At 64.3% G+C, this 57671-nt stretch carries 33 protein-coding genes and 1 tRNA gene (2 of these 34 running past the window's edge); 12 read left to right on the plus strand and 22 right to left on the minus strand.

Features of this window, described 5'->3' with window-relative positions; translation table 11 throughout:
- Positions 1–3073 carry the 5' portion of a methionine synthase gene (metH, locus tag H0P51_RS16590; RefSeq protein WP_180913887.1) on the minus strand. Its footprint begins 710 nt before the window's first position, so the window shows 3073 of its 3783 coding nt (coding positions 1–3073); its start codon is at positions 3071–3073; its stop codon lies off the left edge, out of view.
- Positions 3074–3592: 519 nt separating this feature from the next.
- Here metH and H0P51_RS16595 point away from each other — a divergent pair.
- Entirely contained in the window at positions 3593–4471 is an 879-nt protein-coding gene (locus H0P51_RS16595) for a PAC2 family protein (protein ID WP_180913888.1), read from the plus strand.
- 5 nt (positions 4472–4476) lie between these two features.
- On the opposite strand, the gene H0P51_RS16600 is transcribed toward H0P51_RS16595, so the two are convergent.
- The 9 genes from H0P51_RS16600 to H0P51_RS16640 all read right to left on the minus strand — a co-directional run bounded on the left by H0P51_RS16600 (position 4477) and on the right by H0P51_RS16640 (position 12135).
- Positions 4477–5655: an FAD-dependent monooxygenase gene (locus tag H0P51_RS16600; RefSeq protein ID WP_180913889.1), complete on the minus strand. Its 1179-nt coding sequence runs from the start codon at positions 5653–5655 to the stop codon at positions 4477–4479.
- Positions 5656–5659: 4 nt separating this feature from the next.
- The gene (locus H0P51_RS16605) at positions 5660–6562 is read right to left on the minus strand and encodes an SDR family oxidoreductase (RefSeq protein ID WP_180913890.1); all 903 of its coding nucleotides are present in this window, start codon (positions 6560–6562) and stop codon (positions 5660–5662) included.
- Positions 6563–6586: 24 nt separating this feature from the next.
- Positions 6587–7822 carry a cysteine--1-D-myo-inosityl 2-amino-2-deoxy-alpha-D-glucopyranoside ligase gene (mshC, locus tag H0P51_RS16610; protein WP_180913891.1) on the minus strand — a complete coding sequence of 412 codons (1236 nt, stop codon included), beginning with the start codon at positions 7820–7822 and terminating at the stop codon, positions 6587–6589.
- A gap of 33 nt (positions 7823–7855) precedes the next feature.
- A complete protein-coding gene (locus H0P51_RS16615) occupies positions 7856–8662 on the minus strand; it encodes a 3'(2'),5'-bisphosphate nucleotidase CysQ (protein ID WP_180913892.1) in 807 nt (268 codons plus the stop codon).
- A 99-nt stretch (positions 8663–8761) separates the two neighbouring features.
- Positions 8762–9577 (minus strand): SCO1664 family protein, encoded by an 816-nt coding sequence (locus H0P51_RS16620; protein WP_180913893.1) that lies wholly within the window; start codon positions 9575–9577, stop codon positions 8762–8764.
- Positions 9561–10148: a DUF3090 domain-containing protein gene (locus tag H0P51_RS16625; protein ID WP_180913894.1), complete on the minus strand. Its 588-nt coding sequence runs from the start codon at positions 10146–10148 to the stop codon at positions 9561–9563. Before H0P51_RS16625 ends, H0P51_RS16620 begins: the two co-directional genes overlap by 17 nt.
- A gap of 66 nt (positions 10149–10214) precedes the next feature.
- The gene (locus H0P51_RS16630; protein ID WP_180913895.1) at positions 10215–10934 is read right to left on the minus strand and encodes a histidine phosphatase family protein; all 720 of its coding nucleotides are present in this window, start codon (positions 10932–10934) and stop codon (positions 10215–10217) included.
- Positions 10931–11761: an undecaprenyl-diphosphate phosphatase gene (locus H0P51_RS16635; protein WP_180919020.1), complete on the minus strand. Its 831-nt coding sequence runs from the start codon at positions 11759–11761 to the stop codon at positions 10931–10933. The genes H0P51_RS16630 and H0P51_RS16635 overlap by 4 nt, the downstream gene beginning before the upstream one ends.
- Positions 11762–11832: 71 nt before the next feature.
- Complete coding sequence (locus H0P51_RS16640) at positions 11833–12135, minus strand: hypothetical protein (protein ID WP_180913896.1); 303 nt, start codon at positions 12133–12135, stop codon at positions 11833–11835.
- Between the two features lie 123 nt (positions 12136–12258).
- On the opposite strand from H0P51_RS16640, the gene H0P51_RS16645 reads away from it, so the two are divergent.
- From H0P51_RS16645 to H0P51_RS16660, 4 genes are all read left to right on the plus strand, one after another.
- Positions 12259–13269: a YncE family protein gene (locus H0P51_RS16645; RefSeq protein WP_425489061.1), complete on the plus strand. Its 1011-nt coding sequence runs from the start codon at positions 12259–12261 to the stop codon at positions 13267–13269.
- Positions 13270–13322: 53 nt separating this feature from the next.
- On the plus strand, positions 13323–13529 hold the full coding sequence (locus H0P51_RS16650; protein WP_180913897.1) for a DUF5703 family protein: 207 nt from the start codon (positions 13323–13325) through the stop codon (positions 13527–13529).
- A gap of 32 nt (positions 13530–13561) precedes the next feature.
- Positions 13562–14647 (plus strand): quinone-dependent dihydroorotate dehydrogenase, encoded by a 1086-nt coding sequence (locus tag H0P51_RS16655; RefSeq protein ID WP_180919022.1) that lies wholly within the window; start codon positions 13562–13564, stop codon positions 14645–14647.
- A gap of 477 nt (positions 14648–15124) precedes the next feature.
- Complete coding sequence (locus tag H0P51_RS16660; protein ID WP_180913898.1) at positions 15125–24088, plus strand: PPE family protein; 8964 nt, start codon at positions 15125–15127, stop codon at positions 24086–24088.
- Between the two features lie 52 nt (positions 24089–24140).
- On the opposite strand, the gene H0P51_RS16665 is transcribed toward H0P51_RS16660, so the two are convergent.
- From H0P51_RS16665 to H0P51_RS16680, 4 genes are all read right to left on the minus strand, one after another.
- The gene (locus tag H0P51_RS16665; protein WP_281373699.1) at positions 24141–24788 is read right to left on the minus strand and encodes a response regulator; all 648 of its coding nucleotides are present in this window, start codon (positions 24786–24788) and stop codon (positions 24141–24143) included.
- Between the two features lie 50 nt (positions 24789–24838).
- Complete coding sequence (locus H0P51_RS16670; RefSeq protein ID WP_180913900.1) at positions 24839–25072, minus strand: hypothetical protein; 234 nt, start codon at positions 25070–25072, stop codon at positions 24839–24841.
- Between the two features lie 435 nt (positions 25073–25507).
- Positions 25508–26035, minus strand: coding sequence for a YbhB/YbcL family Raf kinase inhibitor-like protein (locus H0P51_RS16675; protein ID WP_180913901.1), 528 nt, complete (start codon positions 26033–26035; stop codon positions 25508–25510).
- A 36-nt stretch (positions 26036–26071) separates the two neighbouring features.
- Positions 26072–27409 carry a M20/M25/M40 family metallo-hydrolase gene (locus tag H0P51_RS16680; RefSeq protein WP_180919023.1) on the minus strand — a complete coding sequence of 446 codons (1338 nt, stop codon included), beginning with the start codon at positions 27407–27409 and terminating at the stop codon, positions 26072–26074.
- A gap of 115 nt (positions 27410–27524) precedes the next feature.
- On the opposite strand from H0P51_RS16680, the gene H0P51_RS16685 reads away from it, so the two are divergent.
- Positions 27525–27610, plus strand: a tRNA-Leu gene (locus H0P51_RS16685).
- A gap of 277 nt (positions 27611–27887) precedes the next feature.
- Here H0P51_RS16685 and H0P51_RS16690 read toward each other — a convergent pair.
- The 4 genes from H0P51_RS16690 to H0P51_RS16705 form a co-directional block, all read right to left on the minus strand.
- A complete protein-coding gene (locus H0P51_RS16690) occupies positions 27888–29006 on the minus strand; it encodes a methyltransferase (RefSeq protein ID WP_180913902.1) in 1119 nt (372 codons plus the stop codon).
- Positions 29007–29396: 390 nt separating this feature from the next.
- A complete protein-coding gene (locus tag H0P51_RS16695) occupies positions 29397–30221 on the minus strand; it encodes an SMP-30/gluconolactonase/LRE family protein (protein ID WP_180913903.1) in 825 nt (274 codons plus the stop codon).
- A 5-nt stretch (positions 30222–30226) separates the two neighbouring features.
- Positions 30227–31096 (minus strand): LLM class F420-dependent oxidoreductase, encoded by an 870-nt coding sequence (locus tag H0P51_RS16700; protein ID WP_180913904.1) that lies wholly within the window; start codon positions 31094–31096, stop codon positions 30227–30229.
- Positions 31097–31115: 19 nt separating this feature from the next.
- Positions 31116–31916, minus strand: coding sequence for an SDR family oxidoreductase (locus H0P51_RS16705; RefSeq protein ID WP_180913905.1), 801 nt, complete (start codon positions 31914–31916; stop codon positions 31116–31118).
- A gap of 223 nt (positions 31917–32139) precedes the next feature.
- Here H0P51_RS16705 and H0P51_RS16710 point away from each other — a divergent pair, with 223 nt between their 5' ends.
- Positions 32140–32619 carry a TetR/AcrR family transcriptional regulator gene (locus H0P51_RS16710; protein WP_246398018.1) on the plus strand — a complete coding sequence of 160 codons (480 nt, stop codon included), beginning with the start codon at positions 32140–32142 and terminating at the stop codon, positions 32617–32619.
- A 61-nt stretch (positions 32620–32680) separates the two neighbouring features.
- Here the strand turns inward: H0P51_RS16710 and H0P51_RS16715 are convergent, their stop codons facing one another.
- Both H0P51_RS16715 and H0P51_RS16720 read right to left on the minus strand, forming a co-directional pair.
- Positions 32681–34003: an FAD-binding oxidoreductase gene (locus H0P51_RS16715; protein WP_180913907.1), complete on the minus strand. Its 1323-nt coding sequence runs from the start codon at positions 34001–34003 to the stop codon at positions 32681–32683.
- 338 nt (positions 34004–34341) lie between these two features.
- Positions 34342–34554 (minus strand): hypothetical protein, encoded by a 213-nt coding sequence (locus H0P51_RS16720; protein WP_180913908.1) that lies wholly within the window; start codon positions 34552–34554, stop codon positions 34342–34344.
- Here H0P51_RS16720 and H0P51_RS16725 point away from each other — a divergent pair.
- From H0P51_RS16725 to H0P51_RS16745, 5 genes are all read left to right on the plus strand, one after another.
- The gene (locus H0P51_RS16725; RefSeq protein WP_180913909.1) at positions 34541–35719 is read left to right on the plus strand and encodes an acyl-CoA dehydrogenase family protein; all 1179 of its coding nucleotides are present in this window, start codon (positions 34541–34543) and stop codon (positions 35717–35719) included. The two genes, H0P51_RS16720 and H0P51_RS16725, sit on opposite strands and share 14 nt — an antisense overlap.
- A 113-nt stretch (positions 35720–35832) precedes the next feature.
- Complete coding sequence (locus tag H0P51_RS16730; protein WP_180913910.1) at positions 35833–36720, plus strand: LLM class F420-dependent oxidoreductase; 888 nt, start codon at positions 35833–35835, stop codon at positions 36718–36720.
- A gap of 820 nt (positions 36721–37540) precedes the next feature.
- On the plus strand, positions 37541–39064 hold the full coding sequence (locus H0P51_RS16735; protein WP_213016701.1) for a PfaD family polyunsaturated fatty acid/polyketide biosynthesis protein: 1524 nt from the start codon (positions 37541–37543) through the stop codon (positions 39062–39064).
- Between the two features lie 197 nt (positions 39065–39261).
- The gene (locus tag H0P51_RS28980) at positions 39262–45495 is read left to right on the plus strand and encodes a type I polyketide synthase (RefSeq protein WP_213016702.1); all 6234 of its coding nucleotides are present in this window, start codon (positions 39262–39264) and stop codon (positions 45493–45495) included.
- A 23-nt stretch (positions 45496–45518) separates the two neighbouring features.
- Entirely contained in the window at positions 45519–52856 is a 7338-nt protein-coding gene (locus tag H0P51_RS16745) for a beta-ketoacyl synthase N-terminal-like domain-containing protein (protein WP_180913912.1), read from the plus strand.
- Positions 52857–53041: 185 nt separating this feature from the next.
- Here H0P51_RS16745 and H0P51_RS16750 read toward each other — a convergent pair whose 3' ends face one another.
- The gene (locus H0P51_RS16750; RefSeq protein WP_180913913.1) at positions 53042–54781 is read right to left on the minus strand and encodes an AMP-binding protein; all 1740 of its coding nucleotides are present in this window, start codon (positions 54779–54781) and stop codon (positions 53042–53044) included.
- A 231-nt stretch (positions 54782–55012) separates the two neighbouring features.
- Positions 55013–57671 carry the 3' portion of an NAD-dependent epimerase/dehydratase family protein gene (locus tag H0P51_RS16755; RefSeq protein WP_180913914.1) on the minus strand. The gene runs 35 nt beyond the window's last position, so only the last 2659 of its 2694 coding nucleotides appear in the window; its start codon lies beyond the right edge, outside the window; its stop codon occupies positions 55013–55015.

The raw sequence follows: 57671 nt of genomic DNA on the forward strand, positions 1-57671 counted from the left end.
TCAGCCACTTCTCTTTGATCACGGTGTCGAGCATCTCTTGGGCGTCGTCGTAGAGCTTGCGGGCGGTCTCGCCGGTGGTCGGGTTGTTGAGGATGTCGGGGAAGCGGCCCTTCATCTCCCAGGCGTTGAAGAACGGTTGCCAGTCGATGTACTCGCGCAGCTCGGCAAGGTCATAGTCATGAAAGTCCCGCACCCCGAGGCCCTGGGCGGGCACCGGCGGCGTGTAGCCGTCCCACTCGATGGGCGTCCGGTTCGCGCGGGCCTTCTCCAGCGTCAGCATCGGCCGCTCGTTCTTCTGGGCGTGCCGTTCGCGCAGCGCTGCATAGTCCTTTTCAGTTGCCTCCAGCAGTGCGGGCCGCTGCTTATCGTCCAGCAGCGCAGCGGCGACCGGCACCGAGCGCGACGCGTCCTTAACCCAGACCACCGGACCGCTGCGACGCGGCGACACTTTCACGGCCGTGTGGGCGCGCGACGTGGTCGCGCCGCCGATCAGCAGCGGGATCTCCAGCCCCTCGCGCTCCATCTCGACGGCGAAGTTCACCATCTCGTCCAAGGATGGCGTGATCAGACCGGACAGCCCGATGATGTCGGCGTCATGCTCCCTGGCCGCGGCGAGAATCTTCTCGGCGGGCACCATCACACCGAGGTCGATCACTTCGAAGTTGTTGCACTGCAGAACAACTCCGACGATGTTCTTGCCAATGTCATGGACGTCGCCCTTGACGGTCGCCATCACGATCGTGCCGTTGGTGTCCTTGCCGGCGGCCGCGCCGGAAGTGACCTTCTCCTCCTCAATGAACGGCAGCAGGTACGCGACGGCCTTTTTCATCACCCTGGCCGACTTCACCACCTGGGGCAGGAACATCTTGCCCGCGCCGAAGAGGTCACCGACCACGTTCATGCCGTCCATCAGCGGGCCCTCGATCACCTCGATCGGGCGGCCACCAGCGGCGGCGATCTCGGCCCGCAACTCCTCGGTGTCGTCGTCGACGTGGGCGTCAATCCCCTTGACCAGGGCGTGCGTGATCCGCTCCCGGACCGGGAGGCTGCGCCACTCGGCCGCCTTCGGGTCCTCGGCCTTGTCCGATGTGTTGAATCGCTCGGCGATCTCCAGCAGCCTTTCGGCGGCGTCCTCGCGACGGTTCAGGACGACATCCTCGATCCGGTCCCGCAGTTCGGGATCGATCGAGTCGTAGGGCACCAGAGCACCGGCGTTGACGATGCCCATGTCCAGGCCCGCCTTGATGGCGTGGTACAGAAAGACCGCGTGGATCGCTTCGCGGACGGGGTTGTTGCCCCGGAACGAGAACGACACGTTCGAGATACCGCCGGAGATGCGCACCCCGGGAAGATTCTCCTTGATCCAGGCACAGGCCTCGATGAAGTCGATCCCGTAAGTCGCGTGCTCTTCGATACCGGTCGCCAGGGCAAAACAGTTCGGGTCGAAGATGATGTCTTCGGGTGGGAAGCCGACTTCTTCGGTGAGGATCCGGTAAGCGCGTCCGCAGATCTGGATGCGACGCTCCAGGTTGTCGGCTTGCCCCTGCTCGTCGAATGCCATTACGACGACGGCGGCACCGTACTTGCGGACCATCCGCGCCTCGCGGATGAACTTCTCCTCGCCCTCCTTCATGGAGATCGAGTTGACGATCGGCTTGCCCTGCACGTTCTTCAGGCCCGCCTCGATGACCTCCCACTTCGAGGAGTCAATCATCACCGGGACTCGGCTGATGTCTGGCTCGGCCGCGATCAGCTTGGTGAAGCGATCCATGGCCGCGACGCCGTCGATCATGCCCTCGTCCATGTTGATATCAATCACCTGCGCACCGACCTCGACCTGCTGCAGCGCGACCGACAGCGCAGTGTCGTAGTCCTCGGCCTTGATCAGGTTGCGGAACCGGGCGGAGCCGGTGATGTTGGTGCGCTCACCGATATTCACGAACAGCGAATCGTCGGTGATGTTGAGCGGCTCCAGGCCGGAGAGCCGGGTGGCCATCGGGATCTCCGGCACCGCGCGCGGCGGCTTACCCGCGACAACCTTGGCGATCTCGGCGATGTGTGGCGGCGCCGTTCCGCAGCACCCACCGACCAGGTTGACCAGGCCGGCATCGGCGAATTCGGCGATGTAGCCGGCCTGGCGCTCCGGGGACTCGTCGTATTCACCGAAGGCGTTGGGCAGTCCCGCGTTCGGATAGCAGGAGACGAAGGTGTCCGCAATCCGCGCCATCTCGGCGATGTAGGGCTTCATCTCCGGGGCGCCCAGCGCGCAGTTGAGGCCGACCGCGATCGGCTTCGCGTGCCTGATCGCGTTCCAGAATGCTTCGGTGACCTGCCCCGACAGCGTCCGCCCGGAGGCATCGGTGATGGTGCCCGAAATGATCACCGGCCAGCGACGTCCGCGGTCCTCGAATAGCGTCTCGACGGCGAACACCGCCGCCTTGGCGTTCAGCGAGTCGAAGATCGTCTCGATGATGATGAGGTCGGCACCGCCGTCGACCAGGCCGTTGGCAGCTTCCAGGTAGGCGGCGACCAACTGGTCGTAGGAGACGTTGCGGGCGCCGGGGTCGTTGACGTCCGGCGAGATCGACGCGGTGCGCGTCGTCGGGCCGATGGCCCCCGCGACGTAGCGGGGCTTGTCCGGAGTGCTGAATTCGTCGGCAGCTTTGCGGGCCAGGGCGGCGCCAGCGTAGTTCAGCTCGTAGCTCAGGTCCGCCATGTCGTAGTCCGAGAGCGAGATCGCGTTGGCGTTGAAGGTGTTGGTTTCCAAGATGTCGGCGCCCGCCTCGAGGTACTCGCGGTGGATGCCCTCGATGATCTGTGGCTGCGTCAGGGTGAGCAGGTCGTTGTTGCCTTGCAGAGCGGTCGGCCACTCGGTGAAGCGGTCGCCGCGGTAGCCGGCCTCGTCCGGGCGGTCCCGCTGGATCGCGGTGCCCATTGCACCGTCGATCACCATGATCCGCTGGCGCAGCGCTGCCGAAAGTTCGTCGGTGCAGTCGGGACGGATGTTCGGCTCAGGGCTGAATTCCGGCTCTGAAAGAGTGGGCTCGGGGGCGTTCAAATGCAATCCTTCCATCGCGGAAGGCGTCCTTGGATCTGCCGAGCGTGGCGGAAACGGGCAGGGACCCGGAACCGTTGCAACGCCTCTCGACCAGACGAGTTTACGTCGTCTCCCGACGTATGGACGCCCAGCTCGACCCCGACCCGCTTGACCGTCCCGGTGCCCCACCAGCGCCAGCTTGCGGATCTTGTCGGCAATGTCGTTCTTAACGAGGTTAACCAGATTGGAGCCGAACGTATTTCGTTCGACCGCGGCTGCGGCGGTTTTTGGCTGTCAGCAAGGCTCAGATCGGCGGCCTGTGACTATGGCCCCGTCGCGACGCCGCGCCGCCGCCAGCGCCCTCAAAATGCCGGTCGCGGGGCCGTTCTGCCGCACTTACGGGGGCGCTCGGCCCAGGGAGGGTCCTGTCGAGTGACGACCGCCACGTGGGCGGCCGTAGGCGGGTCACGGTGGCCACTAATGCCACACAAACCACAGCTCGCGAGAACTGCACGTCTGCGTCGTCACCGGAGCGACACGCCGTAGGCTTGCGGGGTGACCTTGCCGGACGCTGGCGACTCGCTGCCGCAACTAAAGAACACCGTCGTGGTGGCGGCGTTCGAGGGTTGGAACGACGCCGGCGACGCGGCCAGCGACGCGGTGGCGCACCTTTTCGACATCTGGGATGCGGTGCCGATCGTGGAGATCGACGACGAGGCCTACTACGACTATCAGGTAAATCGCCCCGTGATCCGCCAGGTCGACGGCGTTACACGGGAGCTGGAATGGCCGGCCATGCGGATCTCGCACTGCCGCCCGCGCGACTGCGACCGCGACGTCGTGCTGATGTCCGGAGTCGAGCCCAATATGCGTTGGCGCACCTTCTGCGATGAGCTGCTGGGCATCATCGACAAGCTCAACGTCGATACCGTGGTGATCCTTGGGGCGCTACTGGCCGATACCCCGCACACCCGCCCGGTACCGGTCTCGGGCGCGGCTTACTCCTCGGACTCGGCACGGCTGTTCGGGCTGGAGGAAACCCGCTACGAAGGCCCGACCGGCATTGCGGGAGTCTTCCAGTACGCGTGTGTAGCCGCGGGCATCCCGGCCGTGACGTTCTGGGCGGCGGTACCGCACTACGTGTCGCACCCGCCCAACCCGAAAGCGACCGTAGCGCTGCTGCGCCGCGTCGAGGAGGTACTCGACGTCGAGGTGCCGTTGGCCGACCTGCCCACGCAGGCCGAGGCCTGGGAGCAGGAGATCACCGAGATGACCGTCGACGACCAGGAGCTGGCCGACTACGTGCAGTCACTCGAACAGCACGGCGATGCTGCCGTCGACGTCAACGAGGCCCTCGGCCAGATCGACGGTGACGCGCTGGCCGCCGAGTTCGAACGCTATCTCAAACGCCGCCGCCCGGGGTTCGGGCGCTAACGGCGCTAGCCGGGTTCCGAGGTTCCGCGGCGCAGCGTCGCGATCACCATGGTCGGTTCACCGGCCAACGCCGTGGTGATGAACCGGTTGACCAGCGGGCGCCAGCTGAACCGCAACGCAACCCGCCGCGATGGGGGCACCGTCCAGCAGCCGACCTCGCGGGTGACTTTCTGTTTGTCCTCGACCACCCAGCGCCAAAGCTTCTCGTAGAATTCCAGCCCCCGCTCGACCGATGACGTGAGGCGCAGTTGTTCGGCCAGCACGTACGCGCCCGCCACCGCCAGCGAAGCGCCATGAGGGGCGAGCGGTGAGATCGCGGCGGCGGCGTCACCGATCAACACCACCCGGCCCTTGCTCCAATCGGGCATCACGACCTGGGCTGCCGCCTCGCAGTACATCTCCTCGGCCGGCGGGCACCGGTCCACTATCGCCGGCACCAACCAACCCATGTCCGAGAACCGCTCCCGCACCGCGGCGCGCGGGTCCATGGACAACCGCGGATCGGGGACAGCGAATGCCGCCAGCACAGCGACACGGCCATCGGGAAGAAAAAGCAGGTCCAACTGACGCCCGACGGTGTCGGTCAGCACGATCTGCTCGGTGTCGGCTTGGCGACCAATGTCGGAAGCATCGCAAAGATAAGCGGCACAGTGGAATCCGAGATAGCGCAGATACTCCGACTCGTCCCCGAACACCAGGCTGCGCACGGTCGAGTGCAGGCCGTCGGCGCCGATCAGCAGGTCGGCGGCCAGCTCTTCCCCGGTGTCCAGCGTCACCGAGACGCTGTCGTCGCGATTAGTCACAGCGGACAGCGATGCGCCGAAGCGCACCTCGACGCCGTCGGGCAGGTTGCTGCGCAATGCCTTCGCCAGATCGGGTCGCAGCAAGCTGGCCACCCGGCCGCCGAGAGCCTTGGCGATCTGGTTGTAGGGCAAGTCGGCCTTCCGGCGGCCCTGCTCGTCGACCAGCGTGGCCTCGTCGATGCGGTAGGACGCGTCTTTGACCGCAGGTAGGACGCCGACCAATTCGGCGGCTTCGTAACCGGCGCCGTAAAAGTCGATAAGGTAGCCGCGTTCGTCGGGCCCCGTGGCGCGCTCGAGCAGCGTCACTTCAGCGCCGATGCTCGACAGGCGTTCCGCGGCGGCCAGGCCGGCGATTCCGCCGCCGCAAATGATCACCTTCACGCGATCACGAACCCGACGGCTTCTCCAGGGCGTGTGTGTAGGCGCTCGTGGACCGTCCGAGCGCGGCGACTTGAGCGTCCATCTTCGGCATCGTTTCGTTCGCCGACTTCAGTAACGGCGCCTCGCCAATCCGGGTGGACAGCACCGGCTTGAGCCAACGTAGCGCCCCAACCCAGCCCGGGCAGTACACCCGCTTCTTGCGCCCCTCAATGCCCTTGACGAAGGCCGCCGCGCACTTATTCACCGAAGTGGTCTTGCCCAGTGGCGGAGGCAGCTTGGACAGCAACTCACCAAACGCCGGCAGATCCCCCTTGGTGTCACGGACCAGCGCGGTGTCGATCCAAGACATGTGGGCCGAACCCACACTGACGCCCAGGTGCGCCACCTCGAGCCGCAACGCGTTGGCCAGATGCTCGTTGCCGGCCTTGGACATGTCGTAAGGCGCCATTCCCGGAGCCGCAGCGAATGCGGCCATCGAGGAAACGATGAGCACGTAGCCCCGGCGGTCGATGATGGACGGCAACGCGGCACGCACTGTGTAGAACACGCCGAGCAGGTTGACATCGAGGACCCGCTTGACCGCCTCGGGGTCAACATTGAGCACCGATCCATAGCTGGCGATACCCGCATTGGCAACGACGACGTCGATGCCGCCGAACTTCTCCACAGCCTGGTCAGCGGCGGCCTGCATGGCAGCCAGGTCGCGCACGTCGGCAACTACAGTCAGCACGCGCCCGTCGCCGCCAAGCTCAGCGCCAATCGACTTCAGCTCCGCCTCACCGAGATCGGTCAGCACGAGTTTGGCGCCCTTGTTGTGCAACCGGCGGGCTACCTCCGCGCCGATGCCGCGCCCCGCGCCCGTGATGAAAACAACCTTGTCCTGCACGTTGTGCTGCGCCCCTGTCATGGCCGAAAACGTACCACCGTGCCGCTATACGCTCACTCCCAACAGGGCGTCGACCGCAGTTGCCACCAACTTGGGCGCCGCCTCGTCGTGGCCACCGTACTCCAGCGCGTCGGTGCTCCAACCATCCAGTGCGGCAATCGCTTTCGGGGTATCGAGATCATCGGCCAGGTACTGCCGTACCCGGGCGAGTACGTCGGCGGCGTCTGGACCCGTCGGCAGCGCAGTCGCGGAGCGCCAGCGGTGCAGACGGATGTGCGCGTCGTCGAGCAACTGCTGGCTCCACGAACGGTCAGCTCGGTAATGCCCGGCCAGTAGGCCGAGTCGCACAGCTGCCGGGTCGACACCCTGCGCCCGCAGCGTCGAGACCAGGACGAGGTTGCCGCGGCTCTTGGACATCTTGTGCCCGTCCCAACCGATCATCCCGGCGTGGACGTAGAAGCGCGCGAATCTGCGTGCGCCGGTGACACATTCGGCGTGAGCGGCGGTAAATTCGTGGTGCGGGAAAATCAGGTCGCTGCCGCCGCCCTGGATGTCGAGTTCACTGCGGACACGGCTCAGCGCGATCGCCGCGCATTCAACGTGCCAGCCGGGGCGGCCCGGCCCGAAAGGCGACGGCCACGACGGCTCCCCGGCGCGGTTAGCCCGCCACAGCAGTGCGTCGAGTTCGTCGGTCTTGCCTGCGCGTTGCGGGTCGCCGCCGCGCTGTGCGAAAAGCTGCAGCATGGTGTCGCGGTCATAGCCGGACTCGTAGCCGAACTGCAGGGTGGCGTCGGCGCGGTAGTAGACATCGGGGTACTCCCCCTCGACGACGTATGCGGCACCGGAAGCCACCATCTTCTCGATGAACTCGACGATTTCGGCGATGGCTTCGGTGGCCCCCACGTATTCGCGCGGAGGCAGAACCCGCAGCGCCGTCATGTCCGCGCGGAACAGTTCCACCTCGCGGTCGCCGAGTTCGCGCCAGTCGACGCCGTCACGGTCGGCGCGCTCAAACAGCGGGTCGTCGACGTCGGTGACGTTCTGGACGTAGTGCACGTCGTGACCGAGATCGAGCCACAACCGGTGGATCAGGTCGAACGCCAGGTAGGTGGCGGCGTGTCCCAGATGCGTTGCGTCATACGGCGTGATGCCGCAGACGTACATGTTCGCGGTGCGGCCGGCGGTCACCGGGCGGATCTGGCGATCGGCGGTGTCGTAGAGCCGCAGCTCGGGGCCGCGTCCGGGCAGAACCGGGACCGGCGGAGAAGACCACGACCGCATGCCGATGACTTTAGAGCGTGCAGGTGTGACCGTTTACCACCACGCCTGACGGATGGCGTCCAGCAGGATCGGCGCAAGTTCGCTGCGACACATGAGCAGATCCGGCAGGTAGGGGTCGAGCTGGTTGTACATCAGCGGTGAGCCGTCCAGACGCGACGCGTGCATTCCGGCGGCCAGCACCACCCCCGCCGGAGCGGCCGAGTCCCATTCCCACTGGCCGCCCGCGTGCACGTAGGCGTCGGCGACGCCGTCGATCACCGCCATCGCCTTGGCACCCGCCGAGCCGATACGGACCAATTCGATGTCGACCAGGTGGCGCATCCGGTACAGGATTGCCGGCGGTCGGGTAGCGCTGGCCGCGATCCGGATGACGCCCGGAATGCGGGACCCAGCCGAGGCGGCCCGGGCGGCCACGGTGTCGCTGCGGTAGACGATGTTGCCCCGGGCCGGCAGCGACACCGCCGCATCGGTGATCTGGCGCCTACCGTTGCTGAGGTCTGTCAGGGGACGTTGCCACAGTGCAATGTGCACCGCCCAGTCATCGCGGCCGCGGGTGGAGAACTCCCTGGTGCCATCCAGCGGATCGACGATCCATACCCGGTCGGACTTGAGCCGGACCAAGTCGTCGTGAGCTTCCTCACTCAGCACCGCATCCCCGGGGCGGGCGGCCGCTAGCCGGCGCAGGATCAGCGTGTTTGCTCGGCGGTCACCCTCGTCGCCCAGCACCCACGGATAGTCGAAACCGACCTCCTCGCGCACGGCGAGCAGCAACTCCCCCGCCTCCGCGGCCAATTCGGCAGCCAGCGCGGCGTCCGTCAGGTTCTGCGCGGGCTGCGTCACCGCCCCAGTATCGCGGAGCCGACCTCGCGATTGAGCCGGGACCCGCGCGTATCGTGATGTCTCGTCGACCACGTCGCGACTACGGCTACGGCGTAGGCCTCAGAACGCCGGCCACGGAATCGGCCGGTGCCGGTTGGGGGCGGGCATCACCGGATCGTCCAGTAGCGCGTGCGCGCGGCGGGTCAGCGCCGCGATTTCGGTGCTGGTGATCCGGCCCTGGAGTTCCTCAGCCAGCGGACCCCGCAGCGCTTCCACCAACCCGGCGACCGCCTTCATGGTCGGGTCGTCGATCGGTTTACCGGCCCAGCCCCACAGCACGGTCCGCAGTTTGTCCTGCACGTGCAGGCTTACGCCGTGGTCCACCCCGTAGACGCGGCCGTCGACGTCGGAGAGGATGTGGCCGCCTTTGCGGTCGGCGTTGTTGATGAGGATGTCGAACACAGCCATCCGACGCAGCCGAATATCGTCGGCGTGCATCAGCACGACCTCGTCTCCGGCATAGTCGTAGGCCCGCAACACCGGCAGGTAGCCGGGCTGCGGCCTACGACTGGGAAACAGGTCGACCAGGTCTGGCCCGGGCCGGGGTTCGGAGCCGACCGCATCACCTGGCTGCTGCACCCAGCGCTGCAACATTCCTGGACCCGCCGGACCGTGACGAATGATGGTGTACGGCACGATGTTCCAGCCCAGCGACTTCGAAACCAGGTAGGCGGCCAGCTCGCGACCGGCCAGCGTGCCGTCGGGAAAGTCCCACAGCGGTTGCTCGCCGGACACCGGCTTGTAGACGCAGTGCACGGTCACCGATCCCAGCGCGGCCTCACACAGGAAGGTGGCGTTGCTCGCCGAGCGGATCCGTCCCAGGACCGTTAACTCGCCGTGCTGCAGCGCCTCGAGTTCGTCATTCCTCGGGTTCATCGGTGGACCCGAAAAGCGCGTCGCGCCGGTAGCCGTTGGTGCGGGCGCAGATGTGCCCCTCCGGATCCAGTGGCTCGTCGCACAACGGGCAAGGCGGACGTCCGGCCGAGATGACGCGGTTTGACCGGGTGGCGAACTGGCGTGCCGATTCCGGGGTGAGGAACACCCGCACCGCGTCGGGCCCCTCGTCGGTGTCGTCGAGCACCACCGAGGCGTCGAACTCGGCATCGGTCACGGCCAGCAATTCGACTACCACTGTCTGCGCCTCGGAGTCCCAGCCCAATCCCATCGTGCCGACCCGGAATTCGGCGTCGACCGGCATGATCAGCGGACTCAGGTCCTCGACTTCGGCGGGCTCGGGTGGTACCGGGGTGCCGAACCGCCGGTTGACCTCGAGCAGCAGCGCGCCGATGCGTTCGGCCAGCACCGCAACCTGCTGCTTCTCCAGCACCACCGAGACCACCCGGGAGTCGTGCGCCGCCTGGATATAGAACGTGCGGTTGCCGGGCTGCCCGACGGTGCCGGCGACGAAACGGTCGGGGGTGCGGAATACGTGAATTGCGCGGGCCATGGCTCTTCCAAAATACCGTGCAGAGTGCCGCATCGGCGCCTCGTGTGCGCGGGCACCGACATGCAGCTAGTCGGTTGAGCCGCCGACCACGGCGTCTGCGGCGGGCGGTGAGTCGGATTCAGCGGACTCTTTGGATTCCGGCGCAGGCGCGGGAGCCGCGCGCAGTCCCGCCGATAGCCTCGCCCCGGTGTGGTTGACGTGCAGCACGAACGGCCGCAGCTGGGTGTAGCGCACCACGCTCACCGACGCGGGATCCGCATTGACCCGCTGGAAGCTGTCTAAGTGCATGCCGTAGGCGTCGGCGATCACCGCCTTGATCACATCACCGTGCGTGCAGGCGACCCACAGCACGTCCGCTCCGTGCTCCTCGGTCAGCCGACGGTCGTGTTCACGGACGGCCGCCACCGCGCGGGACTGCACCTGCGCCAGCGCCTCACCGCCAGGGAACACCGCCGCGCTGGGATGGGCCTGCACCACCCGCCACAGCGGCTCACTGACCAGCTCGCCGAGCTTGCGCCCGGTCCATTCCCCGTAGTCGACCTCCGCGATGCGGTCCTCGATCAGCGGCTGCAGGCACAGGGCCTCGGCCAGCGGCTCCACCGTGCGGCGGCAGCGCAGCAGCGGCGAGGTCACCACCGCCCGGATTGGCAGGTCGCCGATGCGGTCGATTAGCCCGGTGGCCTGCTCGCGGCCCTTGTCGTCGAGGTCGATGCCCTCGGAGCGGCCGGCCAATATGCCCGCGGTGTTCGACGTGGACCGGCCGTGGCGCAACAGCAGCACGGTCATGTGGCGGCGACCGTCCCAGCGGCCAGCAGGATCAGCACGGCCGTCCCGGCTAGCACCCGGTAACCGACGAACCAATACATGTTGTGGCGCACCAGGAAATGCAGGAACCAGGAAACTGCGGCAAGACCGACCACGAACGCGATCAACATGGACGTCACCAGCTGCGGGCCGGTGGCGCTCATGCCTTCGGTGACTGGGTGGAAGGCATCCGGCAGCGAGAACAATCCGGAGGCGAAGACCGCCGGGATGGCCAGCAGAAACCCGAAGCGGGCGGCCAGTTCGCGTTCCAGCCCGAGGAACAGCCCGGCGCTGATGGTCGATCCGGACCTTGACACGCCGGGTACCAGCGCCAGGCACTGAGCGGTGCCGACTACGGCGGCGTCACGCCAGTTGAGGCGCTCGATGCCGCGGGTCTGCTGGCCGAGGCGCTCGGCCAGCGCGATCACCGCCGAGAACAGCACCATCGCCGTCGCGATAACCCACAGGTTGCGCACGCCCGAGCGAATCTCTTCCTTGAAGAACAAGCCCAGCACGCAGATCGGGATGGTCCCGATGATGACGTACCAGCCAAGCCGGTAGTCGGTGTTGCGCTGCGACTTCACCATCAGACCGGTGAACCAGGCCCGGACGATGCGCACGATGTCGCGGGCGAAGTAGAGGAGTACCGCCGCCTCGGTGCCGAGCTGGCTGACCGCGGTGAACGACGCGCCGGCGTCGGCGCCAAAGAACACCCGGGACACGATCGCCAGGTGCCCCGACGATGAGATCGGCAGGAACTCCGTCAGGCCCTGCACCACAGACAGGACGACGACTTGCGTCCAGGACATCGGGGTAACCGCAGACACGACGACGACCGTACCTGGTGTACGGGAGGGCTACCGGATGCGAGTGGCCGCGCTCAGCGCGAGAGGGGAACGGCGTGGGCGACTGCGTCGCGGACCGCTGCGGCTAGGCTGCGCTCGTCGGTGAGGTCGATGTCCCGGACGCCGCGAACGGATCGTGCGACGACGTCTTCGTCCTGTGGGACGGGCCCGGACAGCCGGGGCCGGTAGATTTCGACGATCAGCGAGTGATGCTCAATGTGAAAGGAAAAACTGCGTCCATCTCCTACTTCGCCGTATCCGCTGGCGAAGATCCCTGCGGACATGTCCTCGATGGCGAACTCGTTGTTCGCGATATACCGGTCAGCGATGACGGTCATGGCGCGAGAGTACCCGGGCCATACCGGGTTATGCGGTCAACATGACGAAATTGGGCGCGGTGACGTTTTTAGAATCTGATATGTGTCGTCGACGTTGGGATCTGACGGTTGCTGTCTGAGTTCCTGAGAAGTACTGTCCTGCGCTTCGCCGTACTCGCGGGTTTGCTGGCGGGGGCGGCTGGGTGCTCGGGCAATCCGTTGGTCGCCACTCCCCCCACGATCCAACCCGCGCAGCCCGCCGTTTCACCACCCGCGCACAACCCGGCCGGCACGGTGCAATCGCTGGGCGGCCACCCCCAGAACACGTTCTTCGACGACGACACCCATCAGTTGACGGTCCTGTGCCCTGGCACCGACCCGGCGGCACCCGCCGGCCTCGCTGTGTTGGGCGCCCAGAGCGCACCCCGCGTGATTGCGCTTCCCGGCCCCGTCACGGCCATCACCGGCGACGGGCACGGCACGGCTTTCCTGGCGACGCGCGGCGGCTACCTGGCGGTCGAGTTGACCGGCGCCAAGACCACCGCAGTCACCGTGGACGAGCGCACCGAATTCACCGCGATCGCGCGCCGCGCCGACGGGATGCTGGTGCTGGGCACCGCTGACGGCGCGGTGTACACGCTCAACGCCGACAACTCCGTGGCCAGCCGCAACAAGATCTTCGCCCGTGTCGATGCGCTGGCGACACAAGGGAATACAACCGTCGTGCTCGACCGGGGGCAGACATCGGTCACGACTATCGGGGCCGACGGCCGGGTCGAACAGGCGCTGCGGGCCGGCGAGGGCGCGACCACGCTGGCGGTCGACCCGCTGGGCCGGGTGCTGGTCGCCGACACCCGCGGCGGCCAGCTGCTGGTCTACGGGGTGGCCCCACTGATCCTGCGCCAGGCGTTCCCGGTGCGGCAGGCGCCTTACGGGCTGGCCGGCTCGGCCGCGCTGGCGTGGGTGTCCCTGACGGCGTCCAACGTCGTCGTTGGTTACGATCTGAGCACCGGAATCCCCGTGGAAAAGGTGCGTTACCCAACCGTGCAGCAACCTAACTCGCTGGCCTTCGACGCGACGTCGAACACCCTGTACGTGGTGTCGGGCTCCGGCGCGGGTGTCCAGGTCATCGCGAACGCAGTGGGCAAGCCTTGACCAGCGGGACCACGCCGCGGTGGAGTCGGTTGCCAGCGGGGTGGGAAGCCGACATGTCCGACGAGTACGAGTGGGCACCGCTGCGCCTTCCACCTGACGTCACCCGTCTGAGCGCATCCACCCGGCTCTCGATCGAGGCCGAATACCGCGGCTGGGAGCTGACACGGGTTCGGCTGTACACCGACGGGAGCAGACGAGTTTTGTTGCGCCGCAAGAAATCTCGGCTGGAAGGCCGCGTCACAGACCAGCCGGAACTGTGACGGAGGCACCAGCGCACGAGGACGCGCACCGGATTTACCGCCTGTTGCGAAACGTGTTGTTCGCCGTACCGGCCGAGCGCGTGCACACCCTGGCCTTCGGCGCGCTGCGCGCTGCCACGTCCACCGCCCCGGCGCGCCGGGCGCTGAGCCGTCGACTGGGGCCGAGCGATCCGATCCTGGCCAGCACCGTATTCGGAGTGCGGTTTCCCGGACCGCTCGGGCTGGCCGCCGGGTTTGACAAGGACGGCACCGGTCTATCTATCTGGGGCGCAATGGGATTCGGCTATGCCGAGATCGGCACCGTCACCGCCCACCCCCAGCCCGGCAACCCGGCACCCCGGCTGTTCCGGTTGCCCGACGACCGCGCCCTGCTCAACCGGATGGGCTTCAACAACCACGGTGCCGGCGCGCTCGCCGCGCGACTGGCACAGCACCCCCTCGACGTGCCGCTCGGGGTGAACATCGGCAAGACCAAGGCAACGCCCGCCGCCGACGCCGTCGCGGACTACCGGGCCAGCGCCCGGCTGCTAGCTCCGCTGGCGTCATACCTGGTGGTCAACGTGAGCTCGCCGAACACGCCGGGACTGCGCGATTTGCAGGCTGTCGAATCGCTGCGACCGATCCTGTCCGCCGTACTTGCCGAATCGGCCAAGACACCCGTGCTGGTGAAAATCGCGCCCGACCTCACCGACCCCGAGATCGACGAAATTGCCGATCTTGCCGTGGAACTGGGGTTAGCCGGCATCGTGGCCACCAACACCACGATCTCGCGCGACGGACTGCGCACGCCGGGGGTCCACGCGCTGGGAGCGGGCGGCATCTCCGGCCCACCGGTCGCGCGTCGTTCGCTGCAGGTTCTGCGCCGGCTCTACCAGCGGGTCGGCGACAGCTTGGTGCTGATCAGCGTCGGCGGCATCGAAACCGCCGAAGACGCCTGGGAGCGCATCACCGCCGGCGCATCGCTGCTTCAGGGTTACACCGGCTTCATCTACGGCGGCGGTTTGTGGGCCAAGGATATTCACGACGGCATCGCTCGCCGACTGCACGAGGGCGGGTTCGCGTCGCTCGCCGACGCGGTGGCATCGGCAGTGAACAACCGCCAGAGCCCATCGGGCTAGCACCTCGGTTTTGTCCGCTGGACTAGCCGACACTTCTTTGCTATCAACCCCATTGACCATCGCTTCTTTCGGCCTCGCCCACGCGTTACGTTGTATCGAACCACCAATCCACTGAACACTTTTGCCCCCGAGAGTCCGCTGCGCCTCGGGTTGATGGCCGATTTTTGGGGTGAACTTTTCTCCCCCTATCGGGGGAGACGACGTTGTGCGGCCGACTCCGAATGCCGAGCCGCCGACTCTGGCAACTGACTCGAAAATTGTTGTTGCAGAATATATTTCGACGAAACTGCGGACGCGGACCGGCGTCGTTTTCCGGTGGAAACGGGGATGGCACTGCCGCATCAAGGTGGTTGCGAATTCCCGAAATTCAGCTATGAATTGCGGTGATTCGTCTCGACGCTGCCCAGTATCCGTCCGATCAGCCACAGCCACCCGCAGTCGAAACGTTGGGAAGCTGTTTGAAATCAGGGAGATGCGATGGATTTTGCCCGGCTGCCGCCCGAGCTCAATTCGCGGCGCATGCTGGGCGGCGCTGGAGCGGGACCGATGCTGGCCGCGGCGAAGGCCTGGCAGGGGTTGGCCGCCGAGCTGGGTACGTCCGCACTGTCGTTTTCCGCCCTGACCTCAGCGCTGACGACCTCGTCGTGGCAGGGCTCCGCTGCGGCGGCGATGATGAACGCCGCCGCCCCGTATGCCAAGTGGCTCAGTTCGGCGGCAGAGCAGGCCGAGCAGGCCGCGACTCAGGCCCGGTTGGCCGCAGCGGCGTTCGAGGCGGCCCAAGCCGCGACCGTGCACCCGGCAGTCATCTCCGCCAACCGCGCCCAGCTGATTGGGCTGGCGAGGTCCAACGTGCTGGGCCAGAATTGGCCCGCGATCGCTGCCATCGAGACCGAGTACGAGCAGATGTGGGCCCAGGACGTCGCGGCGATGTTCGGCTACCACGCCGATTCCTCGGCAATCGCGTCGACGATCAAACAATTCCGCCAGCTCCACGCGGGGCCGACCGCGACCAGTCCGGTACCGGCCGCAGCCGCCGCCCAACCGATCGCACTGGCCGCCCAGGCCGCGGCCAAACCACTAGCCCGGCTCAGTTCAGCCCTCACCAACCTAGGCGTGGCCAACGTGGGCTCCGGAAACGTCGGTCTGGGAAACATCGGAAACTTCAACTTCGGGCTCGGAAACATCGGCAGCTTCAACCTCGGCAGCGCCAATGTCGGCAACACAAACATTGGTTCGGGAAATATCGGCAACAGTAACGTCGGTTTAGGCAGCAGCGGGTTCGGCAACATCGGGCTAGGCAGCCTCGGCGAGGACAACATCGGCTCCGGAAACTTCGGCATCGACAACCACGGATTGTGGAACTCCGGTACCGGCAATATCGGTTTCGCCAACGTCGGAAATTCGAATTTCGGTATCGCAAACAGCGGCAACAATAATGTCGGAATCGGCCTGACCGGCAACGATCAGATCGGCATCGGCCTGATCAACACCGACAACCTCGGACTGTTCAACTCCGGCACCAGCAACATCGGCATGTTCAACTCCGGTACTGGCAACATCGGATTCTTCAACTCCGGCACCGGAAACGTCGGCATCGGCAATTCCGGCATCGCCAACTGGGGTTTCAGCAACCCAGGTGTCGGCAATACCGGGATTGGTAATACCGGGAATTTCAATACCGGCATCCTCAATGCAGGCATCGGCAATACCGGCTTCGGCAACACAGGTAGCTATAACTCCGGCTTCCTGAACGCAGGCAGCTTCAACTCCGGTAACTACAACACTGGCAGCTACAACACCGGCGGGTTCAACCCAGGTGATTACAACACCGGTCTACTGAACACCGGCAATGTCAATACCGGCGCTTTCAACAGCGGAAATTTCAACAACGGTTTTTTCATAAGTGAGAACAATCAGGGCCAGATCAGTCTTCACGTGGGGATCGAAATTCCAACCATTCCGATCGATACCTCGTCCATCAAGCCGCTAAACCAGACCATAGTCCTCGGCGGCCAAGTGCACGAGATCCCGCCGTTCATCTTCGAACGCTCGTATTTGAACGGCGATTTCTACGTCGGTCCCGTCTACGTGTCTTCGTCCACGATCACCGAACCGACGGTGACCATTGCGCTCGGCGGGCCGTCGACTGTCTTTGGGGCCGCGATCGAGGGCTTACTGCAGGGCGGCACCATCGAAATCATCAATATCCCGGGCGGGCCGGGTTTCGGGAATTCGACGGCGGGTCCGTCGTCGGGGTTCTTCAATTCCGGAACCGGCAGCTCCTCAGGTTTCGGCAACTCCGGCGCCAACGCCTCGGGCTGGCAGAACGCCGCGGTGGGCTCCTTGGGCGGGGTCTCCGGTTTCCGCAACGCCGGGTCCCTGCAATCCGGCCTCCTCAACTGGGGCAACACCGTCTCCGGGATCTACAACACCGCCAGCACCGACCTGGCCACCCCCGCCTACCTGTCCGGCCTGGCCAACACCGGCACCCACCTAGCCGGCGCCTTCCAGCACCCCGCCACCATCATCACCAACCTCGGCCTGGCCAACCTCGGCGACCACAACCTCGGCATCGCCAACCTCGGCGACCACAACCTCGGCATCGCCAACCACGGCGACCACAACTGGGGCATCGCCAACCTCGGAGATGCCAACCGCGGCATCGCCAACCTCGGCACCCTCAACCACGGCATCGCCAACACCGGCACCTTCAACGTCGGCCTAGCCAACACCGGCAACTCCAACCTAGGCCTGGCCAACACCGGCAACAACAACATCGGCATCGGCCTGACCGGCAACGACCAAATCGGCATCGGAGCACTCAACTCCGGACACGGCAACATCGGCCTGTTCAATTCCGGAACCAACAACATCGGCTTCTTCAACACCGGCGATAACAACGTCGGCCTGTTCAACACCGGCACCAACAACTGGGGCCTCGGCAATACCGGAAACCTCAACACCGGCCTGTTCAACTCCGGCGCCACCAACACCGGCCTGTTCAACGCCGGCGCCACCAACACCGGCCTGTTCAATCCCGGCAACTACAACTCCGGACAGTTCAACACCGGCAGCTTCAACACCGGCGGCTTCAACGCCGGCAACACCAACACCGGCATCCTCAACACCGGAAACATCAACACCGGCATCCTCAACACCGGAAACATCAACACCGGCATCCTCAACAGCGGCAACATGAATAACGGGCTGCTCTGGCGCGGCGAAAGTCAAGGCCACTACGGCGCTCACTACGCCATCACATTCCCGGAGATCTCCCTGAATCTGACGGCCACGATCCCCGTAAACATCCCGATCAACATCGAGTTCACTACGACCGTCTTCAGCGGAATCACCGTCGACGACATTCCCTTCGGCACGACAACCAAGATCGGCCCCATTCCGGTTCTGCGCGGCACCATCAACTCCCTCACCATCCCGCCGCTCTACATCAACGGACCAGCACCGCACATCCAGATCGGACAGGCGGATGGCTCGACGACGATCGTCATCCCGATTTCCGCCAGTCTCGGCCCAGCCGAATGGACGTTGTTCAACTTCGGTGGCGCTACCGGGTATGGGAACTCGTCGAGCAGTCCGTCGTCGGGGTTCTTCAATTCCGGAACCGGCAGCTCCTCAGGTTTCGGCAACTCCGGCGCCAACGCCTCGGGCTGGCAGAACGCCGCGGTGGGCTCCTTGGGCGGGGTCTCCGGTTTCCGCAACGCCGGGTCCCTGCAATCCGGCCTCCTCAACTGGGGCAACACCGTCTCCGGGATCTACAACACCGCCAGCACCGACCTGGCCACCCCCGCCTACCTGTCCGGCCTGGCCAACACCGGCACCCACCTAGCCGGCGCCTTCCAGCACCCCGCCACCATCATCACCAACCTCGGCCTGGCCAACCTCGGCGACCACAACCTCGGCATCGCCAACCTCGGCGACCACAACCTCGGCATCGCCAACCACGGCGACCACAACTGGGGCATCGCCAACCTCGGAGATGCCAACCGCGGCATCGCCAACCTCGGCACCCTCAACCACGGCATCGCCAACACCGGCACCTTCAACGTCGGCCTAGCCAACACCGGCAACTCCAACCTAGGCCTGGCCAACACCGGCAACAACAACATCGGCATCGGCCTGACCGGCAACGACCAAATCGGCATCGGAGCACTCAACTCCGGACACGGCAACATCGGCCTGTTCAATTCCGGAACCAACAACATCGGCTTCTTCAACACCGGCGATAACAACGTCGGCCTGTTCAACACCGGCACCAACAACTGGGGCCTCGGCAATACCGGAAACCTCAACACCGGCCTGTTCAACTCCGGCGCCACCAACACCGGCCTGTTCAACGCCGGCGCCACCAACACCGGCCTGTTCAATCCCGGCAACTACAACTCCGGACAGTTCAACACCGGCAGCTTCAACACCGGCGGCTTCAACGCCGGCAACACCAACACCGGCATCCTCAACACCGGAAACATCAACACCGGCATCCTCAACACCGGAAACATCAACACCGGCATCCTCAACAGCGGCAACATGAATAACGGGCTGCTCTGGCGCGGCGATTATCAGGGGCTTTACGGCTTCAACTACACAATCTCTATCCCGGACGAGGCCATTCCGTTCAATCTCGATATATCGATTCCGATAAATATCCCGATAAGCATTTCACTGGGTTCGGTGGCGGTTCAGGGATTCACCATCCCCGAGTACACCGCTGAAATCAACGTCCTCGGAACCGGTACCACCGAACTCATCAGCGTTGGCCCTGTGACATTCGGCAACATAACGTTATCCCTACCTTCGATAGACACCGTAATCGGAGGACCGACCACAACATTGAGTCTGACCGGCGGCGGCGGTATCGGCCCGATTAGGATTCCGATCGTCGACCTGGGCGGGACACCGGGCTACGGGAACTCCACTACCAGCCCGTCGTCCGGCTTCTTTAACTCCGGCACGGGCAGTTCGTCGGGATTCGGCAATATCGGCGCCAACAACTCAGGATTCCTCAACCTCGGTACCGGCGGCACGGGCGTGTCGGGCTACCGGAACGTCGGCGACCTGGTGTCAGGGGCGAAGAACGTCGGCAACACCGTCTCGGGGTGGTTGAACACCAGCACTGCGGACCTGGCGACGGCCGCCAATATCTCCGGCCTAGCGAACAGGGGCAGCAACCTTTCCGGGCTGCTCAGCGGCTTCGCCATCTCGAACCTGGGTCTCGGCAACGACGGCAGCTTGAACGTGGGCAACGGCAACATCGGCGCCTACAATCTCGGCAGCGCAAACATCGGCAGTCACAACTTCGGCGTGGCCAACATCGGTGATCTCAACCTCGGAATCGCTAACCACGGCAATCGAAATTGGGGCTGGGGCAACCTCGGCGACGCCAACATTGGCTTCGGAAACCTCGGCAGCCTCAACCACGGCCTGTGGAACTCCGGACACGGCAACATCGGGCTGGCCAACTACGGCAACTCCAACCTAGGACTGGGCAACAGCGGCAACAACAACATCGGCATCGGCCTGACCGGCAACGACCAAATCGGCATCGGGGCACTCAACTCCGGACACGGCAACATCGGGCTGTTCAACTCCGGAAACAACAACATCGGCTTCTTCAACTCCGGCGACGGCAACACCGGGATCGGTAATGCCGGAGCCGGCAACTGGGGCATCGGAAACGCCGGCACCGGCAACATCGGGGCCGCCAACGCTGGCAGCTACAACTCGGGTCTGTGGAACCCGGGCAGCGGCAACACCGGCGTCCTCAATCCCGGGTCGTTCAACACCGGTCTGACGAACACCGGTGTCGCGAACACCGGTGTCGGAAACGTCGGAAGCTACAACTCCGGGCTGTACAACACGGGCAGTTTCAACTCCGGCAGCGGCAACGGCGGCGACTACAACACGGGTGGGTTCAACTCTGGCGACTACAACACCGGCCACCTGAACTCCGGAAACGTCAACACCGGAGCCTTGAACACCGGCAGCTACAACAACGGATTCTTTTGGCGCGGCGACTATCAGGGACTACACGGTTTCCATGCCGGAATACACATTCCCGAATTCACGCTTATCGATGCCAGTTTCGAGATTCCATTGAATATCCCGATCAGCACCGACATGACCAGTATCGTCCTCTACCCCATCACTATTGCACCCTTCACAATTTCCGGGCTTGACTCGTCGTACCTCAGCATCACTTTCGACGGCATCTTCATTCCGGCGATCACCGGCCTACTACCCGCGATCGATATTCAGATCGGCGGACCCGACACGACGATCCCGGTTAGCATCCACAGCGGCGTGGGGCCCATCGACATCAATTTCATCGATATTCCGGCAGCGCCAGGTTTCGGGAATTCCACGACCGCGCCATCGTCGGGGTTCTTCAATTCCGGAACCGGCAGTGCCTCGGGTTTCGGTAACTCCGGCGCCAGCGCCTCGGGGTGGCAGAACGCTTCGCTGGGCGGGGTCTCGGGCTTCCGCAACGCCGGCTCCCTGCAGTCGGGCCTGCTCAACTTCGGCGACACCATCTCGGGCGTCTTCAACAGCGGTACCGGGCTGTCGGGCATCGCCCACAACGACCTCGTCCCGGGCAATCTGACCAACCTCAACATCGGTTTGGGCAACCTCGGCGCCTACAACCTGGGCTCGGCCAACATCGGCGACTACAACATCGGCAGCGCCAACCACGGCAACCACAACTTCGGCCTGGCCAACCTCGGCGACGCCAACATCGGCCTGGCCAACCTGGGCGACTTCAACCATGGCCTGGCCAACACTGGAATCGGCAACATCGGCCTGGCCAACGCAGGCAACTCCAACCTCGGGATCGCCAACACCGGAAACAACAACATCGGCATCGGCCTGACCGGCAACGACCAGGTCGGTATCGGGCTGTTCAACACGGCCAACTTCGGTCTGCTCAACTCCGGCACCGGCAATGTCGGCATTGGCAACTCCGGCACCAACAACATCGGGCTGTTCAACTCTGGCGATGGCAACATCGGCATCGCCAACTCCGGCACCAACAACTGGGGATTTACCAACACCGGCACCCTCAACACCGGCCTCTTCAACTCCGGCAACATCAATACCGGACTGCTCGACTCGGGTATCGCCAACACCGGCATCGGCAACGCCGGCAACTACAACTCCGGCAACTACAACACCGGCAGCTTCAACACCGGCGGACTCAACGGCGGCAACACCAACACCGGACTGCTCAACGGCGGCAGCCTCAACACCGGCATCGCCAACACGGGCAACATCAACACCGGATTCTTCAACACAGGCAACCTCAACAACGGCATGTTCTGGCGCGGCGACAACCAAGGCCAATACGGCGCCTATTACGCCGTCACAATTCCCAAGATCGGCGCGTTCTTCGACATCTCGATCCCCGTCAATGTGCCGCTCACAATGAGCATCACCGACATACAGATCAATCCCGTCAAGATCCCCACCATCACGTTCAGCGGTCTCGACAGCGGATTGGAGGGACAGGTAACCGGCTCAATCGGTCCGATCAGCATCTTCGGCGAGGACGCCGGCGACCCCATCATCATCAGTTTCGGAGACCAACCGACCTTGGCACTCAACATCGGTAACCCCGATGGCTCAACCGTGATCGGTATCGGCGGAGCGGGCGGCCTGGGTCCGATCACGATCCCGATCATTGATTTCGGCGGTCATCCCGGATACGGGAACTCCACTTCCGCGCCGTCCTCGGGATTTTTCAATACCGGCGCTGGCAGCGTTTCGGGATTTGGCAATTCCGGCATCAACACCTCGGGATGGCAAAACGTCTCGTATGGAGCCCTCGGCGGAGTCTCAGGATTCCGCAACGTCGGCGCCCTGCAATCAGGTTTGCTCAACTTCGGCAATACCATCTCCGGCGTCTTCAACACGACCGCCAGCGACCTGGCCACCGCGGCCAATATCTCTGGCCTGCTCAACACCGGCACCGACCTGTCCGGGGTCTTCTTCAACGGCGCCGCGGTCCACTCTCCCGTCAATATCGGTTTGGGAAACCTCGGCGACTACAACCTGGGCTCGGCCAACCTCGGCGACTACAACATCGGCAGCGGCAACCATGGCAGCCACAACGTCGGCCTGGCCAACCTAGGCAACCTCAACCACGGCCTAGCCAACACCGGAATCGGCAACATCGGACTGGCCAACGTCGGCAACTCCAACCTGGGCATCGCCAACACCGGAAACAACAACATCGGGATCGGCCTGACCGGCAACGACCAGGTCGGTATCGCGCTGTTCAACACGGCCAACTTCGGTCTGCTCAACTCCGGCACCGGCAATATCGGCATTGGCAACTCCGGCACCAACAACATCGGGCTGTTCAACTCCGGAAACGGCAACTGGGGCATCGGCAACTCCGGCGAATACAACACCGGCTTGTTCAACCCCGGCGTGGCCAACACCGGGCTGCTCAACGTCGGCGTTGCCAACACCGGCATCGCCAACGTCGGAAACTACAACACCGGCAACTACAACACCGGCGGCACCAACACAGGCAGCTTCAACAGCGGCAGCTACAACAGCGGGTGGTTCAACCCTGGCAACTACAACACCGGCTTCTTTAACGCCGGCAACTCAAATACCGGGCTGGCAAACTCAGGCAACGTCAACACCGGCGCATTCATTACTGGCAATTACAGTAACGGACTACTGTGGCGCGGCGACTACCAGGGCTTGGCTTCATTCGGATACTCCTCAACCATTCCCGAGATTCCGTGGCACTACGACATCAACGCCGATATCGAGATTCCTGTGACCGGCACTCTCAGTGAGATCACGCACGGCGACATCAATATCTCGGATATCCCGGTCAAGGTCAAATTAGAGCAAACCGTGTGCTACCCATACTGGGAATACCCCTACTACCGCTGCGACACGGTGACAATTCCGGTGTATGACACTCCGATACCAGGGCGGACCATCGACGCAGCCATACTTGTACCTGCGACTACGATCAACGAGGTATTGTCGAACTCCTTCGACCTCGCGGACAGCGGCGCCCTGGATTCACGCACGTTCGGCTTCCAATTCCAGCAAAGCCCTGGATACTTCAACTCAAGCGATGAGCCCTCATCTGGCTTCTTCAACTCGGGTGGCGGCGGCGCATCGGGGTTCTTCAACTCCGGCGATGGACCCCTCTCGGGCATCGCAAACAGCTTCGCGAACACGTCCGGGCTGAATAACGCCGGCGGTCCGGGTAACTCCGGTTATCTGAACGACGGCCAACTAGAATCAGGATTAGCAAACTTCGGAAACACGATTTCCGGCTTCGTCAATACCGGTCCCTCTATTTCCGAGGCAGCTTTTGACTCGGGGCTCGGAAACGTCGGTTCGAATCTTTCGGGACTTCTCAACTCGGTGTCGTTACAGCGAATTCTCGACTGGTAGCGAGAAAGCGCGAGCGATGTGGTGGAACCGAAATGAAATCGCCACCGTCACATCATTCGAGAAGTCGACGCCGCATCGCTTCGGCGACTGCGGCCCCGCGATCAGAAACACCGAATTTGTCGTAGAGGCTGCGGGTGTGGGACTTGACGGTACTACGCGCCAGATGCAGGCGCGTAGCGATCTGGGGAACCGATAGCCCCTCCGCCATCATCGTGATGACTTGGGTCTCGCGCGCGGTCAGTGACGTCGTGGCACCTCTACCGCGCCGTTTGACTTCGGCGGCCAATCCCCTGGCGATGCCCGGTGGCAAATACGCGTCACCCTCAGCACACTTGATCACTGCCTGCACAATCTCGTCGCTGTCGGCTTCCTTGGTCAAGTACCCCGAAGCCCCCTTGGCCAGTGCCTTATAGACCACCTGGCTGTCATCGAAGGCGCTCAACAACAGCACGCTGGTGGGCAGCCCGTCGCGGGTAATCGCGTGGGTGACCTCGAGGCCATCCAGGTTCGGCATTCGGTAGTCCAGAAGTGCGACTGCGGGCTTATGTTTGCGGACAGCTTCGAGCGCAGCGCGTCCATCGGCGGCCTGACCGACAACCTCCACCCGCCCGCTGGACATCAGGGCGCACACAACACCGAGCCGCACCACCGGATGATCGTCGGCGATGACGACGGTGATGCGTTCAGAACCTTCGGGCACGGGCCACTCCATATCTCTCGCACGCGAACGAAGCTGTCGGGCAACGATATTCACGATGTATCAAGACTTTGAGCGGTCGCTGATGTCGATCCGGCCACTCGATCACGGCTCACAGAGTTCGGCACCGTCAGCGCGGGCGCCGTTGACGCTGCCGTTTCCATCGGCGCCGCCCCGACCACCCGTACCACCGCAGCCGCCGGCACATTCCCCGAACTCGGGGCGGAACCTGCCACCTCGGTGGCTGCCGCTGCGAGTGCTTCCTGGCCGATCAAGACATACGACATGGCTTCGATCCCTCAGATCTAAGTGGCGCCGTGCCCAGTTGGAGCCCCTCTGATCACCCTCACGCACCGCGGCGACTGCCGTCCTCGCCCAGATGTCTGATTCGCGGGATGGAATTTTCTCCCCCGGTAGGGGGAGAAAGCAGACAGGGCCGCAGCGATCGGGGCCCGTCGTCTAAGCAGACTGCGACGAAATCGGCTGCATGGCAGCGCCGTTCAGCGCGCCGCCGCAACGGTGGTCACGCCACGCGGCCCAGCTGCGCGACTCGGCCGTCTCTCGAATGACCAAGCAGTACAACCATTTCCTGCTGGTACTCACGCCGCGGCGGCCCAAATCCACCGGTCGGCGCCTGGAACAGCGCGCGCTGGTTGCGGCGCGCGACGCCACCTGCCCGGCAGTACCGCCGGGCAGACCAGAACTCAGGCGGGCGCCCGCGGTTAGGTCTGCTCGTACGTGGCGTGGATGACGGCGCGGGCGATCGCGTGCTGGAACAGGTTGAAACCCAGGAAGGCCGGACTGGCGTCTTCGGCAAGATCGAGTTTGTCGACGTCCACCGCGTGCACGGCGACGTAGTAGCGGTGCGGGCCGTGCCCGGGCGGCGGGGCGGCGCCGATGTAGCGGCGCATCCCGGCATCGTTGACCAACGTCAGCGCTCCACCGGGCAGATTGCTGCCGTCGCCGGCGCCGGCCGGCAATTCGGTGACGTCGACGGGAAGGTTGGCCACCGCCCAGTGCCAGAACCCCGACGCGGTAGGCGCGTCGGGGTCGTACACCGTGACCGCGAAGCTGCGGGTCTCCGCCGGGAAGTCCGTCCAGCTCAGCTGCGGGCTGACATCCTCGCCGCCGGCGCCCATGATCCCACTGACCTGAGGCTTGGCCAGCGGTTGCCCGTCGGTGATGGACTCCGACGTCAGGGTGAACGAGGGCAGCGCGGGCAGCGCGTCGTACGGGTTGGGCACGGTCATGGTCAATCCTCTCGTGTGGATCAGCGGTGGTCGGGATCAGCAGTGGGTCAAGAAGTGTGCCAGCACCTCGGTGCCAAACCGCAACGCCTCGATGGGTACCCGTTCGTCGACGCCGTGGAACAGCGACGAGAAATCCAGTTCCGGCGGCAGCCGCAGCGGGCTGAACCCGAAGCAACGAATCCCTAGACACGCAAACGATTTTGCGTCTGTACCGCCGGAAAGCATGTAGGGCACGGTGCGGCCGTCGGGGTCCACCGAGAGCACCGCAGCGTTCATCGCGTCGACTAGGTCACCGTCGAATGAGGTCTCGTAGGAATCCAGGCTGCGGATCCACTCGCGGGTCACGTCGGGCCCGATCAGCGCGTCCACCTCGGCCTCGAACGCCGCGAGCCGCCCGGGTAGCACGCGGCAGTCGATCACGGCTTCGGCCGTCGCCGGAACCACGTTGGCCTTGTACCCGGCATTGAGCATGGTCGGGTTGGCGGTGTCGTGCAGCACGGCCTTGAGCATGCGCGCCATCGGACCCAATTTGTCGATCATTCCGTCAAGGTCTGGCGAGGTGGTGTCGAAGGTCAAGCCGGTTTCCTCGCCTACGGCGGCCAAGAACTGCGCGACGGTGTCGGTGCAGACCAGCGGGAACTGGTGGCGGCCCAACCGGGCGACCGCTTCGGCGACGGCGGTGACCGCGTTCTGGTCGTGCACCATCGAGCCGTGCCCGGCGCGACCGCGAGCGGTCAGTCGCATCCATTGGATGCCCTTCTCGGCGGTCTCAATCAGATAGAGGCGGCGCTCGCCGCCGTCGTGGCGCGGTACCGTCAGCGAGAAGCCGCCAACCTCACCGATCGCTTCGGTCACCCCGTCGAACAACTCAGGCTGGTTGTCGACCAGCCACTGCGCCCCGTATTTGCCGCCGTTTTCCTCATCGGCAAGGAACGCGAAGACCAGATCGCGCGGCGGCACAATGCCAGCCCGCTTGAAGTGGCGGGCCAGCACCAGCGTCATGCCCACCATGTCCTTCATATCGACCGCGCCGCGGCCCCACACGTAGCCGTCTGCGATGGCGCCGGAGAACGGGTGCACGCTCCAATCAGCGGGTTCGGCCGGGACCACGTCGAGGTGTCCGTGAATCATCAGAGCGCCGCGGGACCGGTCGGCGCCGGGCAGTCGTGCGAACACGTTGCCGCGCCCAGGCGCTCCGGACTCCACATAGTGGGTGGCGTAGCCGACCTCGGCGAGTTGCTCGGCGATCCATTGGGCGCACTGCGCTTCGCCCTTGGTGGTTTCGAGTTCGCCGGTGTTGGAGGTGTCGAATCGGATCAGCTTGCTGACCACCTCGGCCACATCATCCAGCGGACCACTGAGGTCTCTGGTCACCGGCCGTTGTGGTGTCACAGTCACCTTTCCTACCACTACCGACGCCACTGGGTCGGGCCAACCCGATTGGGCCGAAGCGAACCGATCCGATAGCCTTAGCTGCCAAGTTAATCTTGTCCGAGTGGCGGAATGGCAGACGCGCTAGCTTGAGGTGCTAGTGCCCTACTAATGGGCGTGGGGGTTCAAGTCCCCCCTCGGACACACGACGGAGCCGAGCGAAATGAACGCTTGCGTGCATTTCCGAGGCGATGGAGTGTGTTGAGCGGCGCAGCCGCGATCACACATCCGGCGACACGACTTAGGTCGGCAGTCGCCGTGACTCGCTGATGATGCGGGTCGTAGTCAAGACGCAGGCCCCAGGCTCGCGTACACCTCAGTCCGTTCTGCCCTGGTCGCCTCACCCCGCTTAGCCGACTTGGCGCTGCAAGGCCGCGTAGCGTCGTGAGGTTCACTGGTGGTTACCTCCTGACGCCAACGCCTATGTCGAAGCCACCGTCGCCTCGACGATACTGAACGGAGATGCGGTCTCAATCACTCGGTTCATCTGGAGACCAGCCTCTTTCAGCAATCGGTCGTACTGGGCAGCCGTACGCTCGCGGGCGGAGCTGCAGATCAGCATCTCTAGGTCGGCCCACTTAGCCAAGTGTTCCCGGTTATGTTCGGGGATAACGAATTCCACCAACAAGACATTCTTGCCGACACCAGCTGCCCTGCGAACGTTGCGTAGGATCTGCACTGCTTCGTCATCGGGCCAGTCGTGAATGATGTGCTTTAGGACGTAGGCGTCGCCGCCATCTGGCACATTGTCGAAGAACGAGCCTGCCTCGACACTCACGCGGTCATCGACGTGGTGCCGACGAAGCGTCACCGCCGCGCCGGCAATCACGTGAGGTAGGTCGAACAGCACACCGCGCGTGCCCGGGGCGGTCGTCAAGACCCCAGCCAGAAGTCGGCCGTGGCCGCCACCGACGTCGACGACGGTTCTAAAAGCGTCAAAGTCGTACGCGGCGATCACCGGCGCGATCGACAGCTCCGAAACGCCGGTCATCGCCTGGTTGAAGATGTCGGCGAGCTCGGGTTCGTCGGCGAGGTAGTCGAATATCGACTTTCCACGCAGCGTGGGCACAACGGCGCGGCCGGTGCGGACCGCGTCGGTCAGATGGCTCCAATGCTCCCGGTGCTGGGCAGAGCCCACCCATCGCGCCTCGGCGGCCAACGACACCTCAGCGTCGAGCCGGAGAGTGGCAGCCAGCGGTGTCAGGTCGTAGCAACCGTCGCGGCGTTGGCGAAATACACCTCGTGTTATCAGTGCCCGCAGGAGGCGACTGAGCGCGTCGGCGTCAGCATTGACTTCGATGGCCAGTTCCTCGGCCGACAGCGGCCCTTTCGCCAGCGCATCCGCGATACCCAGATCTGCCGCCGCGGTGATGGCCTGGGCAGTCCAAGCCCCCATCAGCAGATCGATGATCACCGCTTGAGGTGGAGCCAGCGCGCGGTGGAATCGATCGACTTGGTAACGAAAGGCATCAACGGCCCGCACCACCTTGGCCGGCGGTGTCTGGCGGCGAAACGTGGCCGTAAGAGCTGACATAGGCATGAGCGGTGTCCTTAACTTGTCGACAGCGAAGTTTTACCACTGCCACTATTCAATATATATATCCTATATCGCATGGGCGAGCGGTGCCACGAGACAAGCCTCAACGGCCGTATCGATCCGCGTTGCGCCCCAATGCCGCGGCCCAGACCACAGTCTTAGAAACCGCCATGAGGCTGTTCCTTCAACGTGGCTGCGCCAAAGTCACGTCACCGACAATGCGGACGAGGTCGGGCGACGCCGACCGCCGCACGGCACGGCATCACATCAGTAGTTGACGAATGCTGTTGTTGCTCATAGTTGTAACGCAGGTCTAGTTCGCCTACGTCGCCTCCTTTCCGGCTGCCCCCATCAAGTTTGGGCGCTAATCCGATGGCCGCTGCGAGGCGTCGTCTATCGCGATGCGCACTTGATGCGCAGCAAAGATTGCGCGTGCGCGGCGGTGACATACAACTCGCCGGGTTCGACCCCGCAGCACACGTTGGTGGGCGCTGAACCCGTTGGCAGGTCGAGACGGTCACGTAGCTCACCGGCAGGTCCGACCAGTTCGATGCGATCGGCGTTGTGCATCGCCGCCCAGATGTCGCCGGCCGCGGTGACCGCGATTCCGTCTGGCCAGTCCCCGGCGAAGTGGCACAGGGTATGCACCTGCTGTGTGGTTGTGGGCGTCGGCAGCGCGCAGGACAGCAGTTGCGACGGCAGCGTAGCGGTGAGCAGCAATGCGCTCTCGTCAGGTCTGAGGCCTATCCCGTTGAGCGATACCGGACCTGGATCGATTCGCGGCTCGGCACGTGCCGCTGCCACGTCGACCAGCCACACTATTCCGGGCTGTGCGTCCTGAGGCCTCGACGGGTCGAACTCGGCGCCGGAGTCGGTGACCCATAGCTGGCCCGCGCTATCGATCGTCACGTCGTTGGGGGCGCGCAGATCCGCTACCACGTACTCCACCGCAGCACCGGTAATAGCCTGGATTCCAGGAGGAGCGGCTGCGCTGGCTCCCCAGATCCCGCCGTTCTGGGCGATGAAAATGGTCCCGTCGTCGCCGACTGCCAGCCCACTAGGCCCGCCGCCCGTCCCGATGCGCTGCACGGGACCGCCGTTGGGATCGACGATATAGACCGCTCCGTGGCTGACCGACGCCACCGCGATGCGTCCATCGGCAAGCAACACCGGCGCCTCCGTGAAGCCGAGTCCATCGGCGATCACCTCGATTCGCATGGCGCTCAACCGATCTGCGCGGCGCGCGGAACGATCTGCTCACACAGCCGCGCGACGAAACCCGCTGGATCCGGATTGGGCGGAAGTGGACCGACGTTGACCAGATCGACACCCAGAGCCGCGTATTGCTCCATCTCACGCAGATACGCTGATACATCGTCAAACGGGTCGCGGACCAGACCGGCCGTCTTGCGGATCTCGGCAGGATCGCGGTCGACATCGGTGCAGTGGCGTTCGAGCACCTCGATTTTGTGTGCCAGCTGATCGACCGACGAGACACTGACATTCCATACATCGGCGTACTGGGCGACCAGGCGCAGGGTCTTCTTCTCCCCAGCACCGCCGATCATGATCGGAATTCGCTGCAGCGGCAGCGGCTGGCAGATCGTCTCGGCAAGTTGGTAGTGCGACCCCAGGTACGGCCCGCAGTCAGCGCTCCACATCTGCCGGCAGACTTGAACGGTTTCTTCGAGCATCTCGAAGCGAGCCCGAAGCGGCGGGAACGGGATGCCCAGTGCCAGGTGCTCGCGCTGATACCACGCAGCACCGAGTCCGAGCATGGAGCGGCCCCGCGACAAAACGTCAAGTGTGGCCACGACTTTTGCCAACACACCGGGATAGCGGTAGGTGACACCGGTGACCAGCATGCTCAACGTGATGGTCTTCGTCTTGGCCGCTAGAAAGCCCAGCGAGGTATAACCCTCCAAAAAGGGGTCCTCCGCCTTGCCCAGGCTCTCCATCTGCAGGAAATGATCGGCCAGGGTGAGCATGGTCATGCCACCGGCCTCGGCGGTCAGCGCCACATCTGTCAGCGTGTGGTCGAATCCGCCGGCCGAAACGGTGACGAAATCGACGAAGTGCAAACCTAGTTCCATTGGAATCGATTCCTTTCGGCTAGAGAGCGCGCGAGCTGCCGCCGTCGATGACGTATTCGGCTCCGGTGATGTAGGCGGCCCGGGGCGAGACCAGGAACGCGACCAGTTCGGCGACATCGGCGGGGTGGCCAAAACCTCCCGTCGGTATGCCGCCGAGTGTCTTGATCAGCTCTTTCATCGCGCGGTCGTAGCTGGTTCCCTGCTGGTCTGCCAACTCACCGACCATCTGCTTGGCCGCGTCAGTCTCGACCGCACCCGGGGCCACCGCATTGACGCGAATACCGCTGGTTCCCAGCTCATTTGCCAGCGCCTTGCTGTAATTCGCCAGCGCGGACTTGGCCGCGGCGTAGGGCACCGCGGTGGGCAATGGTGCCCGACGTGCGATCGAGGTGATGTGCACGATCGCCCCGCTGCCACGCTCGACCATGGCTGGAATAAGTTGGCGATCCAATCGGACCGCGGCCAAGAAATTGGTGTTGATCGCCCACTGCCAGTCAGCCTCGGTCAGTGCCGCGATCCCGCCGTCGGCCTGCGGTGAACCGCCGACATTGTCGACGACAATGTCGATCTCGCCGAGTCGAAGCGTCGCCTCGCGAGCGAGGATGTCTATGCCCTCGGGGGTGCTGACATCGGCGACGACGACCTCCTCCGCCGCGCTGTTGCTGTGCATCGAGCGGGCCGCAACCACGACCCTGGCGCCACCGGCACGAAGTCGTTCGGCGATGGCGCGGCCGATTCCGCGGGTGCCCCCGGTCACCACTGCGTTCTTTCCAACGAACTCCTTGCTGTCGATGCGAAAATCGGTTCGCGATGTGGTCACGTCATCTCCTGTCGGCCGGCGGGGCAACCCCCGCCGTGAGGCTGGGGTGACTATTGTGGACTCGCGGTCCGTTTTCTACTATACGGACCGGCGGTCCGAATTTAAACAACGGGAACGGAGGCCCCCACCCGTGGTCCGATCTGATGCCGCGCGAAATCGTGCGTCGATACTTGCCTGCGCCGACGAGCTATTCGCCCGCACACATTCGCCAGCAGCGGTGACGATGGAGGAGGTCGCCACCGCTGCTGGAGTCGGGAAGGGGACACTGTTCCGACGTTTCGGAGATCGTGCCGAGCTGATCCGCGCCGTCGTCGAGCATCGATCCGCAGCGCTACGCGATGCCGTCGAGCACGGGCCCCCTCCGCTCGGGCCCGATACCGCCGCGCGCGAGCGCCTTGCCGCGCTGCTGCACGCCCTGGTGGATTTTAAAGTGCGCAATCGCGCGCTGTCACTGGCCATGGAATCATCGCGGGACGGCAATCCTTATGGCCTGAACTACCAATGGATGCACCAGGTATTCACCCATACACTCGAAACGCTTTCGCCGCCAATGGATTCCGCGTGGTTGGCGCATACCCTACTTGCGGCGGTACGGGCCGATCTTGTCGAATACCTTACCGAAACAGAGGGATACAGTGTCACCGCACTGAATGACCAGCTGAGCGACCTCGTCAACCACCTCACCCAACACCCTCGCGCATAGCCCGATACTCGTCCGGGTGCAATGCTGCTACGCGGTCACCCAGAATGGCTGTCAAGCCAGGTCACGGTAGGGGGATGGCGTCGAAGATATGCTCGGGGTCGTAGCGCCGTTTCGCCTCCAAGAGCCGGCTCCGATTGGTTCGATAGGCATCTCGCGCGCGCGAATCGTCCGGCGCCATGAGGTTGGCCCAACCGCCGGGCAGTGCGATGTCGTCGAGTCGGCGCAAGGTTCGCTCCAACCAGTCGCGTTCGGTGCGCCCATCGCCGGCCGTCCACATTCCGAGGATCTCGACCACCAGATGTGGCTCGCGGTGTGCAAAAGACGTGGCGCTGACGGGGATTCGCGTCGCCGCACCGTGTGCGTGGTGAACGATGACCACGCACTGGGCCGGCATGGAGTCGACCGACGCGATGAATGCGTCGATGAACGCTTCGTTTATCTCTGGCACGATACGTGCCCCCGCCCAATAGTTCGCTCCGGCAGGGAAGGTTTCGGACGCGATACGCGCCATGTCGGCAATGCGACGTCGTGAGACGTCGTCGAGGACCGGTACACCGAGGTTCCGCACGCGGTGGATGTGGGCTTCGGCGACGTCCTGCGGGCCCGCCCACACTGGGCTCGTGAACACGACCGGTCCATCCGGTGTTCGCATCGCACTGAACACCACGTCGAATGCGTCGGCGATATCGCGGTACACATCGGCCAGTCCGCGCAGGACGCGGCGCGCCTGCGGCCATCCGAATGCAACCGCGCCGGCGGTCACCTCCGATATCGGATGAAGACGCACCTCGATCTCGACGACGACGCCGAAATTGCCTCCCCCACCGCGCAACGCCCAAAAGAGCTCGAGTTCGCGCTCGGTGTCGGTGTCGACGATGCTTCCATCGCCCAACACCACCCGGGCCGACAGCAGGTTGTCCACGCCCATACCCGCTACCCCGATGAGCGGTCCGTAGCCGCCGCCGAGGACGAGACCCACGACGCCCACGGAGCCGACCGAGCCAACCGCGGCACATCGGCCGTGGACCGCTGCCGCCCCGAGCAGATCGTCGGCGACGGCGCCTCCACCGACTCGTGCCGTATCGCCGCGAATCTCCACCCCACGCATGTCCGCAAGATCGATGACCAGGCCCCCGGGCCGGATGGCGCGGCCAGCGAAGTCGTGACCTCCGCCGCGTACCGAGATCGCCAGCTCGTGGCGGCGTGCCACCCGGACGGTATCGGCCACTTCCACCGCGGTCTGCGGGCGCACGATCACCGCAGGCACGTGGTCGACAGCGCCGTTCCATACCCGCCGCTGTCGCTCGAAGTCCGCGCCGCCCAGGACACGACCGTCGGGCAGGTCTGCGGCGAGCCGGGTTGCGATCGATGACGTGATGGACACGAGATTCTCCTAGTGGACCCGAGCCTAGAAACGGCCCGCTGAATTCACTTGTTGGTTGACGGCGACTTTGGCGTAACCCCGCTGAAGGAACAGCGTCATGGCGATCGCCAGGAGCGTGGCGCGGGTCTGGGCTGCGCTTCGTTGCGCAACGGGGAGCGATATGTCCGCTCAGGCTTGGCGTTTGGGCACCTGTCGACCATACGATGTAGCCTACATATAATCAATATAGCTTTGATACAGCCGATAGTTGTTTGCCAGAGTTAAGGAGCTCATGCCAATTTCAGCTCTTACCAGCAGGTTTAGCCGCGAGGCACCGCCAGCCAAGATGGTGCGGACCGTCAAGACCATTCACCACGATCTCGATCGACCGCACCGCGCGCTGGCACGTCCCCGGCAACTGTGTCGCCGGACAGGTCCGCGGTGTGTCCGACGACGACCGTCGCCGCCGATTCGAACACCATCGACACATGAGAAAAAGGGCTCGGCGACGTCGGCATTCGCACTGTGCCAGAGAAACGAACGATCGCGAGGACAACGATGACGAAGTTCACAACAGAGAACCCGAAATCCGACGAATTACGGGAGACGGCAACACGTTTGCAGCCACTGCTGCGGGAATTCGCCGCTTACGGCGACGACCATCGACGGGCAGCCGACGAACTGATCGACGCGTTACGGGTGGCCGGTATGTTCCGGCTGTCGACACCGGCCCGGTTCGGCGGCCACCAGATCGACACCCACACATTGCTGGACATCACCACCCGGCTCGGCATGGCCGATGCCTCGGCTGCGTGGTTGGTCGCGGTGGCGTCCACGGGCGCCTGGATGCTCGACACCTACGCTTCCAATGAAGCCAAAGAAGAGGTGTTCGGGGCGGATCCCGACGCCTGCATCGCCGGAGCCGGCGAATCTGGAAGCGGCCAGCGCGTCGACGGCGGCTTGCTGATCACCGGACGTTGGCCGTACGCCTCGGGCTCGGTCCACGCGACGTGGGCGGTCCTGGGCGCTGGGGTTGCCGGCGCCGAAGGCGCGCCCGACGAGGCCTACTTCTGCCTGGTGCCTGCGTCCGAGGTGACGCTCGAAGACACCTGGCACACGGTCGGAATGCGCGGCACCGGCAGCAATACCTGGGTCGCGCAGGACGTGTTCGTGCCCGCCCATCGGTTGATCTCGTTGACGCCGACGGCCGAGGACTCGCCGACGGAGACGCCGCCACCGTTCGGATCGGTGTTCATGCTGGTCGCCGCGGCGGGGCTGGCCGGACCACTGCTCGGTGCCGGACGCGCGGCCCTGGACCTGGTGATCCAGGACGCACCGGACAAGGGCGTGCACCACACCGTACTGGCCCGGCGCAGCGAGTCGGTCGGCGTACAGATTCAAGTCGGCGAGGCCGCCCTGAAACTGCGTACCGCCGAACTGCACGTGCGCGCTGTAGCCGATGACTTAGCCGGCCACAGGCAGGGTGCACTCGACTACGACCGGCGCGCGCAGGCCCGAGCGGATTACGGTTACGCCATGGCGCAAGCGCTCCAGGCGATGACCATCCTGGTGAACGTCCACGGTGCCGGTTCCTTCGCCGAAACCAGTGCGATGCAGCGCCACTTCCGTGACGTCAACACCGCCGCCCGCCATGCCGGGTTCAACCCGATGGTCGGCTACGAAGTGCTCGGCAAAGCGCTGCTCGGACAGTCCGAGCGCATTTGCCCGATGTTATAAGGCGCGGAGAGCTTCTGCCGACGATACGTGTCGCAACACGGCATCAACCCCTTGACCGCACGGCCGGAAACGTTGCCGTTACACAGAAATAAGTTCACGAAGGAGTCGTGGCCATGGAAATAGGTATCCACTACATCGACTTTCTGCCCAACAATCCCGAGAGATTAGCCCCCACTCTCGCAGCAACTGCCAAGGCCGCAGAAGAGTTGGGGGCAACCATGTTTAGCTGTGGCGACCACTTTTTCCAGGTCGAGAACCTCGGCTTACTCGACGTGACCGGTGTCGGCCAGGCCGACGACCCCTACCTCGAGGGATATACCAGCCTCGGCTTCATCGCTGGCCAAACCAGCACAATTGCTCTGGCCATGTTGGTCACGGGAGTGACTTATCGCCACCCCGGTGTGCTTGCCAAGACCATCAGCACGCTTGACATTCTTTCGCAGGGCCGGGCAACTCTGGGAATTGGCGCAGCCTGGTATCAGCGCGAACACCTGGCGCTTGGGGTGCCTTTCCCGCGGGCGCGAACTCGTCTGGAGATGCTGGAAGAAACCCTGCAGATCTGCCGACAAATGTGGAGCCCAAACAACGGGCCCTATACGGGCAAGCACTACCACCTGGCGGAAACGATATGCGAACCCCAACCGCTGGGCCCCTTACCGATTCTCGTCGGCGGCGACGGTAAGACCACAACACTTCTCGCAGCTCGATACGGCGACGCATGGAACAGCGTGGCCTCCCCCGAGCAACTTCCGCAACAACTCGACACGCTGCGTCGGCATTGCGACGCTGTGGGCCGGGACTTCGCAACGCTTCGGCTCACTGCTGGGCTGTTCACGAACCCCTTTGATGACCTCGACGGCTACCTCGCAACCCTGGAACGCTACGCCGCGCTGGGCATCGAACTGGTCAACGTTGGACCTTTTCCCGGTGACCCAGACCCCGAAGGCTTCGTGCGACGAGTCGGGGAACGAATTATCCCCGTCGCTAACCAATTCGAATAACCACAGAGCCGCCTGAAGTAACAAGAAGCGCACCAATGCCATGCCGTAACTCAGTTGGTGGACACCACGCCGCATCGTCCAGCACGGTGTCCACCTCGTCCGCCGGCTACGGGATCAGGAGCAGAGCGCCGAGAACCGCCGCGGTGGGCCTTCTACTGGCGGTGCTGTGTACGGCAGCCTGTGCCAGAACGCGGCCCGGCAGCGTGCCCCGGAACGTTCAGGTCGGAAATCGGTTCATCCCCAATCAGGTTGGCGCGTCTGGTCGGGGCCAGGTCGTGGTGCGGGGAAAGGACTTACTGCGAGACGGACGGCCATGAGCCGCGCCCCCAACCGAATCCGCAGAACTGATGTCGGAGACTGTTCCGCGATCAAATTACTGCGGTCTGCGAGTATCCGGTAATTACCGCAGGAGGGGCCGCTCCACCGCTTTTCGCCTGACTCTTGTCAGAGGGTGTTCGACTCGGCGTCGTCACCTCATGACAGGGTGGGTATCGACGCCGCATGACAGGGTGGGTATCGACGCCGCCAATTGCCCACCACATTCTGGCAAGGCCTCGAATGAGGCGAGCACGGACCGTAGGCTCGATACCCACGTAACGGATGTTAATGAGACACTCGTCCAGATTTCTTGAGTTATGTCGTCCACCCGGCAATACACGTCGCTAGCGGTTATTGAGGGAAATTGGCAGTCAATCAGCAGCCGGCCGCCGCCGGAGGGCTTCCCGCCGAGCCGGGGGCAAGCCCGGTTCTGGGTGGGTGGCGTCCGCGGCCTGTGCCCGCCGCATTTGCGCCCCAAGACATAGTTCACATCCTCCAATACGTGCGCCACCCGGTTCACGTGGTGCGCGAAGTGGCCAGCGGGCAACTGGGCCTGGCCATGGGGGGCGAGTTGGTGGACGCCGCCGCTTCCGAGATATCCCTGGTAGGAACGCTGCCCCCGATGTACCCGGAGTGGCTGGGTGACCGCCAGTTCTGCGAGGCCAGGGGAATCCGTTTTCCTTATGTCACCGGAGCGATGGCCAATGGTATCGCGACGCCAGCGTTGGTGGTGGCGGTGGCTGAAGCCGGCATGCTGGGTTTCTTCGGCGCGGGCGGTCTGTCATATGCCAACGTGGAACGAGGGCTGGCCGACATCCAGGCGAGGTTGGCGGGCCGAACCGGACTCGCCTGGGGCGCAAATCTGATCCACTCGCCCAACGAAGTTGCACTCGAGTCGCGTGTCGCTGAGCTTTACATCGCACGAGACGTCCGCGTGGTCGAGGCATCGGCGTTCATGAAACTAACGCCTGCGGTCGTCCACTACGCCTTGTCAGGTCTGTCGACCGATCCGGCTGGGGCCATCATCCGCAAGAACCATGTGATGGCGAAGGTTTCCCGACCCGAGGTCGCGCGCATGTTCATGGAACCCGCGCCGGCGGCCTTGGTGTCGGCGCTCGAAGCGTCCGGCAAGCTGACCGCGCGAGAAGCCGAACTTTCCCGACACGTACCGGTGGCCGAAGACATCACGGTCGAGGCCGACAGCGGCGGACATACCGACAATCGTCCGCTGCCGGCGCTCTTCTCAGAAATCATGCTGCTGCGGGACAAGCTGGCGCAGCAGCACCGCCTGAATTCTTGCGTACGTGTGGGCGCCGGCGGCGGTCTCGGTACGCCGCAGTCTGTTGCTGGCGCGTTCGCGATGGGAGCTGCATACGTGCTGACCGGCTCGATCAACCAAGCATGTGTCGAGTCAGGACTGTCCGCCCGCGCGCGCGCAATGCTCGCACAAACCGGGGTGGCGGACGTGATGATGGCGCCCGCCGCGGACATGTTCGAGATGGGAGTGAAACTGCAGGTACTCAAGCGCGGCTCGATGTTCGGCCCACGCGCCAGGAAGCTGTACGAGTGGTATGCCGGCAGCCCAGACCTCGGTGCAGTCGTGAGCCGACATGGCACGGAGCTGGAGAAGATCCTCGGCAAGAGCGCAGACGAAGTCTGGACTGAGACGCAGCGATACTGGGACCAGCGTGACCCTGCGGTACTCGAACTCGCGAAACGGGACCCCAAGTATCAGATGGCTCTGGTGTTCCGCTGGTACCTCGGCAAATCAAGCCAGTGGGCGATCGACGGCGACCCCGATCGAGTCCTGGACTACCAGATCTGGTGCGGTCCATCCATGGGAGCCTTCAATAGCTGGGTGGCAGGTAGTTATCTGGCGCCGTGTGAGCACCGCAATGTCGACCAGGTGGCGCTGAATCTGCTCGAAGGTGCCGCGCAAATCAGCCGGGCGCAGCAGGCCCGCGCGTGCGGGGTACCCGTCCCGCCGAGCGCATTTCATTACATTCCTCGCAAGCTGTGCTTATAGATCGGAATCCTGGTTACGACGCTGCCGATGTCTTATTCGCGGCGATCTGCTGCACCGGGGCGGTCTAGTATAAATTCCCGGCGAGCGCTCGACCTGTCTCTCCGCTGGTCAATAACGCAATTCTGGACGGCCAGTCTTGGATTTGGAGCTGCTGTGCCACGATGCTGTTCCGGGAGACGATGTACAGAGGAGATCCAGTGGCATCCAAACATCCTCCTGTTGCCATTGTCGGTGTGAGCGCTCTGCTGCCAGGGTCTGCAGACGCCGAACGCTTCTGGCGCAACATCGTGAATGGCATTGATCTGTTCTCCGAGGTGCCACCATCACACTGGCGCATTGACGACTACTACGACCCCGATCCGGACATGCCGGACAAGGTATACGTCCGCCGTGGTGGGTTCTTGCCTGATGTCGATTTCTCGCCGATGGACTTTGGAATTCCACCGAACGTCCTGCCCGCGACCGATACCGCCCAACTGCTTGCACTGATGGTTGCGCAGCAGGTCTTGCAGGACGCCGCAGGCGGCGAATTGTCACAGATTGATCGTGAGCGCGTCAGCGTCATACTCGGCGCCGCCGGCGCCACCGAATTACTCGGCTCCATGAGCGGCCGCCTGCAACGGCCAGTTTGGGAAAGGACGCTGCGCGCCGGCGGTCTGTCCGAACGGCAGATCGCGGAGTTCAGTGAGCGCGCGATGTCCAACTACGCACCCTGGCAAGAGAACACCTTCCCCGGACTTCTCGGCAACGTTGTCGCCGGACGTATCGCCAACCGCTTCGATCTCGGGGGTACGAACTGTGTCATCGACGCGGCGTGCGCAAGTTCCCTGGCTGCCCTTGAAGTTGGGCTCCATGAGCTGTATCTCGGCGAATCGGACATGGTGATCACCGGCGGGGTCGATGCCTGCAATGACATCTCCATGTTCATGTGCTTCAGCACGGTGACCGCGATGTCACCCACTGGCGACTGCCGTCCGTTTTCCGACCAGTCGGACGGCACCATGCTGGGCGAAGGGCTCGCGATGTTCGCGCTCAAGCGTCTCGATGACGCCGAGCGCGATGGCGACCAAATCTACGCAGTGATCAAAGGAATTGGGACTTCCTCGGATGGCCGGGCAAAGAGCATCTATGCGCCGAGTCCGGCCGGTCAGGCCAAAGCCTTACGCCGCGCCTATGCCGCTGCCGGTTACGGACCGGAAACGGTGGGGCTCGTCGAAGCACACGGGACTGGCACCAAAGCCGGTGATATCGCCGAGTTCTCGGCACTGCGCGAGGTCTTCGCGACATCCGGGCGTGCTGACCAACAGTGGTGTGCACTCGGCTCAGTCAAGTCCCAGGTCGGACACACCAAGGGCGCGGCGGGGGCGGTCGGGCTGTTCAAGGCCGTGATGGCGGTTCATCATCAAACGTTGCCGCCAACTATCAAGGTCGATCAACCCAACCCCCACCTCGAGATAGAGAAATCGCCGTTCTATCTCTCGACGCAAACGAAGCCGTGGTTGGCAGACGAGGGCGTTCCCCGACGTGCGTCCGTCAGCTCGTTCGGCTTCGGCGGCACCAACTTTCACATCGCCGTGGAGGAGTACACGGGTGTCGGCAAACGCGCACCCCGATACCGATCCTGCGATTCCGAGCTGATTGTGCTGGGCGCGCCATCCGTGGCCGTACTTGCCGATGATTCGGCTCGTCTTTCTGCATCACTCGTTGACAGCACCGACATGCTCAGCTACATCGCACGCAGCGCGCAGTCGGCCTACGACGCCACGCAGCCCCACCGCTTGGCTGTCGTCGCGGACAGTGTTTCGGACTTGCGCGCTAAGCTCTCCGAACTCGCCGGAAGGCTCCAAGAGCCTTGTGTGCCAACATTATTAAGCTCGCCCAAAGGCTATTACTATTCGGCACAACACCCCGGGCCGGTCGCACTGTTGTTTCCAGGGCAGGGCAGCCAGTACGTTGGTATGGGTGCTGACATCCCCCAGCTCTACGCGCCGGCCTTGGTGCCCTGGGAACGTGCCCGCGCTGACCATCTGAACGCAGATCGCGACCTGCACCAGATTGTCTGGCCGAAAACGGCTTTCACCACTGACCACCGAGCGTTGCAGGCGGCCGAATTGACCAAGACGGAGTGGGCACAGCCGGCCATCGGGGCCCATAGCCTCAGCCTGCTTTCCATCGTCCGCGCTCTCGGCATCGCGCCGGTTGCCGTCGGTGGACACAGCTTTGGCGAGGTCATCGCGCTACACGCCGCGGGTGTTTTCAGCGAAGACGTTGCCCTACAAATCGCCCGGCAACGCGGTGCGCTAATGGCCGAAGCCGCGGCCAGCAGCAACGGGGCGATGTGTGCGGTGACGGCACCTGCCCAGAGCGTCCGTGAACTCATCGAAGAGTGGGGACTTTCGGTGGCAATCGCCAACCACAACGCTCCTGATCAGGTTGTGATCTCAGGCGACGCCGCCGCCATACACGATGCCGCTCAGCGCTTCAAAGCGGCGGGGGTAAACGCGCGGCGCCTTGATGTCGCAACTGCCTTCCATTCAGAAATCGTCAGTTCGGCAACGGGTCCATTCAATTCGCTCCTGGCAGCTATACCGTTCGGCACGCCAAAGATTCCGGTCTACGCCAACGCCACGGGCCAGCCGTACGGCGATGACGCGCAAACAATCCGGGCAACGCTGGCCGGGCAGATCGCGCAGCCCGTGCGGTTCGCTGAACAGACTCAGGCGATGTGGCAAGCCGGTGCACGCACATTCATTGAAGTGGGTCCCGGCAACGTGCTGACAAATCTCGTCAGCAAATGCCTCGCCGATAAGGAGCACTCCGCGATATCACTGGACGCCAAGGGCCGAAACGGCATTCGATCGCTTTGGATCGGGCTGGCCCAACTCGCGGCGGCCGGCGTACCGATGAGATTCGAGGCTCTTTGGGCTGACTACCGCCTGGGTGAGGACCCGCGCACTCGTCAGCAGCAGAAGCTGACCCTGAAGATCAATGGATCGAACTATGGAAAGCCACCGACAAGCGACGAGCCGATGCAACGACCAACGGCTATCGCGACATCAACTGACCGCAGTCACCATAACGGACACAGGATCGAATCGGAGCCCACATTGGCGCCAAAAGAATCAGTGACATTCGGGGTCCACGCGAGCACGACGACGTCTGTCGAACTTTCGGCACCAGCTCGGGTGGTCCCGAGTGTGCTGAATGGGAACGGCCACGGCGCGGCGGCTTCGGTTGCAGTGGCACCTCCGAGTTCACCCGCAGTTGCAACGGCCGCGTCTCCGTCACCTACCGCACCGTCGTCCGGCGTGCCCGACGTCGGTGCCGACGTGGTGGCGGAGATGTTCGCCGCGTTGGGAACCTTGCAGGACACCGTCGACCAGATGCGGGGGCTCCTCGAAAGGCTCGCGTCGCGGACCGCGGTGACTTCGGCCCCGGCCGCAGCGCCACTCATCCCCAACGGGAAGCCTCCGGTGCCCGAACCGCGGCCGGCGCCGCCGCCACCCAACGGCACGCCGCCACCGGCAGCCCCCACAGCAACCCCCGCCACCGACACCAACCTGATCAACCAAATGCTCGAAGTCGTCGCCGACAAAACCGGCTACCCCGTCGAAATACTCGACCTCTCAATGGCACTGGAAACCGACCTCGGCGTCGACTCCATCAAACGCGTCGAAATCCTCTCCGCCGTCCAAGAACGCCTCCCCACCCTGCCCAACATCGACACCGCCACCATGGCCACCCTCACAACCCTGCAAGAAATCGTCGACCACCTCCACCACCACACCACCCACACCGGCGCCCCGCCCACGCCGCCCCTACCCAACGGCACGCCGCCACCGGCAGCCCCCACAGCAACCCCCGCCACCGACACCAACCTGATCAACCAAATGCTCGAAGTCGTCGCCGACAAAACCGGCTACCCCGTCGAAATACTCGACCTCTCAATGGCACTGGAAACCGACCTCGGCATCGACTCCATCAAACGCGTCGAAATCCTCTCCGCCGTCCAAGAACGCCTCCCCACCCTGCCCAACATCGACACCGCCACCATGGCCACCCTCACAACCCTGCAAGAAATCGTCGACCACCTCCACCCCACCCCCGCCGCAACCGACACCGGCTCCCCGGCAGGTGACCGCCTCCCTTTTGAGGTGGCCGGAGCAGCGATCGCCCGCTACTCGGTGCGGGCCATTGCTGCTCCGGCTAGCGGGATGGGTATGCCGGGTCTCTACAGCGCCGCGAAGGTGGAAATTGTTGCCACCCAAGATGACAACGTCGCCAATGCCCTGGCTGCAATCCTGCGCACACATGGAATCGGTGCCACGATTGTCGGCGAGCCCAGCAGCGAGGCGGAGGCGGTGGTCCACCTCGGTGGCCTGCGCCGGATAGCCAGCCGGGAAGCGGCACTGGCCACGAACCGGACGCTGTTCGCCGACGCGCAACGCATCGCGGCCAGGTTCCAGGAACGCGGCGGTGTGTTCGTCACCGTTCAGGACACCGGCGGTACCTTCGGCCTGCTCGACGAACCGGGCTCGGGGGTATGGACCGCCGGTATCGCCGCCCTCACCAAGACGGTCGCCCAAGAGTGGCCGACTGCGCAGGTCAAGGCAATCGATATCGCTGTTGGGCACCAATCTGCGATCAGCGTCGCCGAGCACCTCGCCCAGGAGATACTGGCCGGGGGGCCGGAACTGGAAGTCGGTGTGGATAGCAGCCACGGCCGCGTCACCATCGTCGCAGACGCGCGGTCGGTGGCCGCGCACACACCTCGCATCGATTGTCGTGACGTGATCGTCGTGTCGGGCGGCGGGCGGGGTGTCACGGCTGCGTCGGTGATCGCCTTGGCAGAACGCACACAGGCCAGCTTCGTCCTGATCGGACGTACGGAACTCGGCGATGAACCAGCCGCAACGCGCGGGCTGACGACCGATGCCGAACTCAAGCGGGCGCTGCTCACCAGTGCGGCGGCACAAGGTCTCAAGCCCACGCCAAGGCAGTTGGAACAGCAGGTGCAACGCATCGCGGCTGATCGTGATGTGCGCGCGACTTTGGCCGCGCTGAACGACGCCGGCTCCCGCGTCCGCTACGCCGCGGTCGATGTCCGCGACTCGTCTCAACTCGCCACTCTGCTGGCGAGCGTGCGAGCCGAATTCGGAGCCATCACCGGGTTGATCCATGGCGCAGGCGTGTTGGCCGATGCCCCCTTACACAAGAAGACTCTGGACGGATTTGATCGTGTCTTCGACACGAAAGTCGGTGGTCTTTGCGCGCTGCTGGACGCGACCGCCGTCGACGAGCTGAAGCTTGTCTGCCTGTTCTCATCGGTGGCCGCGCGCAGCGGCAACGTCGGTCAAAGCGACTACGCCATGGCCAACGAGATACTCAACAAGGTTGCAGCCGCAGAGCAGGCCCGTCGCGGGCAGGCCTGTCTTGTTCGGGCGCTGGGCTGGGGACCATGGGACTCCGGAATGGTTACCCCGGGTCTCAAGGCGATGTTCGAGTCCCGGGGCATCTCTTTGATCCCGCTCGCCGACGGGGCGCAGGCATTCGTTTCCGAGGTGCTGGATGCCGATATCGGCAGCCCCGAGGTGATCGTAGGAGGCAACGTATTAGCTGGCCTGCCAACCCATCCGATCCCAATGGAAGGCCGCGTCGCGCGCGTAACGGCGCACGTGAAAAGTCAGCCTTACCTCATCGATCATCGGATTCAGGACAACGTCGTGCTGCCGCTCACACAAGCCGTGGAATGGTTCGTACGAATGACCGAAGCGTGTCGCCCCGGGCAACGAGTAAATCGCCTAATCGACCTCAAGGTACTTCGAGGTGTGACATTGCATGAATTCGAACAACATGGCGACCCGCTGCTAGTGCGCTGCGCGCCGGTGCAAGATCAGCCGCACCGGCTGACGTGCACGCTGACCGATAGTTCGGAATCAGCGGCCTATTACTCCGCGACGATCGAAATGGGTTCGGGCTCAACCGTTATCCCGAGCCTCTCGACGATATCCCGCGGTAGCCGGCGCGGCCGCGACACCTGCTACAACCACGGTGCACTCTTCCACGGCCCCGCGTTCCAGGTGATTGACAGCGTGGACTGCTGGGAAACGAGCGCCACGGCCTCCTTGCACGGTGTGACGGCGGCAGGCTGGCCGGGCGAAGGCTGGGCCACCGATCCGGCAGCGCTCGACGGTTGTCTTCAGTTGGCGTTGATATGGAGCTTCGAACGTCTCGGCCGTACGGTGCTGCCGCTGCGGCTCGGGGAGGTGGTGCGCTACCAGGCCGGCCCACTGGGCCAGGGGCTCAGGTGCGTGCTCTCCAACGGCGACGCCACGAACAACCGAGTGGTCTGCGACCTCGACCTGGTTGACGCAGGCGATCTTCTGGTCGCCAGCCTCAAACGACTCGAGCTGTACCCGTACGGCCACTGATCCAACGATGCCGCAGAGCCGCCATGAAGTTTGAACCCATCGCGATTGTCGGTGAAGGCTGCGTGCTTCCCGGCGGCCTGAACCCTGACGAGTTATGGGCGACGGTGCACGAGGGACGGGACGTCCTGGGCTCACCGCCGCCGGGCCACTGGGGCGTATCGACGGCGCGCATCATCCGAGCAGACCCGAACGCCCCTTTCCTCGACCACGCATGGTCGGATCGCGGCGGACACGTACGCGGCTTTGACGAGATCTTTGACCCCGGCCGTTTCCTGCTCGACGCCGACCACTTCCAGGGCCTGGATCCGCTGTACCTGTGGGCCGTCGAGGCGGCTCGGCAAGCACTGGAGCGCGCCGGCTGGTCCCCCGGTGAGGTCCCGGGTGCCGCGGGTGTCGTCCTGGGTAACTTGAGCTACCCGACGAAATCGATGACCGATCTGGCTGAAATGGTCTGGCGTGGCTGCGACGACGGGATCGATTGGCGAAACCGCTTCATGTCTGGGCTGCCGGCGCATCTCATATCCAATGCACTTGGTCTGACGGCGGGCGCCTCCGCTCTCGACGCGGCATGCGCCTCATCGCTGTACGCCATCAAGTTGGCATGCGATCGACTGCACGACCGCGCGGCGGATGTGATGATGGCCGGCGGCGTCAACGGGGCGAGCGACCTACTCCTGCACGTTGGCTTCAGCGCGCTGCAGGCATTGAGTCGTACCGGCAGGTCGCGACCCTTCCACCGCAGCGCCGACGGACTGGTACCCGCCGAGGGTGCGGCGTTTCTGGTCCTGAGGAGGCTGGACGACGCGATCGCCGACGACAACGCCATCCTCGGCGTCATCCGGGCGGTAGGGCTCAGCAACGACGGCCGCGGACACGGTCTGCTGGTACCTTCCCAAGACGGCCAACAACGCGCGATGACCCGCGCGTACGAAATGGCTGACATTGCGCCGCAAAATATTTCACTCGTCGAGTGTCATGCCACTGGGACCTCGCGCGGCGACCTGATCGAATTGATGAGCATGGCCCGCATCTTCGCCGGGACCGCGGACATACCCATCGGCTCGCTGAAATCCAATCTGGGGCATTCCATCACGGCCTCCGGCGCCGCGGCAGCTATCAAGGTGCTCGCGGCGATGCGGGCGGGTGTCCGCCCCCCGACACTTCACGTCGAAGATCCACTGCCGTTCATCGCCGACTCCCCGTTCCGTCTGCTCACCGAGTCCGAGCCCTGGGAATGCAGTGGGCCACGGCGCGCCGCGATCAACAACTTCGGCTTCGGCGGCAATAACGCCCACCTGATTCTCGAGGAATGGACCGAGCCGGCCGATGCGCACTACGCGCCGAGGTTTCCGGTAGACGATTGCCCGGCCGACGACGACATCGCCATCGTCGGACTCGCACTCCGGGTGGGCGGACATGAGACCGCTTCGGTCGCTGACCATCTGAGGACATGCCAACCGATTCCCAGCGACGACGGCAGCGGCATTCGCCGAGCCCGGATGACCGAGATTCGTCTTGACATCACTGAAACACGTTTTCCCCCAGTTGATCTCGCACAGACGCAGCCTCAGCAGCTCGCCCTTCTGGGCGCCGCTCTCGACATCGGTGACCTAATCAACCGGCTCCCGTCGGACACCACCGGCGTCATCGTGGGTATGGGTTGCGACGCCGAGGTAACACGATTCGGAGTGCGTTGGCGGTTGGCCGATGACATCGACGACGCCGAAAAGCTGGCGAGCGCCCGAGACGGCGTGGTGCGAGGGTTGACCGCCGCCGGTGTCGTCGGCGCCATGCCCAACATCGTGGCCAACCGATTGAACAGCCAATTCGACCTCCGCGGAGCGAGTTTCACCGTGTCCAGAGAAGAGCTTTCCGGCAGCACAGCTCTGGAGCTGGCCGCACGTGCACTACGACGAGGGGAAATCGACGCGGCTGTGGTCGGTGCGGTGGACCTCAGCTGTGAACCAGTCCACGAAGCCGCGGCACACGCGTTGCTGGGACCGGAACAGCAAACACCCGGTGACGCCGCCGTCGTATTGGTGCTCAAGCGCTCCGAGGACGCGCGCCGTGATGGCGACACGATACTTGCCGCCCTGCCCCCTGAACAGAATCCGGTCGGTGAGTACTTACACATAGGGTCAGCGCCGGGCGCGTTCAACCTCTCGCCCCTTCTCGGCCACCCCCATGCCGCATCCGGGCTGCTGCACGTGGCCGCCGGCGCACTCTATGGCGTTCTTGGCGTACGCCCTGATGGCAGACCCTGGGCAGCGGAAACGCGGGCCGTCGTTGTCGCGCTCAACGCGCTGGGTGGTCAGGAGCAGCGCAGCGTGCTCGTGCCGGCCGCGGCCGAACACCGCGGCCCCGACGCACTCGGCGGCCCTCTTCCCGTCGCCGCTCAACCGGAGGCAGGGAAGTCCACACGCCGACAATTCCCGGCCCATCTGCCAGATGTGCTACTACCGAAACACATTGCGGCCGCCAGGGCATCCTTCAGCGACGACCCAGCGCCGAAGGCAGTCCCAGGCGACGCGGCAGCACACTTGGGCATTCGACTGGAGCCGCCGATGGCGTCACGCCTCCCCGTTCCACCGGTTCTGCCTAAAGTCACGGAGGCGTTGGCGCGGATTTCACTGGGCACAGCCCTGACTGCACAGACCCCGCCTGAACCACTCTCGATTGCGTATCCCGTCGAGCCTCAAACGGCCAGCGATGCCGCGACTCGGGGAGGCGCCCAGAACGACTCTGCCAGTAGTACTTTCACGCTGCAGGCGGGTACGCAGCCTAGCGCCGTTGCGGGTCGGTACGTACCTCCTCACGGAGCTTGCAGGGCGATCCAGCCTTCCCGGCCAGTCGACAAAGACCTGCCGGAACCGACAATCAAGCGCACGCCGGTGGGTCTCACGTTGGACAAGGCCGGGCTGCTGGTGCACGCGTCGGGAAACATCTCCGACATTTATGGTCCGGCATTCACGGTGCAAGACCACTACCTTCGGCAGGTGCGGATGCCGGAACCGCCGCTGCTGCTGGCAGATCGCCTGCTCGGCATAGACGCAGAGCCGGCAACGATCGGCACCGGAACGCTGTGGACCGAAACCGATGTCACTGCCGACGCATGGTGGCTCCATCAGGCTCGGATGCCGGCCGGCATCATGATCGAGGCCGGGCAAGCCGACCTCATGCTCATCTCATGGATGGGCGCGGACTTCGCCAACAAGAGCGAGCGCGTGTATCGGCTGCTGGGCTGCGAGGTGACCTATCTGGGTGGCCTGCCGGAGGTCGGCGACACCCTGCGGTTCGATATCCACGTGGACGGCCACGCCCGCCAAGGCGACATCCGGCTGTTCTTCTTTCACTACGACTGCACCATCGACGGTGTCGAGCGGATGTCGGTACGTAACGGGCAGGCCGGGTTCTTCTCCGACAAGGAGTTGGCAGCCTCAGGCGGGATCCTCTGGCGGCCGGAACATGAGACCGTCAGCGGCCCAATGGAAGCAACGCCGTCCCGGACTTCGCGCACCTCATTGAGTCGCGCCGATCTTGAGGCGTTGGCGGCAGGCCAGGTCTGGCAGACGTTAGGTAGCGGCTTCGAACGCGGAGCCAGCCACACCCGCACGCCGCGCATCTCAGGCGGCGACATGCTGTTCGTCGACGAGGTGACCCAACTGGACTTCTCCGGCGGCCCGTGGGGCCGTGGTTATCTACGGGCCACAGCGCAGGTAACGCCTGAAAGCTGGTTCTTCAAAGGCCATTTCAAGAACGACCCATGCATGCCCGGAACCCTCATGTACGAAGCGACTATGCAGACCATGGCGCTATACATGACGGCCCTGGGCATGACCTTGGAATGTGACGGCTGGCGCTTCGAACCAGTGCCCTTCGAGACCTATAAATTGCGCTGTCGCGGACAAGTCACCCCGCAATCGCGCGAGCTCGTCTACGAGGTGTTCGTGCGGGAAGTCCTCGCCGGACCCGAGCCCACGCTGTTCGCGGATCTGCTCTGCACGGTCGACGGCCTGCCGGCTTTCCACTGCGTCCGTATGGGACTCAAACTCTCACCGGGCTGGCCGATGGATCAGGGCACCAAGGAGCTCGCAGGATACGTCGAACCCAAGCCGGTCGCCGAAGTCGATGGCTTCAGGTTCGACTACAAGTCGATGCTCGCGAGCGCCATCGCGAAGCCCTCCATGGCGTTCGGTCCGCTCTACGAGAAATTTGATTCGCACCGAAGGGTGGCGCGGCTGCCGGCTCCGCCCTACCACTTCATGTCCCGGGTGACCGACGTTGTCGGAGAGATCGGCGTGAAGAAGTCCGGTGCACAAGCCTTGGTGGAGTACGACATTCCTCGTGAAGCTTGGTATTTCGCTGCCAACGGGACACCCACGATGCCCAACGCAGTCCTGATGGAGGTCGCCCTTCAACCCTGCGGGTGGCTGGCCACCTATGTCGGCTGTGCACTGGACCACGATGTGGATCTCTGTTTCCGCAACCTCGACGGGACAGGGACTCAGCACCGTGAGATCACGCCCTCGACCGGGACATTGCGAACCAAGGTCTCGCTGACGAATGTGGCCCAGGCGGGCGGAACCATCATCGTGTCCTTCGATGGTGAAATCCGGGCGGACGAGGGACCCGTTTACACCTTCAACACGGTGTTCGGCTACTTCCCCCACGAAGCGCTACAGCACCAAATCGGTTTGCCGGCAACAGAAGAGCAGCGTTCCTTGTTAGACCTTCCCTGCGAGGCGGAAGTCGTCGACCTGCACACCCTCCCGGAGCACTTCTTCGGCCCGGGTGCCCGGCTGGCCGACCCGATGCTGTTGATGATCGACCGAGTGACGGGCCGCTGGCCGGCCGATGGTAACGCCGGGCTCGGTCGATGGCGCGCGGTAAAAGACGTCGATCCCGCGGAGTGGTTCTTCAAGGCGCACTTCTACCAAGACCCGGTGCAACCGGGATCCCTCGGTGTCGAGATGCTGCTGCAGCTCCTGCAGTTCGCGATGCTCGATCTGGGGCTGGGTAACGAGGCGGGTCCGTCGGCGCGCTTCGAACCGGTGGCGCTGCACAGTGCGATCACCTGGCGGTATCGCGGTCAAGTCGTGCCCACCAACACGCAGATCACGTCACAGGTGGAAATCACCCGCATCGCCCGAGGGGACGACGGCATCCTGGCGGTGGCTGAGGCCTCCTTATGGGTTGACGGCAAACGCATCTACAGCGCGACCAATCTCGGCATGCGCATAGCGGGTGGCACACCGAACGCAGGATCCTCCTACGCCGCCTTCGATGCCCCACCGGTGAGGTCGGAAACCCTCGAGATGACCATCGATCCCGCGCGGGACACGTGGATCGCCGATCACTGCCCGACGTATGCGATCCCTTCGTTGCCGATGATGTCGGTGCTAGACCTGTTCGCACAGGCAGCCGTCCGCGCCTCCGGAGGCGCCAAGGTGGTCGAGATCGCCGACTTGCGAGATGTTCGCTGGATCGTCATCGACGCACCGAAGCAACTCCGGGTGATCGTCGAACCGACCGAAAACGGGCACTTTCGGGGCCGCTTGGAAGTATGGCGAGACGCGAGCAGACCCGAGTTGTCACGCTGGGAGACGCACGCACAGGCCGTAATCATCACTGCGGAGCAGTATCTGGGCGGACCGGCAACTCCTGCTCCGTTGGCCGACGCGGTGCCCCTCCCCGCCCCGTACGACGGCGCGGTGTTCCACGGGGCCGCGTTCGCGACCCTGATGGACGGCGCGCGGATAGGCCGCAACGGCTCGGCCGGGACGCTCGCCGTCGAGCGGTGCAAGGTTCCGGTGGGCCAGCTGCAGCCCGGAGTGCTCGACGGCGCCCTGCACATTGTCCCGCACTCCGCGATGAGTCTCTGGACCACAAACAGTTCAGACGTATGGTCGTATCCGCAAGCCACGGACCCGGCGGTCGCATATCCACTTCGGGTGGAGTGGGCTCGGTTCTATCACGACGCCCCCGTGACGGGAACGGTGGAGGTGGAAGCTCGATTCGTCGGTTTCGACGACGCCGACGGCCGCCTGCCCGTCGTCGATCTGTGGCTAGGCGTAGCCGGCAGGCCCTGGGCGAACCTCCGAGTCGTCGAGATCCTGCTGCCCAAGGGGCCTTTCGCCCGTGTCAGCGGCCTCGAGCGACGCGCTTATTTGGCCGAGCGGCGTGCGGTTCCCGCCCTGTCGTTGAGCGATCGATTAGGCCCCGGGGTGGTCACGCTCGATTCCGCCCGGGTGGCAACGGTGAACTGGCTCAAAGGCACCCTGCAAGCGGTGTATCACACCGCTAGCCAAGGGGATTCGTTGATCGTCGACATCGCGGTCAAAGAAGCCGTCGCAGACGCCGCCCACAACGCGATCCACCCATCGCAGGTGCGGGTTCTCGACGGGCAGGTCAGCTGTCCGGCGCTGCCGCTGGAGCGGGTCTGCGTCGACATAGAGAAACCGCACAACGGCGCATGTCGCGCGAATGCGTCGTTGGTGACGGACTGGCAACCAGTACGCAGCTGGTCGACCGACAGGCTGGGCATACCACCGGGTGGGTTCGCAGATCTTCTCCACTGGGCCCTGCTGTCGCGCTATGTGAGGCACGTGATCGTCACAGATCCAGCTGCGATGGCAGCGATTCGTGGACGCCCGGTACTGTTGCTGGGCAACCATCAAGTGCAGATCGAGTCGCTCTTGGGTACCTCGATCGCGTCGTGGCTAACGGACACAAAGGTCACGACCATCGCCCACGCCAAGCATGAAAGTCGTTGGATTGGCCAGCTTTTGCGAATTGTCGGCGGCGTGGCCGACACCGAGCGAAACAATATCCGCTACTTCGATCAGCGAAATCCGCAGCAGTTCCTCAGCCTGATCGAAAAAATCAAGAGCGACGTCGCTGCCCACGGGACGTCGACCATGGTGCATGCCGACGGAACTCGACACGTCCGCTCCGGTCAGCGGGTCGAGCGCCTCACCTCCACGCTGCTGGATATGGCGATCAACATGTCCATGCCAATTGTGCCGATGTACTTCGCAGGAGGACTACCTGAAGAACCCGTGGATCGCAAGCTGGAAGTGCCGTATCGGCATGCGGCGCAAGACTATATCTTCGGTCGTCCGATCACTACCGAAGAGCTGACCGCATGGACCTACGCCAACCGTCGCCGCCGCGTCATGGACGCGATCAACGCGCTTGCCCCGTTCAGTGATGCGCCGCACGAACCGAACTACTCTGTCGAGAACAGAGTTGCCGCCACCGCACCGGATACGCCTACCCTTGAATCGATTTGGGGGTGCCTCGAAGACGCTCTAGATGCCCTCCCCGTGGACTGGCGCGGCACGGTCCACCGCGACCAATAGACCCCGAGCGTTCGCGAAGTCCTCATGTCTTCCTGCCTGCTCTCGAAAAGACTTGACCAGTCCCGCACCACTGTCTTTCACCGCCCCGGGGCCACTCCGTCCGACGCGTGCAAGCAGTGCGATGTCCACCGCTGCAGGCCTGACCGGACAGGACAGGACAGGACATCGAGGATTTCCGCCAGAAGCTAAGCGTCCAAGCGGGCGAACTCGTTTCGCTGGTATCGCCCCACACAAGCCGATCGCCTGATCTTGCCGCTAGTGGTGATCGGAATCGAACCGGGGTCCACCAGAACCAGATCCGCGACCCGCAAGTTGTGCGCGGTAGAGATTGCCGAGGCGACTTCGCGCTTGATCACGGCGAACTTGCGCATGGCCTCTTCGTCGGAATCGCCCCGCTTCTTAACCTCCATCACGACGACAAGCTGATCCACGCCGTCGTCCGGAACGGCGATCGCCGCGACCCGACCTCTGCTGATCTCCTGGATAGTCGCCTCGATGTCGTCGGGAGCGTGGTTGCGCCCGTAGACGATCAGAAGATCCTTGAGGCGGCCGACGACGAACAGCGCTCCCTGGGAGATGAAGCCCAGATCCCCGGTCCTGAGCCAAGGCCCTTCGGGTGTGCCGGCCGACGGCTCGACCAGCACACCGCCGAAGGTGCGCTCGGTCTCTTCAGGCTTCTGCCAATAGCCGGCGGTGACGTTGCCGCCGTGTACCCATATCTCGCCGGTCGTTCCCTGGGCGCACTCGGTGCGGGCCTCGGGATCGACTATCCGCACCATGGGGCCTTGCAGTGCCGGATATCCGACAAGGGTTGTGCCGGTACCGCTTTCACATCGCTTTGCCTGGCCGGCCGAGAGTTGCTCGGACTCGAAGTGGCCGATCTCCGGTGGCTGCCCCTCGGCGCTGGTCGACACGTACAACGTCGCCTCAGCGAGCCCGTAGGTGGACCGGACCACCGTTTCAGAAAGATTGAAGGGGGCGAACCGCTCCGTGAAGCGCTTGAGGGTTTCGGGACGAACCCGCTCGGCGCCGGGCATGATGGCTATCACGTTGGCGAGGTCGAGCCCGGCCATGTCCTCGTCGGTTGTTCTGCGGGCCGCAAGGTCCAAGGCGAAGTTGGGCGCTCCCGTCGAGGTGCAGGGGTAGGAGGCCAGCAATTGCATCCACCGGGCCGGGCGCTCCAGGAAGGCACCCGGGCTAGTGAGCACCGAACGGCATCCCGAAAGCACCGGTGTACACACGCCCATCACCAATCCCAGGTCATGAAAGAAGGGCGCCCACGTCACAATGGTGTGGTCGGGCGGCTCAACGCCTCCGCTTCGCGGAAAGCAGCCGGCCATCGTCAGCTTGTAGTTGTCCTGAAGGTTGGAATAGGACACCATCACTCCGGCCGGCTGACGGGTCGATCCAGACGTGTACTGCAAATACGCAGTGCTTTGGTAGTTGTGTTCGCCCGTGTCGAATCGAGCCGGAGCATCCAAGTCGAGCAGATCGATCTCGATGATCGACAGGGGGGGCTCTCCGGGCGGCCGCGCGACGTACCTGGTGACGTCGGCCACGGCAGATGAAGTGGTCAGCACGACGGTGGGAGACGCGTCGCGCAGCACCGAATCAATGCGCTCGTCGGCAACCCCGCCCATCGGCAGCGAAAGGGGGACCGCGATGATCCCGGCTTCCAACGCGCCCAGGAAGGCAAGGACGTAGTCGAGCCCCTGGGGCGCCAATATCACAGCCCGGTCACCGGGTGCGGCAACAAGCCTGAGCTCGCGCGCGACGTTTCGCACTCGCCGATACAGCTGCGGCCAGGTGACGCTTTCGGCGGCGCCGGCCCAGTCCTTCTCGTAGTCGATAAACGTGTATGCCACGTCGTCGGGCTGCAGGCTGGCACGCTTACGCAGCAAAACCGGGAATGGGGTACCAGACACGCGCACAGAATACCGTGCCGCTCCGCTGCAGCTTGATGGCGGATATCAAGGCCGTCCGCCCGCTGATCCAGGTTCGGCCACCACCGGGGCTGCCCGCGCACGCGTCACCGGAGGTGCCAAGCCGGGCGGCTGTCTGACGAATGACACTGGTGAACGCGCTATGGTTGGGCGAGCCTTCGATTCGAATTCGATGCAGGCCGCAGCCCACACGCTCACTCTGGCACCTAGGGCTCACCCGTCATTGTCGGACACCTGGATGCGACCGCACGCCGGCTGCGGCGGGCAATCCTCAAAGCCAGGTTCGAGCAAATGAATTTCGCCCGTTGTGCCGTCGACCTCGACAAGGGCTCCGGACCGCAACAACCGGGTGGCCCCCTGGACGTCGACCACACACGGGAAGCCGAACTCGCGGGCGACCACAGCCGCATGCGACATCGGTCCGCCTAACTCGGTCACCACGGCCGCGGCGTAGCAGAACGCGGCGGTGTAGCCGACGTCGGTGACCTCGGCGACGAGTATTTCTCCGGGTTCCAGGTCGTCGATGGTCTCGGGCCGCACGATCCGCACCCGGCCGCGCACCCGTCCCCCGCAGACACCGAGACCGTGCAGCACCCCTCCGTTGCCCAGTAACTCCGGCGACGTGATCGAGGGCTGCCAGCTTCCGCTGAAGACAGCCGGCGGGAAGACGGCGGAAAGCTTGCGCTGCTCGGCCCGGCGGCGGGCCACCAGCGCGGGCACGTCCGGCGGGAGGGCTCCAATTTCCTGGAGCTCGTCAACCAGTAGATAGAACACATCGTTGGCGTTCTCGAAGACGCCGGCATCGGTCAACCGACGCCCGTACTCCCGCAGCAGTCCGCGCAATACCCAATTGGCACGCACCATCTTGTCGCGGCGCACCTCACGGTCACGCAACTGCCGCACGAACAACGACGCCACGGGCTTGGCCCGCAACGGGATTCGCGGCTGCCGCGACTGCGGCGCCGGGGGTGCACTGATCGCCCGGGTCACGATCCGAATTAGCAACTCCGGATCATCGGCGTAGCTGGTCGACAGCATTTCAAGCTCGGCCGGGCCGCGGTGCCCGATCAGGGCCAGCTCGGTGAGCACCGCGGCGTAGAACTCCGGGGCGGCGTTGGCCAGCTTGGCGCAGCGCTCACCCGGTTCGGCCAGCAGACGTAGCACGTCAGGGTCACATTGTGCCGCAACCACCAGTCGCTGCACCGCCTGCACCGATCTGGCACTGACCAACTCCGGGCCGGCCAGCGGTGCGGTATCTCGCCCGCACAAGCCACGCAACACAAGGTTGAACGCGGCGCACAGCATGAACGACCCCGAGGCCAGGATCCAGCCGTGCACAACGTGATCGCGTGCCAACAGGATCAGGCTGAGGAGCCGGCTGCTATCAAGGCGGCTGAGGTCGTCGCCCGCAAGACTTTCCAGCCGGTCGACGTCGGCGACGAAATCTTTGGTGTCTCGCAGCGAACCGGCGCTTAGGCCGATTTGATTGACACCGACTACTCCGATATTGCGCACAGTACGCAGTTGCCTTTGCGCCCAACGCCTTTCCGACGCTGGACACTCGTCACCGAAGATCGGGAGGGAAGCCATGCTAGGTCCGAAGAATCCGCTCTTGCTGACCACCGTCGCGGGCTTGACGAACGGCATCGTTTCAGCCATGAAATGCGCCGTCGTGATCGCCCCGTAAAGCCGGTGGGCGAATACTGCCACCATGCGCATCGCGATTTCGCGTTGGATCAGCCCCCCTGGCCGCAACCGCTGAGCCACGCCCACACCGGCGGTTCGGAGGCCGCGAACGGTAACCGACGCCGAAGACGGCGAAAACGGTCCGGGGAGCGCCTCGGACAGGTTGGTGGCCAGGAACGTCGGGAAACGAGGGTCGACCGGAGTGTCGAATTCGCCGTTGAGCCCCTCCGGACCGACCAGCCTGGCTGGCACGCCGTCGTCGGCGGGAGCGTCGATGGCGGGCGCGTCGAGGATGGTTGCCAGCCGCCACGGCAGGGAGATGACACGCTTGCCCACCGTTACCCGGCCTCGCATGCCCAGTGCCAAGTCCTCGATGCATTCGTCGGCGTTCCATGTCGGTTCGAATCCCCACAACTCGCTCAGCCGCGAGGTGTCCACCAGCGGGGCGTGTTGGACCAACTCCAGCTCGGAGAACGAAATCAGGCGTCGCCGCAGCCGCGCGGCGATCGAGTCGCCCAGCGGCACGATCGGACGGCCGAGCGCCGCGGCGATCCGACGAAACGTCGAAGCACCCGGTGCAGCAAGATTGACTGTGCCACTTGATGTCCCGTCGGCCAAGACCGCCCGTGTCAACAACCGCAGCGCATCATCGATGTGCACGACCTGCAGGGGGCTATCGACACAGCCCTCGGGAAACAACGGCAGCGCGAGCAGCCGTCGCACCGAGTTGTCGACGCCGCGACCGACCACGAGGGCGGACCGAATCGCGACCGAGTCGATGTCGGCGGCCGCCAACATCTCTTCGACGCGGGCCTGCTGCACGCCGCCAGCAGACACCGGGGCCGGGGGGTCCGGCTCGGCGTGTGCAGCCTCACCCCAGCCGTAGACGTGCGCCGACGACGGGAAGACGATGCGGCCGGAACCATTCTTGGCCATCGCCGCCAGGACATTGCGGGTGCCGCCGATGTTGACCTGGTCGCTGATGCTCCGCTCGGGCCCGGGGTTCTTCACCCACGCGCAGTGTGCGACGACGTCCGCGGCAGCCACGCAGCGCTCGACGGTCGCCGCGTCCCGAATGTCACCTGAAACGAATTCAACTGCACCCGGCCAGCTTTCGGGCCGGTGGCGGGCAAGCCCGACGACCTGGTGGCCCTGGCTGACCAACCGGGCGGCAAGCCCACGACCG

The organism is Mycobacterium vicinigordonae, from assembly GCF_013466425.1.
Lineage (GTDB): Bacteria > Actinomycetota > Actinomycetes > Mycobacteriales > Mycobacteriaceae > Mycobacterium > Mycobacterium vicinigordonae.

Bases quoted from the DNA above. Each gene is read 5' to 3' on its own strand.
- H0P51_RS16675 (WP_180913901.1), bottom strand. From the start codon at position 26,035: ATGACCGTGCCCAACCCGTACGACGCGCTGCCCGCGCTGCCCTCGTTC.
- mshC (WP_180913891.1), bottom strand. From the start codon at position 7,822: ATGCGGTCGTGGTCTTCTCCGCCGGTCCCGGTTCTGCCCGGACGCGGC.
- H0P51_RS16620 (WP_180913893.1), bottom strand. From the start codon at position 9,577: ATGAACCCGAGGAATGACGAACTCGAGGCGCTGCAGCACGGCGAGTTA.
- H0P51_RS16730 (WP_180913910.1), top strand. From the start codon at position 35,833: ATGGAAATAGGTATCCACTACATCGACTTTCTGCCCAACAATCCCGAG.
- H0P51_RS16690 (WP_180913902.1), bottom strand. From the start codon at position 29,006: ATGCCTATGTCAGCTCTTACGGCCACGTTTCGCCGCCAGACACCGCCG.
- H0P51_RS16625 (WP_180913894.1), bottom strand. From the start codon at position 10,148: ATGGCCCGCGCAATTCACGTATTCCGCACCCCCGACCGTTTCGTCGCC.
- H0P51_RS16695 (WP_180913903.1), bottom strand. From the start codon at position 30,221: ATGCGAATCGAGGTGATCGCCGATGGACTCGGCTTCACGGAGGCGCCG.
- H0P51_RS16635 (WP_180919020.1), bottom strand. From the start codon at position 11,761: ATGTCCTGGACGCAAGTCGTCGTCCTGTCTGTGGTGCAGGGCCTGACG.
- H0P51_RS16640 (WP_180913896.1), bottom strand. From the start codon at position 12,135: ATGACCGTCATCGCTGACCGGTATATCGCGAACAACGAGTTCGCCATC.
- H0P51_RS16745 (WP_180913912.1), top strand. From the start codon at position 45,519: ATGAAGTTTGAACCCATCGCGATTGTCGGTGAAGGCTGCGTGCTTCCC.
- H0P51_RS16605 (WP_180913890.1), bottom strand. From the start codon at position 6,562: ATGACAGGGGCGCAGCACAACGTGCAGGACAAGGTTGTTTTCATCACG.
- H0P51_RS16670 (WP_180913900.1), bottom strand. From the start codon at position 25,072: ATGTCGTATGTCTTGATCGGCCAGGAAGCACTCGCAGCGGCAGCCACC.
- H0P51_RS16700 (WP_180913904.1), bottom strand. From the start codon at position 31,096: ATGGAACTAGGTTTGCACTTCGTCGATTTCGTCACCGTTTCGGCCGGC.
- H0P51_RS16630 (WP_180913895.1), bottom strand. From the start codon at position 10,934: ATGACCGTGCTGCTGTTGCGCCACGGCCGGTCCACGTCGAACACCGCG.
- H0P51_RS16650 (WP_180913897.1), top strand. From the start codon at position 13,323: ATGTCCGACGAGTACGAGTGGGCACCGCTGCGCCTTCCACCTGACGTC.
- H0P51_RS16660 (WP_180913898.1), top strand. From the start codon at position 15,125: ATGGATTTTGCCCGGCTGCCGCCCGAGCTCAATTCGCGGCGCATGCTG.
- H0P51_RS16710 (WP_246398018.1), top strand. From the start codon at position 32,140: ATGGAGGAGGTCGCCACCGCTGCTGGAGTCGGGAAGGGGACACTGTTC.
- H0P51_RS16725 (WP_180913909.1), top strand. From the start codon at position 34,541: ATGACGAAGTTCACAACAGAGAACCCGAAATCCGACGAATTACGGGAG.